We start from the raw sequence: 57,671 nt of genomic DNA, 5'->3' as shown, positions 1-57,671 counted from the left end.
TTCGCATTGCTCATAGATTTGCATGGTGGTATACTTTTACGTAATCGTTAAAGATATTTATGTTTAGGGGTGATTGCATTATGGCACGTTTTTCTACATTTGCACAAACATTACAGGCTGACGATATTGCTGAAATTTTGGCATTGACTCAAAAGCCGGAAGTTATTTCCTTTGCCGGCGGTTTGCCTGCACCGGAACTTTTTCCGATTGAAGAAATGAAAAAGGTAGACGAAGCCATTTATACGGAACAGGGACGTCAAGCCGTTCAGTACGGGCCTACACAGGGCTATGATTTGTTACGCGAACAACTGGCGGCTCGTATGAAAGATAAGTTCTTCGTTGACTGCACTCCCGATAATATTGTTATTACGACAGGATCTCAACAAGCACTCTTTATTTTAGCCCAGATTTTGCTTGATAAAGGGGATACAGTTCTCATGGAAAGCCCGACTTACATGGGTGCCATCATGGCTTTCGATCCGTCCGGTCCGCGATATACCACCGTTTCGACAGATGAAAACGGCATTGTTGTTGAAGAGTTGGAAAAAGTCTTGGCTTCAGACGATTCCATTCGCATGATTTACGTCATTCCCGAATTCCAGAATCCGACGGGCATTACATGGCCTGTTGAACGCCGTAAGGCCTTTATGGATGTCATTAATAAATACGATGTCGTCGTTCTTGAAGATAATCCGTACGGTGAAATTCGTTACGGTATCGATAAATTACCGTCTTTGAAATCTATGGATACTCAGGGTAAGGTTGTCTTTATGGGGTCTTTCTCCAAAACGTTTATGCCCGGTTTTCGCTTAGGCTGGATTGTGGCTCCTGACGACGTTGTCGATAAGTTTGTTAAGGTTAAGCAATCCGTCGACATCGGCACGTCTACATTCGGTCAGCGGCAGGCCGCTTACTTCTGCAAGATGTATGATATGGAGGCACATATTAAGCAGATTACGGATTTGTATGCCAAACGTCGTGATTTAATGTGCGACTCCATGGAAAAATATTTCCCCCAAGAAGTTAAGTTTAATCGACCTCAGGGAGGCCTCTTTACGTGGGTTACCTTGCCTGAAGGAATTGATGCCAAGGCTTTAATGCGGAAGGCTATTGCCAAAAATGTAGCCTATGTTCCGGGAGTCATTTTCTATCCCAACGAAGGAGAAGTTAACCATTTCCGTCTCAACTATTCGAATATGACGGAAGATCGCATTGTTGAAGGGGTAAAACGCCTGGGAGAATTGTTGCACGAAGAGTTGGATAAGTAAAGGCGCTATGTAGCATTGCCTTAAGCAAGGGACTGTAATAAAATGTATATACACATTTTATTACAGTCTTTTTTTGCCGTTTGAATGGAAGCGGCATGGGTGAGGGCATGAAAGCGACGGATATATTACAACAGTATTTCGGATATACATCCTTTCGCCCCGGGCAGGAAGAGGTCATAGAAGCACTCTCGACGCATCGGGACGTATTGGCCATTATGCCGACGGGAGCGGGAAAATCTCTGTGCTTTCAAATACCGGCCTTAATGAGTAAGGGGGTAACGGTAGTTATCTCGCCGCTGTTGTCTTTGATAAAAGACCAGGTGGATGCTCTGCAAGCACAAGAAATCGGGGCGACGAGTATTGACAGTCGGTGTACGGTAGAAGAAGCGAATAAACGCTTTTTTCTTTTGCGGCAGGGAAAAGTAAAACTTTTGTATATATCGCCCGAACGATTACAAAACGAGTATTTCACAGCCGTCATGAAAAGTGTAACCGTGTCGGCCGTTATTGTCGACGAAGCTCATTGTGTATCCCAGTGGGGCCATGATTTTCGCCCCGGTTATCGGTTGATAAAAGACTGGATCGAGTCGTTACCGCAACGTCCTGTTGTAGGAGCTTTTACAGCCACGGCAACGGAATACGTTAAACAGGATATGTTGAATCTTCTGGGATTGAAAAATCCTCTGGTTTTGGTAGGCGGTTTTGATCGGCCCAATTTATATTTTCGTGTTATCAAGACGGCACGAAAGACGGACTTTCTCATTTCTTATTTGGATGAACATAAGAAGGAAAGCGGTATCATTTACGCCGCCACGCGCAAGGAGACGGACAAGGTATACGATATGCTGCGTAAGAACGGCTTTAAGGTCGGCCGTTATCATGCCGGTCTGACAGATGAAGAGCGAAGACGTGTACAGGAAGATTTTACCTATGACCGTATTGAGCTGATTGTGGCGACCAATGCTTTCGGCATGGGAATTGACAAAAGCAATGTTCGCTTTGTCATTCATTGGCAAATGCCGAAAAATATGGAAAGTTATTACCAAGAGGCCGGGCGTGCCGGACGAGACGGGGCTCCGGGGGAATGTATCCTTCTTTTTACGCGCGGCGATATTATGGTTCAGAAGTTTTTAATCGATGTATCATCAACTGATGAAGAGCAGAAAAAGAATGACACGGTTTTAATGAATCGAATGGTCGATTATTGTGAAGCCTCTTCGTGTTTACGGCGTGCGATTTTGGAGTACTTCGGTGAAACTGTAAAATATGAAGAGTGCGGAAACTGTGGAAACTGTGATGCCGAAACAACGGATGAAGACATAACTCGGGAAGTAAAACTCATTTGTATGTGTGTAGATGAATTAAAGGGGCGTTTCGGTCAGACTGTCGTGTCGTCCGTCTTGCGCGGAACGGTGACGGAAAAAATCAGGCAATACGGCTTTGAACGAAATGCGTCTTTCGGTATGCTCGGTGATTATTCGGCGGCCGATATGGCGGCGTTGATTCGCTATGCCGTAAGTCGCAACTATTTATCAGTGGCGACAGGCAAGTACCCCGTCTTGTCTTTGGCTGCGGCCGGCAGAGCTTTGCTGGGGCCGGGTAAGAGTGCTCCCGTAATGCGTGTGCTTAAGATGGAGGACTCGGTGCCGGCAAGAGCCGTACATAAGCGGAGCATGCGTAAGATTTACGATGAGGAACGATTGCGTCCCTTATTTACGAAGTTACAACAACTTCGATATGAGACGGCACGGAAAGAACATATTCCGCCCTTTGTCATTTTCTCCGACGTAACGCTTTGGGAGTTGGCGGAACAAAGGCCGTCAACACTTGAAGAATTGCACAGTATAAAGGGGATAGGCGACTTTAAATTACATAAATACGGGCCTGCGTTTCTTGATATTATTGTAAGTGACGGAAAGGATGACTGATTTTATGAGTTTGGCAGATGAACAATATTTGAATATTGTAGAAAATATTCTGGAGCACGGTTACTTCGATCAGAACAGAACGGGTATTCGGACCTATAAACTGCCTCATCAGATGATGCAATTCGACTTGGAAAAAGAGTTTCCCATTTTAACGACAAAATTTGTCGCCTTCAAGACGGCTGTAAAGGAGCTGCTGTGGATTTGGCAGCTGCAGAGTAATGATGTGCGAGAATTGCAAAAGATGAACTGTCATGTATGGGATGAATGGATGCGTGAAGACGGGACGATCGGTAAGGCCTACGGGTACCAGATTCGCAAATATAAACAGGTGGATACGCTTTTGGATCAATTGCGGACGGATCCGCAAAATCGACGCATGATCGTTTCTTTGTGGAATATTGAAGATTTACCTGATATGGCTCTGCAGCCTTGCGCTTATCAGACCTTATGGGATGTATCCGATGGCCGATTGAACTGCATGCTTGTACAACGAAGCGGGGATATGGGCTTGGGAATTCCGTTTAATATGACTCAGTATGCCGTTCTTGTTCACCTGATTGCACGTTCTGTCGGGTTGCGGCCCGGCTTGTTTACTCATGTCATCAATAATGCACACATTTACGAAAATCATGTAGAAGCTTTGAAAACGCAGTTGGCGAGACGCCGGGAAGCGTTACCGGCACCGCAGCTGGTCATTGATGAAGGAATCACAGATTTTTATGAATTTAGGCCTGAAAATATCCGCCTGGAAGGGTATACGCACAAGGGGAAATTGCCCATGGAGGTCGCTGTATGATTTCTTTGATTGTAGCGCGAGATAAAAACGGCGGCATCGGTAAGGACGGAGATTTACTGTGCCATATTTCAGCGGACTTGAAACGATTTAAGGCCTTGACGACAGGACATGATTTAATCATGGGGCGCAAAACGTTTGAAAGTTTGCCGGGGCTTTTGCCGAATCGCAGACATATGGTAATTACGTCACAGAAAGACTACAAACAGTCTCATGACGGTATCGATGTATATCATTCTGTAGAAGATGTATGTGCTTCTCTGGTGGAGGACAAGGAATATTTCGTCATTGGAGGAGCTTCGGTTTACGAATCTTTTTTGCCCTTGGCACAGCGAATGTACATTACGGAAATTCATGAAGAATTCGCGGCCGATACCTATTTCCCGCAAGAAAATAAAAATGAGTGGGCTATGACTGATAGGCATGACTTTGAAAAAACGTTGAGTAATAAATATGCATATTCCTTTATTGATTATGTTCGAAAATAAGCCGATAAATAGATTGATTATCGAATTTTTATTACATGCATACATTGGAAATATTCGTTGACACTGGATTATAACTATGTTACACTTAGGCCATAGCTAGCAAGATAGCTGGAAGTTTTTATCTTAGGAGGATTGTGTCATGCAAGGTAAAGTAAAATGGTTTAGTGCAGAAAAAGGTTATGGCTTCATTGAAAGAGAAGACGGCGGCGACGTATTCGTTCACTTCTCTGCCATTCAGGAAGACGGCTTCAAGTCTTTGACTGAAGGTCAAGAAGTTGAATTCGATATCGTAGACGGCGCTCGTGGCCCTCAGGCAGCTAACGTAACAAAAGCGTAAACTACGGTAACGACCTTTATGACGGTAACTTCGGTTACCGTCTTTTTTTGTTTGTATGCCCGTAAAGGATTGAAGGGCGGTCTTTATTACACGATCCGGCTAAAAAAAGGCAGCCCTTGTTTCAAATATAAAAGAGCACTATAATTAGAAAGAATCAAATAAATGCGAAAACGGAATTATGATTTGAAGTTATACATAGTGATGTATGTCTATAAGAAAGGAGACTTCCGTGAAAATCGTTGTGACTTGTGCCGTAACGGAGGCACATAAAAAACTGTTGGAAAAAATCGCACCGGGACATACTTTTGTATATGTCGGGGACAGTATAGAAGGTACCGGGTTGTCTATTCCTGTGGAACGGGATGTCATAAATGATGCCGACGTTATTATCGGGAATGCGGACCCGCACCTGTTAAAGCAGGCTGAAAAGCTTAAATGGTTACAGCTGAACAGTGCCGGAGTAGGGAGCTATGTCGATGTCGTCGGTAAAGACGTTCTTTTAACCAATGCGACGGGGGCGTACGGAGTGGCCGTGGCGGAACATATGGCGGCACAGCTCTTAATGATGATGAAACGACTGCCTGCTTACTACGACAATCAAAAGGTCGAACGTTGGCACGATGAAGGACCGGTTCAGAGTGTTTTCGGGGCAAAAGTTCTGGTTGTGGGATACGGCGATATAGGAGCCACGTTCGGACGGATCTTGAAAGGAATGGGGGCCCGTATTACGGCTGTGCGGCGTCGTCTTACGAAGGGACTTGACGGGGCGGATGCGGTAGCTACGCTTGATGACTTGGACAGTCTCCTGCCACAGGCACAGGTCGTTGCCTGTGTGTTGCCCGATACGCCGGAAACGGCAGGGCTGTTTACGAAAGAGCGATTGGGAAAGATGAAAAAACACTCTTGGTTTATCAATGCCGGTCGCGGCAATGTTGTAGACAGTGACGCTTTGTGTGATGCCGTAGCGACAGGCAGGTTGGCAGGGGCGGCATTAGACGTAACCGAACCTGAACCTTTACCGCAAGGTCATCGCCTTTGGCATACGCCGGGAATTTATATTACACCGCATGTATCGGGCGGATTACATTTGGAATATACCCATAATCGCATTATTCAAATTGCCGCTCGAAATTTAGAACTTTTTTTAGCGGGAAAAGCATTAGAACATGAAGTAGATCGTCAAAGCGGCTACGGTAAATAAGAAAGGTTTTGCAAATACGGGACTTTGCTTGTCAGGTACGAGGCTGACGAGTGAAGCCCCGTATTTTATATTGACGAAAGTACATTATGTTTACAAAATTTCAATAATAAAAATTCATTGAAATAATATAAAAATAATGATATTCTATACGGAGTATGTACCGTAATTACGACAATATACGAGCAGGAGACGGGAAAACATGAAAATTATTTTGTTTTTTATTATGGTCTGTCTACTTATAGGAGGACAGATTTTGGGGGCCAAGTTTCAAATAAAATCATTTAATGAGGCTTTGAAACGACTTCATAAAAAAGGGAACGTCGGTGTAGGCACTAAAAAGCGGAAGGTAGGTCCCGGTTATGTAGTGCTCCTGGCCTGTGATTCGCAAGGAAGGATTACAGGGGGAGAGTTGATGAGAGGAATTACGGTTTTTAATAGTTTTAAGGAGTACGGGAAGTGGAACGGCCAATCCATTTATGATGTAAACGCTCGACTTAAAGCCGGTAATGAAGAAGCACGAGACGAGTACAGCGGGTATATTGCGGCTTTGGACGCCTTGGAAGAAAAATTGGCGGAACAGATTGCCGGTGAGGAGGTCAAGAGATAATGGAATTTATTGCCATGTATGCCAATTCATTTATCGACTTGTTCAAGGCAGGGGCGCAAATATTTACAGGCTTTGTTACGGGAATTATCCCTCTTGTAGTCGTTTTAATGACGGCCGTCAACTCATTGATTAAGCTCATAGGAGAGCAGCGGTTTTACGGATTTGCCCGAAAAGCGACAAAGTATAAACTTACACGCTATACGTTAGCACCCGTTTTATCCGTTATCTTCTTAACGAGCCCCATGTGCTTTACTTTCGGGCGTTTTGTAGAAGAAAAATATAAGCCGGCTTTTTATGATGCCCAGGTAAGCTTTGTGCACCCTGTCACGGGACTCTTTCCTCATGCCAACGGAGGCGAACTTTTCGTGTACATGGGTATTGCTGCGGGTATTCAGGCACTGGGATATCCTTTGGGGGATTTAGCGGTTCGCTACTTTCTTATCGGCATAGTAGTTATCTTTTTACGCGGAATCATTACGGAACGAATTTATATATACATGAATCGTAAAGCGGGACGAAAGGTATAGGTGACACATGTATAAATCAGTAGTTGTTTGTAAAGGCGCCGGCGGTTGGGGCGGTCCGATTACACTGATACCTACCGCGCAACGACATATTATTCTCAGCGTGACCGGAGGCGGGATTCACCCTATTGCCAAGCAACTCGGTGAATTATCGGGGTGTGAAGTTGTCGACGGTTTTACGACAGGAGTCAATGACTCGGAAATTCTGGCCGTCGTGATTGATTGCGGAGGTACGGCACGGTGCGGTGTTTATCCCCGGAAGGGCATTCACACGATTAACGTGGTTCCCGTCGGGCGTAGCGGGCCTTTGAGTAAATATATAACCGAAGACTTATACGTATCGGGTGTGACGCCGCAGTGTCTTGCTTATGCAAGTAAAGAGGCTGTCGTGCGCGAAGCGGCAAAAGAAGCTGCCTCCGTATCGGCGAGCAAGGAACCTGAAAAAGTGCGGCAGTCATCGGCTAACATAGTGACCCGGATGGGCATCGGCATCGGCCAGGTGGTCAATAAATTTTATGCTGCCGGTAGAGAATCTATCGATATAACCATCAAAAGTATTTTACCTTTTATGGCCTTTGTCAGCATGATTTTAGGAATTATTACGGCTACGGGTGTCGGTAATGTTGTAGCTGTTACCATTTCTCCCGTCGCCGCATCCTTGCCGGGGATGTTGATCTTGGCACTCGTGTGTGCTCTCCCTTTTATTTCACCTGTCCTCGGCCCGGGAGCGGTTATTGCACAGGTTATAGGTACGCTTTTAGGAGCGGAAATCGGTTTGGGGCATATCCCTCCGCAATATGCTCTGCCGGCTCTCTTTGCCATTGATGCACAAGTCGGCGCCGACTTTATTCCTGTCGGCCTGAGTCTTGGTGAAGCGGAACCGGAAACCATCGAACTGGGCGTGCCTGCCGTCTTGTATTCACGCATGATTACAGGTCCTTTGGCCGTATTATTGGCCTATGCCGCATCGGTAGGCTTGTATTAGACTCTTTCCGTCTTCCTCCAGGGGAGACGGAATTTTTATTGTTTAGGCGACTTTGACTTTTTGCCCTTTATGAGGTATGATAGATGAGCATAAAGAAAAGTATGCTTACATAGAAGGGAGTTTTGAAAAGTGGCTGAAGAAAGATATGAGTTTCAGGCTGAAACAAAACAATTATTGGATCTTATGATTCATTCTATTTATACAAACCGTGAAATATTTCTGCGTGAATTGATTTCCAACGGCTCCGATGCTATTGATAAATTACATTATGAAGCATTGACGAATCGCGATTTATTGGAAGGCGATACGGAATTTTCTATTCGACTGGCCATAGATAAGGATAAGAAAACTTTGACTGTTGCCGACAACGGTATCGGTATGGACAAGGAAGATATTAAAGCCAATATCGGCACTATTGCCCGGTCAGGGACTAAGGCCTTTTTGGAACGTTTGAAAGCGGAAAAAGAAGATAGTGAAAACGTATCGGACAAGGAATTAATCGGTCAGTTCGGCGTCGGCTTTTACTCGGCATTTATGGTTGCTAAAGCCGTTACGGTCTTGACCAGAAAGGCCGGTACGGATACCGGATATTGCTGGAAATCTACGGGTGACGGTTCATACACCTTAACGGAATGCGATGTTAAACATCACGGGACGGCTGTCGTACTGGAATTGAAAGATGAATTTACAACAGGTGAGGATGATTTCCTTGATGAAAGTCGCCTTTCCGAATTAGTTAAAAAGTACTCCGACTATATTCGCTATCCCATTATGATGAATGTAACGGTAAAAGAAGTACCGAAAAATGAAGACGGTCAGCCCGTTGAAGGAGCTGATCCGATTGAAAAAACGGAATTGAAGACTTTGAACTCCATGCAACCCTTGTGGACTCGGAACAAGTCGGATATTAAGGATGAAGAATATGCCGACTTTTTCCGTCATCAGTTCTATGAATGGGAAAAGCCTATGGAAGTATTCCATACAAAGGCTGAAGGAACGGTTGAATACACGGCACTTTTGTTCATTCCCGGCAGTGCTCCTATGAATCTGTATTACAGTGATTATGAACCGGGCATTCAATTGTATTCACGTCATGTATTTATTATGGATAAGTGCAAAGATTTACTTCCCGAATACTTGCGGTTTGTCAAGGGGCTTGTCGATTCTCCCGACCTGTCCCTCAATATTTCGCGTGAAATGTTGCAACAAAGCCGCAATTTAAAAGTTATCGGTAAGAATTTGGAAAAGACTATTTTAAAAACGCTGGCTCGAAAGGCGGAAAAAGAACGTCCTGAATACGAAAAGTTCTGGAACGAGTTCGGAAAGTCGATTAAAATCGGCATTTACAGCGGTATGATGACCGGAGAAAACAATGCGGACAAGCTTAAGGACTTGGTACTCTTTTATTCGGCTCGTCAAGGTCGTCTCGTTACCTTGAAAGAATATGTAGAGGCTATGAAGGACGGGCAGCAGAAGATTTATTATGCTGTAGGTAAAGACAAGGAAGGCATTGATGCTTTGCCGCAGACGGAATTGCTGAAGGATCGAGACTTGGATGTATTGTATCTTTTTGACCCCGTAGATGAATTCGCCATTGAGGCTCTTCATGAATACGACGGCAAGTCCTTCCATTCTGTAAGCCGCGGTGATTTGGACTTGGATGACGATACATTTAAGGAAGAAAAAAAGAAAAACGAAGACTTGGCTAAAGATAATGAAGGTCTGTTACAAGACATGAAAAAAGCCTTGGAATCGAAAGTGGTGGATGTACGCCTTTCCAATCGGTTAAAAAGCGGTGCCGTTTGCCTCGTGGCCGATGCGGCAGGGCCGTCTGTAGCCATGGAACAGGCTTTTGCCGGTGCGGATAATCCGTTTATGAAGGCACGGCGTATTTTGGAAATCAATCCTCATCATGAATTATTCAATAAACTGAAGACTTTACATGACGGAGAAACGAACGAGGATGCATTCAAAGAGTACAGTGAACTCTTATACGATCAGGCACTATTGTTGGAAGGAATTATGCCGGAAGATCCTGTTGTCTTTGCGCAACGCCTTGCAAAAATGATGGCTAAATAAGTTGACGGAGCGGTTCGTAGCCGCTCCGTTTTTTTACCCGTTTGCGTGTACATATGTTCGGTCTTGTGCTAAAATAATAAGACTTACGAAGTATAGTTTCGTAAAGAAACGGAGCATCAGTTTATGAATGTAGAAGAAAGAAATAAAGATTATGATCGGTCTCGGCCTTTTCGCGTTGAATCTCCCTTTGAACCTACGGGAGATCAGCCGGCAGCCATAGATTCATTGGCACACGGTATTGAAAGCGGGCAGTGGGCTCAAGTATTATTGGGAGCCACGGGAACCGGTAAGACATATACGATGGCCAAACTGATTGAGCGGGTTCAAAAGCCTACGTTAATCATTGCTCACAATAAAACCTTGGCAGCCCAATTATGCAGTGAATTCAAGGCTTTTTTTCCGGATAATGAAGTGGGCTATTTTGTCAGCTACTATGACTATTACCAGCCGGAAGCCTATATCCCTACAACGGATACATATATTGAAAAGGATTCGGCCATTAACGATGAAATAGATAAGCTGCGTCATTCGGCGACGATGAGTCTTTTCGAACGGCGTGACGTGATTATAGTCGCTTCCGTATCGTGTATATACGGCTTGGGTGACCCGGAAGATTACAGTGATTTGGTACTGTCCCTGCGTTTAGGGCAGGAGAAATCTCAAACTGAAATTTTACGAAAACTCGTGGACATTCAATATACACGAAACGATTTAGATTTACAGCGCGGTACCTTTCGCGTACACGGGGACACGATTGAAGTCTTTCCGGCGGCTTTCGACAGTTCCGTCATTCGTATCGAAATGTTCGGTGATGAAATCGATCGCATGACGGAAGTGGATGTGCTGACAGGGGAAGTTTTGGCTGAACGAAAGCATATAGCCGTCTATCCTGCCAGTCATTACGTAACGACGAAGGAAAAGATGCAAAGAGCACTCGGTACAATCAGCGAAGAGTTGAAAGAAAGATTGCAATATTTGAAGAGCCGGGAACGGCTGTTGGAAGCACAGCGCTTGGAACAACGTACGCGGTATGATATGGAAATGATGGAAGAAATGGGATATTGTTCGGGCATAGAAAACTATTCTCGGCATTTGTCGGGCCGCAAGGCCGGAGAAGCACCGTATACCTTGCTTGATTACTTTCCCGACGATTTTATGATTCTCATCGACGAATCGCATGTTACCATACCGCAGCTTAGAGCTATGTATGCAGGCGATCAGTCACGTAAGGAGTCTCTTGTCGAATACGGGTTCAGACTTCCGTCGGCTAAGGATAACAGACCTTTGAATTTTGATGAGTTTACGGAACGGATTAATCAGATTGTCTATGTCAGTGCGACGCCCGGTGACTATGAGATGGAAGTACAGACCAATTTGGCCCAGCAAATCATTCGGCCTACAGGACTTCTGGACCCGAAGGTGGAGGTCCGCCCCGTTACGGGGCAGATGGACGATTTGCTCGGTGAAATTCGCAAGCGCATTGAAAAGAAAGAACGAGTTTTAGTAACGACGCTGACTAAAAAAATGGCGGAAGATTTGACTGAATTTTTAAAGGAAACGGGTATTCTTGTGCGGTATTTGCACTCGGATATTGCTACTATAGAACGGGCCGAAATCATTCGTGATTTACGGGCGGGCGTATTTGATGTTCTCGTCGGCATTAACTTGTTGCGCGAAGGGCTGGATATGCCGGAAGTCTCGTTAGTCGCTATTCTCGATGCGGATAAGGAAGGCTTTTTAAGATCCGACACGGCTTTGATACAGACTATGGGGCGAGCGGCTCGTAACGAACACGGCACCGTTATCATGTATGCCGATACGGTAACGGGATCCATGCAACGGGCTATGGACGAAACGGAACGTCGTCGGGCCGTGCAGGAAGCCTATAATAAGGAGCACCATATTACACCCAAGTCGGTTAAGAAAGAGGTTGTAAACTTAATTGAACTGACGAAGGTGAGTGAAGAAGAAAAAGGCTACGGAGCTGCCGATGAATTGCTTACTAAAGAAGCCTTGCACAAGGTCATTCACTCATTGACTCAGGAAATGAAAAAGGCGTCAAGGCAGTTGGAATTTGAAAAGGCGGCGGAAATAAGAGATCGCCTGGGACGGTTACGACAAGAACTGTCGCAAATGAGTCATGACGACACGTTACCGAAAGAATTGGCCGGACAGGCCGATATGCCGTCGGCACGCACGGTTCGTAAGGTTCGCCATCCGTCGGCACGCCGTCGTAAGAGTGAGGCCGTAGAAAAAGGAAAGTCAATGAAGAGGAGTAAGGACTGAGGTATGTCTGAAGCGAAAATTATTATAAAAGGTGCCAGACAGCACAACTTAAAAAACATAGATCTCGTATTGCCGCGTGATAAATTCGTTGTCATTACGGGACTTTCCGGGTCGGGAAAGTCATCCTTGGCCTTTGACACGATTTATGCGGAAGGGCAGAGGCGTTATATAGAGTCTCTGTCAGCCTATGCACGGCAGTTTTTGGGACAAATGGATAAGCCTGATGTAGACTACATTGAAGGCTTATCTCCGGCTATTTCCATCGACCAGAAGACAACCAGCCGCAATCCCCGTTCCACTGTCGGAACGGTTACGGAAATTTATGATTATCTTCGCCTTCTTTATGCTCGTGCAGGTGAAGCCTTTTGTCCGTCGTGCGGTAAACCCATTCGTCAGCAGACTATAGAACAGATGACCGATTCTGTCCTGGCCTTGGGAACCGGACAGAAAATCATGGTCATGGCACCTGTTGTTGACGGCCGCAAAGGAACTCATCAAAAGCTTTTGGAAAGGCTTGTTAAAGACGGGTATGTGCGTGTACGTGTAGACGGAGAAATTTATTTGTTATCCGACGATATTCATCTTGATAAGAATAAAAAACATACGATTGAAGTCGTCGTGGATCGCTTGGTTGTAAAGAAAGAAATCGAGACACGTCTTACCGATTCATTGGAAACGGCCGCCGCTTTAAGCGACGGTATTGTACATGTGCTGAAGGTTGATACTCGGGAAGTTTTTACGTTCAGCCAAAACTTTGCTTGCCCCGATTGCCATGTCAGCTTACCGGAAATCGAACCGCGACTGTTTTCATTTAACAGCCCTTTCGGAGCTTGCCCGGCCTGCTCCGGCATCGGCAGCACGATGGAAGTGGACCGGAAACTTGTTTTACCCGATGAACATAAAACTTTTCTGGACGGTGCTGTTGCGGCTTTAAGCAATAACCCCAATTCCTGGTTTATGAGGCAGCTCGGAGGATTGTTGGCGGGACACGGCTATTCCTTGGAGAATACCTTTGCCGATTTGGATGAAGAAACTCAAGACAAGGTCATGAACGGGTCGGAAGAAGAATGCACCTTTGACTATGAAAATTTAAGAGGAGAAGTAAAGACCTTTACCACACCTTTTGAAGGGATTATTCCCATGGTGCGGCGCCGTTATAAAGAGGCATCTACCGATATGATGCGAGATCAGTTTGAGGAGTTCATGTCCGTTAAGCCGTGTTCGGCTTGCCACGGTTCGCGGCTTCGCCCCGAGGCGCTGGCCATTAAGGTCGGCGGCCTGGATATTCATGAATTGACGGAGCTTACAGTAAGCCGGATGATTACCTTCTTTGACGATCTGCAGTTAACGGAAAAGCAGGCTCTCATCGGTAAACAAGTGTTAAAAGAAATTCGTGCACGGTTGTCTTTTTTGGCTACCGTTGGTCTCGATTATCTGACATTGGCACGAACGGCCGGCACTTTGTCGGGCGGTGAAGCCCAACGTATTCGACTGGCGACTCAAATCGGAGCCGGTTTGGTGGGAGTCCTGTATATTCTGGACGAACCGTCCATCGGGTTGCATCAGCGGGACAATGACAGACTCCTGTCGGCGCTTAAACACCTGCGTGATGCGGGAAATACTTTGATTGTCGTTGAGCATGACGAGGACACGATGCATGCTGCCGATTGTATTGTCGATATCGGGCCGGCTGCGGGAGAACATGGCGGCCGTGTCGTGGCGCAGGGAACGGCGGCGGAAATTATGAAATGCCCTGAATCGTTAACCGGGCAGTATTTATCGGGCAAGAGATTTATTCCTTTGCCGGAAAAAAGACGAGTCGGTAACGGTACGTTTATTGAGATTCAAGGCGCGAAAGAAAACAACTTACGGAATATAGATGTACGAATTCCCGTAGGCACGCTTACGGTTGTAACCGGTGTCAGCGGTTCCGGTAAATCTACTCTGGTCAATGAAATTCTTTACAAAGGAATGGCAGAGGCGGTTTACGGGACGCCGCATCGTCCGGGTGAATTTAAGGCCATTAAGGGAACGGAATATATCGATAAAATTATTAATATAGATCAGGCTCCTATCGGGAGGACTCCTCGTTCTAATCCGGCTACGTATACGGGGGTTTTCGACTTTATTCGTCAACTTTTCAGTCAGACGGCGGAAGCCAAGATTCGCGGCTATAAGGCGGGGCGTTTCAGTTTCAATGTTAAAGGCGGTCGTTGCGAAGCTTGTCGCGGTGACGGTATCATTCGCATTGAAATGAACTTTTTGCCGGACGTATATGTGCCGTGCGAAGTATGCCACGGTGCCCGTTATAATAGAGAGACGCTGGAAGTGAAGTATAAGGGTAAAAACATTTCCGAAGTCCTCGATATGACGGTGGACGAAGGAGTTGAGTTTTTTGCCAACGTGCCGCGAGTGCTGAACAAGTTGAAGTCTTTGCAAGACGTGGGACTCGGGTATATACGTTTGGGGCAGCCGGCGACAACCTTATCGGGCGGCGAGGCTCAGCGTGTCAAACTGGCTACGGAATTGTCAAAACGTAGTACGGGTCGGACCTTATATATTCTCGATGAACCGACTACGGGGTTACACAGTGCGGATATTCATAAGCTTATGAATGTGTTGCAATTGCTTGTCAACGGAGGGGATACCGTCGTTGTTATTGAGCATAATCTGGATGTTATTAAAGTCGCGGATTACCTTATCGACTTGGGGCCTGAAGGCGGCAACGGAGGCGGTACGATAGTAGCTACGGGCACACCTGAAGAAGTGTGCAGGGTTGCGGCCTCGTATACAGGTAAGTTTTTAGCCCCTGTTTTGGAACGTACGAAAAAATTGATGAAAAAGAAGAGGTAAGTCATGGCCGTCCGTGAAGACGTGTTGGAAAAAATTAAAGAACTGACTACCGAACCCGGCGTGTATTTATGGAAGGACGAAAAGGGACGGATCATTTACGTAGGCAAGGCCGTTAATCTACGCAATCGTGTCAAAAGTTATGTGCGCAAGGACTCGAACAGGGCTGTCAAGGTGGCGGCCATGATGAGTCATGCCGTCGACTTGGAAACAATTGTCGTCGCCAACGAAGCGGAAGCACTGATTTTAGAAAATACGCTTATAAAAAAGCATCATCCGCGTTATAACATTATGTTGCGTGATGATAAGACCTATCCCTATATTAAAGTGACGCTTAATGAAGAATATCCTCGTGTTTTTATGACAAGACGCGTCTTACGGGACGGAGCCCGTTACTTCGGACCCTTCGCCGATGCCGGGGCGGTTCATCGCGTTCTGAAGTTGATGCAGACGGCCTTACATTTGCGGACGTGTCGTTCCATGAAGGTGGAACGGCCGTGTTTGCAGTACCATTTAGGACATTGTGAGGCTCCCTGTGTAAACTATATAAGCAAGACTGCTTATCAGAAACAGGCCCGACTGGCTGTGGATGCCCTGGAAGGTCGCAACAAGACTCTCTACAGGGAGTTACAGGATAAGATGGAGGCGGCCGCTACGGCGGAGCAGTTTGAAAAGGCGGCTATGTATAGGGATCAACTGGCAGCTTTAAAAATCATTCAGGAACAACAGGATATTGTTACTACCGGTGCAGGCGATACGGACGTTATAGGTTTTTATGCCGAAGGAGATAAAACGGCCGTGCAGATTTATACCATTCGCGGCGGCAAGCTTATGGGGCGGGAGAACTTCAGTCTTGATAACAGTAATGATGAATCGACGGCGGCTCTTACCGGGGCCGTATTGGATCAATATTATGTAGAAGGCGTCTTCATACCTCGTGAAATTGTCGTCCCTGATGTAGAAGATAAAGAGGCTTACGAACATCGGTTGGGAGTGCAAAAAGGGCGAAATGTAGATATTATTATTCCCCGCCGTGGAGTGAAGAAACGGCTTCTCGAAATGGCCGAAAATAATGCAAAAGTACTTTGGGAACAACGTCGCTTGCAATGGCGGAATGACAAGAACAAGACGACAGGGGCTGTAGAGGCTCTGGCAAAAGTTCTCGATCTCCCGTGTCTGCCTGTACGCATGGAGTGTTTTGATATTTCCCATACTCAAGGGATTGAAACGGTAGCGTCCATGGTTGTTTTCGAACAGGGAAGACCGGCTAAATCGGAATATCGGCGGTTTAAGCTAAAGACCGTACAAGGAAAGCCGGATGACTTTAAGTCTATGGCCGAAATTATGGAACGCCGTTACAGTGAAAAAGATTGGCCCGTTCCCGACTTGATTATTATTGACGGCGGTAAGGGACAGTTACATGCGGCACTTCCTGTTATCAGACGGGCCGGAACGGACGCACCGGTCATCAGCTTAGCTAAGCGAATTGAAGAGGTATTCGTTGAAGGTCGCAGTGAATCGATTATTCTCAGTCACCATACGCCGGAGTTACAATTGCTTCAGGCCATTCGTGATGAAGCTCATCGTTTCGCTATTACGTATCACCGTAAACTGAGAGGAAAACGAAGTCTCGTATCCGTCCTTGATCATATTGAGGGAATCGGTCCGAAAAGGCGTAAAGCGGTTTGGCAAGCTTTTAAGACGTTGGATGATATTAAGGCGGCCTCTATAGACGAATTGGCTGCCGTAGACGGTATGAATCGCAGTGCCGCGGAAAATATTTACTATTTTTTCCGCCTGGGTACGGATGAAAAACGAACGATTATCAAAAAAACTTAAGAAAGGCGTTGTAGCGCCTTTCTTTTTTGTTATATAAAATTACGAATGGAAGGCGGGAAAAAATTGACAAAGAAGAAAGTATGCGAAAAAAAGCGACCTTTCCGCCATGCGAGTATTTGTCAACAAGCTCTGAATAGGATATAATTAATCAGTATGTGAAGTATGTCTGTATGTTTAGATGGAAGGAGGCGTATTTTCGTGTCCTCGGAAAAACAAAGAACTATCGGCAAACCTGTTTTTTATGAAGGCGTAGGTCTTCATGCAGGATTGCCTGTACATATGACCTTAAAGCCCGCAGGAGTTAATGAAGGTATTTGTTTTGTACGCACCGACTTGCCCGGCAACCCGTCCGTGCCGGCCAATCAGTCGTATGTAACCAACACGATGCGTGCGACGACTCTGGAAAAGGGAGAAGCCAAGGTATTTACGGTAGAACATGTGTTATCGGCCTTGCAAGGTTTGAAAATTGACAATTGTGTTGTCGAAATGGATTCGCCTGAACCGCCTGTAGGTGACGGCAGCAGCGCCGTTTTTGTCGATATGATTAAAGAGGCGGGCGTTGTCGAGCAGGATGCTCCGCGTAATGTATATGCCGTAACGAAGCAACGGGTGGTGCAAGAAGATGATAAATTTATAGCCGTGTTACCTTACGACGGATTTCGTATTACTTTTACGTCCATTAATCCCCATCCCCTGTTAGGAGTGCAGTTTTTCGACAGTGAAGTGACGGAACAGTCTTATATCGACGATATTTGTTATGCCCGCACGATTGCTTTTACGGAAGAGTTGGAAATGATGCGTAAATTGGGTCTCGGCAAGGGCGGTACAATAGAAAACGTCGTCGTATATGATAAGGATACATGCTTGTCTCAATTACGGTCTGATGATGAATTGGTACGTCATAAGGTGTTGGATATTATCGGCGATTTATCCCTTATCGGCAGACCCTTAAAGGGCCATATTATAGCTGTTAAATCAAGCCATAAATTAAACAATTTGTTGGCTAAGTGTATTTATGAAGATATGTAACGGGAGGAATTGAAATGACTTTGGAAGTTACGGATATTATGGAAATTTTACCGCACCGGTATCCCATGTTGTTAGTGGATCGCATTACCGAATTGGAACCTATGAAATATGCTGTAGGTATCAAAAATGCGACTTTTAACGAACAGTTTTTCCAAGGGCATTTTCCGGGAAAACCGGTTATGCCCGGAGTTCTCTTGGCCGAAGCCATGGCACAGGTCGGTGGGGTAGCCTTGTTGTACCCTGAAGAAAACAGAGGCTTAATACCCTTCTTTACGGGTATTGATAAGTTGCGTTTTCGTCACCCCGTTCGACCGGGTGACCAGGTTATTATGCGGGCCGATATTATCAAAATTAAAGGTCGTATGGGAAAGGTTACGGCACAGTGTCGCGTAGGCGATACGGTTTGTGCTGAAGGGGAATATCTTTTTGCTCTCATGCCCGGTCAGAAAAAATAAAAAAAGCTGAAAATCGACGAATAAGACAGAAAATCCGGTAATCGATAAGATACGGAGCCGTAATCGGCTGTATTTCCGGTTATAAAAAATTCTTAAAACGGGATTATATAAAAAATTCAGACGTACGGCACCGTCTTTCGGTGCAAAGGATATTGAGGAGTGACATTCATGACCGACGAAAAAGAAAGAGAATCTGCCGACCTTATTCATCCGACAGCTATTATCGACCCTAGAGCTGATATCGGAAAAGGCGTAAAAATCGGTCCTTATGCCGTTATAGGGCCTAATGTAAAAATCGGCGACGGTACGGAGATTATGTCGCATGTCGTTATTGACGGATGGACAACAATCGGTAAAGATTGCCGCTTTTTCCCGAGTGCATCCATCGGTTCGGAACCGCAGGATCTAAAGTTTAACGGTGAGAAAAGTTATGTCATTATCGGTGACCGCTCCGTATTTCGTGAATTTGTAACGGTTAGCCGCGCTACGGGTGAAGGTGAAGAAACCCGTATCGGTAACGACTGCCTGTTTCAGGCTTGTACGCATGTTGCCCATAATTGCATAGTAGGTAATCACGTTATTATGAGTAACTGTGCCGGCCTGGCCGGTCACGTTACTGTAGAAGATCGTGTCGTTATCGGCGGCATTGCAGGCGTGCATCAATTTGTCAAGGTGGGTCGAAATGCCATGATCGGCGGCTTGGCCAAAGTCGTTCAGGATATACCGCCTTTTGTTATTGCCGACGGGCAACCGGCGCGTATTATCGGTTTAAACAGTGTCGGGTTGGCACGTGCCGGTATTTCCGAAGAAACGCGACGGGAGCTGAAAAAGGGGTTCCGCCTCTTATATCGTTCGGGCCTTAACTTGGGTCAGGCCATCGAATCGATGGAACAGGAATTAAACAGTAGTGAAGAAGTAGAACACTTATTACGTTTTTTGCGCAATGCGGAACGCGGTATTTGCAGAGGGGCTAAAGACTGATAAAAAGGGCAGGTAAGCGTTGTCTTGCCTACCCTTTTTTGCTATATCCGTGCTGACAGAAAATGTCGTTTTTTGGTATAATAAAATGTACTATACATTAATGTAAGGATGGTATACATGGGTAAAGTCGGTTTATTGGCAGGCGTCGGAAATTTGCCTGTCGAGTTTTTGCGTGCCGCCCATCAAATGGGGCATGAAGTAATAGTTATTTCCGTCGTGCCCGATACGGCGGCGGCCTTAAAGACCGAAGCGGACGCATACTACGAGATTAATGTGGCGAAGCTTGATAAGATTATTAAGACTTTGCTCCGTGAAGGCGTTACGGACGTTACCATGATCGGTAAGGTAACAAAAGAAATTCTTTTTAAAGGTATAAAATTTCCCGATTTTCGGGCCGTGAAGCTTTTAGCGAAGTTGCGTAATCGCAAGGACGACACGATTATGTTGGCGATTGTCGACGAATTGGCGAAAGATAACCTTGTGGTTGCCGATCAAACGGCATACTTGAAACCGTTGATGCCGCCGCCCGGTGTTTTGACAAAACGAAATCCGACAGAAGAAGAAAAGGAAGATATTCGTTTCGGGTTTGAAACGGCGAAGGCTATGGGCGGCATGGATATAGGACAGACTGTTGTAGTGAAGCACAAGGCGGTCATGGCTATTGAAGCTATTGAAGGAACCGATGCGTGCATTCGTCGCGGCGGTGCATTGGGAAGAGGCGGTGCCTGCGTGGTAAAGGTGGCCAAACCGAATCAGGATGTACGTTTTGACGTGCCGGCCGTAGGTAAACAGACACTCTTATCCATGATTGAAAGCGGATGTACGCTTTTGGCAATGGAAGCGCATAAAACCCTGTTTGTAGAGCAAGAAGAAGTATTGGCACTGGCAGATGAGCATCGTATTTGTATTTGTGCCGTTGACGAATCATATTAATGAGGAGAGCCTATGAAAATCATGCTTTCCGCCGGCGAAGCGTCCGGTGATTTACACGGTGCCAATCTTGCCGAAGCATTGAAAGCCGTAGATTCGCAGGTTGAGTTAATCGGTATGGGTGGCGAACAAATGCGTAAGGCCGGTGTCCGCATTGTGTATGACATAAAAAATCTCGGCGTTATCGGCATCGGAGAGATTATAAAAAAGATACCTTTCTTTTATAAATTGCGCACTTTTTTAGTCAATACGATGAAAGAAGAAAAACCGGATGCATTGGTTTGCATCGACTATCCGGGGTTTAATATGAAGCTCATCGAAAAGGCTAAGGAGGCGGGAATTCCTGTAATTTATTATATTCTGCCGACTATTTGGGCTTGGCATAAGAGCCGCGGCAACGTTATTGCCGAATATACGGATTTGGCCGTATCACTTTTTCCTTTTGAAGCCGAAATGTATAAGAAAATGGGTACGAACGTTGTGTATGGCGGACACCCTCTGTTGGATACGGTAAAGCCGTCCATGTCGAAAGACGAGGCGTACAGCTTTTTCGGTTTACAACAGGGGAAAAAGACCGTACTTTTTATGCCCGGCAGTCGTGTACAGGAAGTACAAAGCTTATACGGAAAAATGTTGGCGGCAGGAAAATTGTTGCAGGACAAGGTTGAAGGGTTGCAGTTTATGGTTCCGAAGGCTTCTACCATTGACAGACATATGTTGGAAGAAGCCGCGCGAGAAGCGAATTTAGAGGTTCATATAGGCGAAGAACGGGTATATGACATGATGAATATAGCCGATGCGGCTATTTGTGCGTCCGGCACGGCTACTCTTGAAACCGCTTTAATGGGAGTACCGACCCTTTTGGTATATCGTGTCAATGCATTGACCTACTGGTTATCAAAGATTTTGGTTCACTTGGACAGTATCGGGTTACCGAATATTATTTCGGGACATCGTATTATGCCGGAACTCTGGCAGGATGAAGTAACACCCGAAAATATAGAAGCCGCCGTTTTGCCCTGGTTAGTGGATGCGGCAGCTGCGGAGGAAGCACGACATTTGATGGCCGGTGTACGCTGTCAAATGGGTGAAGCAGGGGCTGTACGACGTACGGCTGAAATCATTTCTGAATTTGTAAAGGAGAAACAACTCCATGAAGCAGTACAATAGTTGGCACAGCTACAAGCGGTTGTTACGGTTTATCGTTCCTTATAAGAAGAAGTTGTCCATTGCCGTCGTTTGTATGGCTTTTTCGGGACTCAGTAACGTTGTCGTTCCTTGGGTTATCAAGGATGTTATCGATAAAGTTCTGGCGCAAAAGGATGTGCATACGCTGAATCTGATTTGCGTCGGTATTCTGGCACTGTTTATCTTTAGAGGCTTCTTTTATTTCTGGCAGAAATACTTGATGAGTTACATTGGACAACATATTGTTAACGATATTCGTGAGGCTCTTTATCGCCATATTCAGAAGATGTCTTTGTCTTATTTTGACAGGCGCAAGACCGGTAATATTATGAGTAACCTCACTAATGACGTTACGGCTTTACAAACGGCTATTGCCGATAATCTGATTTCCTTTGTGCAAGAAGCCGTAATTTTAGTCGGGTCCCTGGTTTCCATGTTTTACCTGTATTGGAAGCTGACCTTTTTAACCTTGGCAGTCGTGCCCCTTGTCGTTTTAACAATTAACTATTTCGGCAAACGTCTACGTAAGGCCGGACATAAGGTTCAGGGAAAACTGGCCGACATTACGGCTCTTATAGAAGAAGCCATTTCAGGCATTCGTATTATTCGTTCTTTTAACAGGGAAGATCACGAAATTGATCGTTTTGTAGAACAAAATGACAAGAATTTCTGGGCTCTTATGGCAACTACCCGATTAACAGCTATGTTGACGCCGTTTATTCAGTTCTTCGCAGCTGTTGCCGTCGTAGGAATTATTTGGTACGGCGGCATGAGCGTTATTGACGGAGCTATGACGGCAGGTGCTTTAATCGCTTTTTTGATTTATGCTATCAACCTGTCGAATCCCGTTCGTCGAATCAGTGAGATTTACGGTGAAATTCAACGTTCGTTGGCTGCAGCGGATCGAGTATTTGAAACGCTTGATACAAAATCGGACGTAGAGGAAAAACCTGATGCCGTAGACTTGAATATCGTTCATGGCAAGGTAGAGTTTGAAAATGTATGCTTCTCTTATGATGAGGAACATGAAGCATTAAAGGACTTTACCCTTACTGTAGAGCCGGGTGAAGTCGTAGCTCTGGTGGGACCCAGCGGTGCCGGCAAATCGACTATTGCCAATTTGGTACCCAGATTTTACGATGTAACCTCAGGGGCTCTGAAAATTGACGACACGGATGTGAGAGATGTGACTTTTTCGTCATTGCGCAGCCAAATCGGACTGGTACCGCAGGAAACGATGTTGTTCAATACATCTATTATGAATAATATTCTCTACGGTCGTCTTGATGCGACGGAGGAAGAAGTCGTGGCAGCTGCCAAGGCGGCCAATGCACATGAGTTTATTAAAGACCTGCCTGACGGGTATACGACTGTAGTCGGAGACAGAGGTAGCGCGCTTTCCGGCGGACAGCGTCAACGAATCGCCATTGCCAGAGCTATTTTGAAGGATCCTCATATTTTGATTCTCGACGAAGCTACATCGGCATTGGATACGGAAAGCGAAAAAATAGTACAGTCGGCCTTGGAAACCTTGATGAAAGGACGAACGTCTTTAGTCATTGCTCATCGACTCAGTACGGTTCGAAATGCGGATAAAATCGTTGTTATCAATCACGGTTCTATTGTCGAATCGGGTACTCACAAGGAGTTGCTTGCCCGCGACGGCTTATATGCGAGCTTATATGCGGTTCAATTTAATCCCGAAGTCGTAACGGAAGGATAGAGTCCTCTTGAAACTAAACATAAAAGCCAACTTTCTTTACTGGGTATATAATATTCTTCTACTCTTGTATTGGGCTACGTTGATTCCCGTATTGATTTATCGTCTCTTTCGAGAAGAAGGATTTTTTCAACGGATTAAACAAAGTATCGGTTGGCTGCCGGAAGATTTGAAAAAGAAAATATCCGATAGAGACGCTATTTGGATTCATGCGGCTTCGGTAGGAGAAATCGTAGCTGCCAGTCCGATTGTACGGGAAATGAGGAAAGAACATCCTGAAGAAGTTATCATCGTATCCGTTGTAACGGCTACAGGCTTCAGTATGGCTCACCGAATCATTGAAGGGGCTGACGGGATTTTATATTTCCCTCTCGACTTGCCGTATTTTACGAATCGTATTTTGAATATCGTCAACCCCAAGGTGATAGTCCTGGTAGAAACTGAAATTTGGCCGAACTTCCTGCGTGTCGCCGAAAGTAAGAATATTCCCGTCATGATGATGAACGGACGTATCAGTAATCGCAGTGCTTCACGTTATCGCCTTATTACCTTCTTTACACGCCATGTACTCTCTTCCATACGCGTCTTTTGTATGCAAAGTCGTATTGATGCACAATATATTATCAGCATCGGTGCCGACCCGAATAAAGTTATTGTAACGGGCAATACGAAGTATGATCAGACGTACGGTATTGTAACGGAAGAAGAACGGGGGCGCTTGCGTAAGGAGATGGGCTTTAATGATGATGCTTATCCGATTATGATTGCCGGAAGTACGCACAAGGGTGAAAATATTCCCGTGTACAAGGCATTTGTCAAGGTTAAGGAACAATTTCCGCAGGCGAAGCTCATTATTGCACCTAGATATATTTACCAGGCCGATTTAATTATCAGCGAAGGTGTATCCTTAGGTGTAACCATGGTCAAACGAAGTGAAATGGTATCCGGTTGTAAGTCGGATATCCCTTACGACGGTGTTATCTTGGATACGATCGGTGAGTTAGGCCGCGTATACAGCATAGGCGATTTGATTTTCGTAGGCGGCAGTTTGGTTCGAGTCGGGGGACATAATATTCTTGAACCGGCAGCACACGGAAAGCCTATTGTCGTTGGACCGAATATGTTTAACTTCGTTGAAATTTACGAACTTCTCAGCAGACGTGGCGCTTGTGCCATGGTACGTAACGAAGAAGAGTTTATCGATACGTGTCTCGATATTTTGTTAAATCCTGCAAGAGCCAAGCATATGAAGGAAAGTTGCTTGCAAATTGTCGGCGAAAACCAAGGGGCAACGCATCGTAATTTAAATGAATTGAAAAAATTGTTGGATAAATTGCAGTTATGGGGATAGAAATATGTCTTTACGTGAAAAAGTGACTAAGCGATTTCTTGAATTGACGGAAAAGGGAGCACAAAATAAGGGTGATGACCTGATGCTATCCTTTTTGGAAATGCTTGAAAAAGTTTATGAAAAGGCGGTTACACGTCGTCGTCACGCTTATGCATCAGGGATAAAGAAAGAAACTTCTTTTGATGCTACGGTTATCAGTTTGGGAAACATAACGGTCGGCGGTACGGGGAAAACCCCTATGGCGGTTTTTCTGACGAAGGAAATTCGCCGCATGGGCTATACGGTAGCCGTTTTGAGCAGCGGATATCGCTCGCAGGCGGAAAAGGCCGGTGCTATTGTATCGGACGGAAATAACGTTTTATTGACACCGGCTGAAGCCGGCGATGAAGCTGTCCTTTTGGCACGCTCCCTGCCGGGAGTTCCCGTTTTATCGGGGCGGCGCCGAACGGAAACGGGGCATATTGCGGTAGACGAGTTTCATCCCGATGTCATTTTGATGGACGATGCCTTCCAACATTGGCAAGTGAAGCGAGAGTTGGACATAGTTCTGATTAATGCGGCCAACCCTGTCGGTAACGGACACTTATTGCCGCGCGGTATTTTAAGAGAACCTCTTGATGAATTGGAACGTGCCGGACTTTTTATTATTACGAAGGCTGATGAAGCCGACAGAGATGAAGTGGAAAAGATCTATTCTCTCCTAAGATACTATAATGAAAGCGCACCCATTGCCGAAGCGGAACATCAACCGAAATGGTGTGTTCCCTATGCGCAATGGTTGAAGGGAGAGATATCTGCTGAAGGACTGGAAGAAGACAGTAAGGTCGTTGCATTATCGGCTTTGGGCAGTCCCGATTCTTTTGAGGAAACTCTGGAAGAAGCGGAATATGAAGTTGTTCGCTCTTTGCGGTTTGACGATCATCACGTTTACACGGAAAGAGACTTGCGAGAGGCCTCATCTCTGGCGACGGCACAGCGAGCCGTTGTAGTAACGACGGAAAAGGATGCGGTCAAACTTTCGCCGTCTATGGTAGAGTCTATGAGTGTTCCCCTATATGTGCTGGGGATTGAAATAGAAATTACAGCCGGTGAAGAAGAAGTAAAACGCGTATTAAAACGTGTGCTGGGAGGATAAAATGAAATTTATATGCATAATCCCGTCACGATTCGCATCGACGCGATTACCCGGTAAACCTTTAATCGATTTAGCGGGCAAACCGATGATTCAGCGAGTATATGAACAGGCTTGTAAGGCGACAAAAACGTCGGGGACCGTTGTGGCTACCGATGACCCGAGAATTTATGACAAGGTCATGTCCTTCGGCGGTCAAGCGGTTATGACGGATAAGAATCATGAAAACGGTACAGCCCGCTTAGCTGAAGCGGTAGGACACTATAAGGATGCCCATGTGGTCATTAATGTTCAAGGAGATGAACCGCTAATTGCACCGGAAGTCATCGATGCGCTTTGTCAAGCCTTTGAAGAAGATGCAGACTTGCAAATGGCTACGGTAGCTACGCCCTTGCAGCCTGAAGAGTATGATGATAAGGGAGCTGTTAAGGTCGTTGTCAATAAGCGGGACGAAGCCATGTATTTTTCCCGCTCCCTGATTCCGTACCCGCGGCACGACTATACGGTACAACACGGCCCGTATAAGCATATAGGGATTTACGCATACCGACGAGCCTTTTTGCTCGAATATGCGAATATGGAAGTAACCCCGTTGGAAGCGACGGAATCTCTCGAACAGTTGCGTGTATTGGAAAACGGATATAAGATAAAAGTTATTAAAACAACACATACGTTTATCGGCATAGATACGCCTGAAGACGTAGATCGAGTCAGAGAGTATTTTGCTAAGGAGAAGGTTTGATGAAATCTGTTAAAGTAGGAAATACGGTCCTTGACGGGTCGTCTTTATTCGTCTTGGCCGGACCTTGCGTCATAGAAGACCCGGAACGCACCTTGAATATCGGCCGGGAGATGAAGAAGATTTGTGAAAAATTGGGACTGCCTTATGTATTCAAGGCATCTTTTGATAAGGCCAACCGTTCATCTTTCACGTCTTACCGCGGACCGGGCCTGGAAGAAGGCTTGAAAATCCTGGGGCATATCAAAAAAGAATTGAATGTTCCCGTCGTTAGTGATATTCATGCAGTGGAACAGGTCGAAAAAGCGGCGGAGGTCTTGGATATTTTGCAAATCCCCGCATTCTTGTGCCGTCAGACGGATTTGCTTGAAGCGGCGGCGGCAACAGGAAAGTGCGTAAATGTTAAGAAGGGACAGTTTTTGGCTCCTGAAGACATGGGAAATGTAGTTCAAAAGATCCTCCATAAGGGCAATGAAAATCTCATGCTTACAGAACGCGGCGTGACTATGGGATATCATAATCTGGTTGTCGATATGCGTAGCTTTCCCATTATGAGATCCTTCGGCTATCCCGTTGTATTTGATGCTACACACAGCGTACAGCTTCCCGGCGGTGGCGGTACGAAGTCTACGGGACAGCGACAATTTATCGGTAATCTTGCCCGGGCGGCAGCCGGATCGGGGATTGACGGGGTCTTTATGGAAGTGCATGACAATCCTGCTGAAGCCTTAAGCGACGGACCGAATTCACTGTATTTATCCCAAGTCGAAGGCGTTTTGCGTGATATGGTTGCTATTCATTCCATTGTCGCAAAGAGTACCGAAACGGCTATGTAATCGATTCATACGTGAGGTGTGTGCCATATGAATATATTGGAAGAAGCAAGAGAAGTACTCCGTGTGGAAGCGGCAGGAATAGAACGCCTGATACCTACATTGGATCAGCGCTTTGTCAATGCCGTCAATATGATTTTCGAATCTCGGGGACGTGTTATCGTTACGGGTATGGGGAAATCGGGCCATATAGCCCGTAAGGTGGCGGCTACTTTAGCCAGTACGGGAACGCCGGCCTTTTTTCTTCATCCGGCCGAGGCGATTCACGGTGATTTGGGCATGGTAACTATTGATGATACGGTGTTGGCATTCTCTAATAGCGGAGAAACGACGGAAATCCTGAATATATTGCCGTCCTTAAAACGTATCGGTCCCAAACTGATTGCCGTTGTAGGAAATATGAACTCAACGTTGGCAAAAACGGCCGATATCGTTCTTGATGTGACAGTAGAGAAAGAAGCCTGCCCCTTGGGATTGGCTCCGACTACCAGTACGACTGTGGCCTTGGCCCTCGGTGATGCTTTGGCAGTAGCCCTCTTACAGGCGCACAACTTTACGAAGGATCAGTTTGCTGTATTCCATCCCGGCGGAGCTTTGGGTAAAAAATTGCTTTTAACAGTAAAAGACGTTATGCATAAGGGTGTGGATAATCCTGTTATCGGTGAAGAAAGTACGGTTCAGGATGCGCTCTTTATGATGACGGAAAAGGGATTGGGTGCCGTAGCCGTTACGCGTGAAGACGGTACTTTGGCCGGTCTGGTTACGGACGGTGATGTACGACGCGGTCTGGAAACGGGGTCTAATTTCTTACAGTGGCCTGTAGATGCCATGATGACTAAGAACCCCCGACGGATCTCTCAGGATAAATTGGCTGCCGAAGCCTTACATATTATGGAAAAAAATCAGCCGCGACCGATTACGGTATTGCCGGTTATTGATGAAAACGATAAGGTTACGGGTATGATTCATTTGACGGACTTATTGCGTCAAGGTGTCGTTTAATGAAGGCGGAACATATTAAGGTAGTTGCCTTCGATGTAGACGGCGTATTTACGGACGGAACTCTGTACTACGGTGCGAACGGTGATTGTATGAAAGCCTTTTCCGCCCGTGACGGCATGGGTATTTCTATGGTTAAGGCAGCCGGTTTGCGCACTGCCATTATTACGGGTCGCTCATCGCAAAGCGTGGCTAAACGGGCTGAAAACTTAGGAATTACCTACGTAATACAAGGATCGTCATATAAAAAAGAAGGCTTGGCCGAGTTGTGTGAGAAGGCTCAAGTCACTGAAAAAGAGGTTGCCTACATGGGCGATGATATTAACGATTTGCCTGTAATCGCGGCTGTCGGTTTCAGCGGTGCTCCTCAGGATGCATGTCGGCAGGTACGGGAAGCGGTCCTTTGGGTATCGGACAATCCGGGCGGTCACGGGGCGGTTCGAGAGTTTTGTGAATACATTTTGGAGGCTCGGAAACAGTTGGACGATGTTATTGCTGCTTATAAGGGCGGTAAGAACGAGCTTAAACAATAAAGAAAGGAGCGTCCGTTAGAGTGTTAAAAAATTGGCAGTACCATGCAGTAAGGGCTATCGGAAGATTTGTATGCCTCTTTTCTTACGATACAATTGTCAAATGGGGACGAAAATTGGGACCCGTTGCGGGACGACTCCTGAAGAAACAACGCAATCGAGGTATTTTTCATGTCATGCGCGGGCTTAAGTGCGATGAGGCGGAAGCCGTTGCGGTTATTGACGGCGTTTTTGCCAACTTGGGTCAGGCATTAATGGAAATCTTATATACCCCTCGTCTGAATAAGGATTGTATTTCCCGGTATGTAACCTTGGATCAGCCGGATATACTTGAAAGAGCCTTGGAAGAAAATAAGGGTGTTATTGCCTTAACGGGTCACTTGGGAAACTGGGAATGGATGGGAGCCTCTTTGGCTTTATACGGATACCCGGCAACTACTATTGTAAAAAATCAGCCCAATGATTCGGTTACACGGTTTTTGAATGAAAATCGTGAACGCATGGGTTTGGAAGTCTTTGCTCGAGGCGGGAATGAAATGATTATTGCAGCTCGAGCTTTGAAGAAGAAAAAAATTCTCGGTTTTCTTGCCGATCAGGATGGCGGTTTTGACGGTGTGCCGCAGGAATTTCTCGGACAACTGGCTTCGACACCTCGAGGAATTGCTCTTTTTGCTCGCCAATTTCGTTCCCCTATCGTGCCGATTTTCCCGTATCATGATGAAAACCATCGTAATCGCGTCTATATTGGAGAGCCGATTTACTTTGAAGATACGGGTGATAAAGAGCGGGATATTGCAGAATTGACGAAGCAAACGGCGATTATTACGGAAAAATTTATTAGAGAACATCCGACAGAATGGTTGTGGTTCCAGCATCGTTGGAGCACGAAACCGGAGGAAATGACGGCACTTCAGACTGAAGGAGGACAGGAAGGCATATGATACAACGGATTCAAAAATATAAGTTGCCGCTGATTGTAGGGGCCTTCATCCTTTTATTTGCCGCCGTATTGATTCCTCTTTTGCGTGAGGGAGAAAAGCCGGCGGAAGTCAATACGGAGCGTTTTGTTGAGTTTGACGGATCGGAACTGGAAGAAAAGCGTGACGGAAAGTTGGTCTGGCATTTAACGGCCGACAAAATCCTGGTTGATCCCGATTCTGGCAAGGTCTACTTTGTAAAACCCACGGGGACTTTTGTGAGTGATGACGGAGTTCAACTGACGATTACGGCCGACCAGGGCATTGTAGATAGAAACGGAAAAACGATTGAGCTTAAGGCCCCTCTGGAAGCGCATACGGATCAGGGAGATTCGTTGCAGACCGACGGGAGTGTATACTATAATATGGATACTCGTGAAATAACAGGCGGTAAAGTCGTAATTACACGTGCCGATCAGACCGACTTGAGTGCCGATTCATTTACGGCCAACGCGGCACTTAATGCAGTAACGCTTACCGGTCATGCCCGTATTACCAAGGGGGAATAGAGAATGAAAAAAACATGGATATATACTTGTGCAGTCTTACTGGCTGCAACTGCCGTGTCCGTACCTTCGCTGTCGACGGTAGCCGCACCTCAGCCGGCCATTTCCGTAACAGCCGATCAGTTACAGTATGACGGCAAAACGCAGGTAGCTACGGCTAAGGGAAATGTTGTCATCGTACGGGATAATGCGACTATGACCGGAGCTACCGCTATGTATAATTTGAAGACGGCCGAAGCCGATTTGGACGGCGGCGTTACGGTGGAACAGCCGGATATGCATGTAACGGCACAAAAATTACATTCGACGAATAAAAATTATGTCGTAGCTACCGGTGATGTTCGCGGCATATACGGTGATCGTAAATTGAACGGCGACCAGGTCGAATATTACTTGGATCAGGACTACGGTATCGTAACGGGTAACGGTTATATGGAAGCTCAGGGGTCGCAAATGTGGGCTGATCGTATCGATGCCTGGACCAAGAAAATTCTGGCAGTCGGTACGGGTAGTGTTCATATTGAATCGCCGAAGGATAACTTATCCGCTTATGCGAATAAGGCGGAGTATACCCAAACACCCGGCGTAAATGACGGTGTTATCAACCTTTTCGGTGATGTGCACGCAACGCAAAACGGCAGCAGCCTGAACGGTGATAATATTCAAATCCGTCTGGCCGATGATTCGGCTCAGGCCATGAGTCGGTCGACACTCATTATCGTACCGACCAACTAGGCATTTTGAGGAGAGTTCATGTATATTCAGACAAATGATTTGGTTAAAACCTATAACGGTCGTAATGTAGTTAACGGAGTGTCTATTCGTGTTGATCAGGGACAGGTAGTGGGATTGCTCGGTCCTAACGGGGCGGGAAAGACGACGACCTTCTATATGATAGTAGGCATTGAAAAGCCTTCGTCGGGAACGATTCGTATTGACGATACGGATATTACTCAGCAGCCCGTACATATACGCGGCCATGAAGGAATCGGCTATTTGCCGCAGGAAGCGTCGATTTTTCGTAAATTGACGGTAGAGGATAACTTGCTGGCCATGTTGGAAACGACGAAACTTACCAAGGCGGAACAAAGTGCCAAGGCAGAGGCGCTCATGGAAGAGTTTTCCATTACAAAGTTGCGTGATCGCTTAGGGATTCAATTGTCCGGCGGTGAACGGCGGCGAGTGGAAATTGCACGGTGTCTGTGTATGGACCCGGCGTTTATTTTGCTCGATGAACCTTTTGCCGGCATCGATCCCTTGGCAGTCAACGATATTATGGGTATAATCAGTCATTTGAAGAGAAGAGGCATGGGTGTTCTTATTACGGACCACAACGTGAGAGAAACGTTGCGTATTGTCGATAAGGCGTACTTGCTGGCTGACGGCAAGGTATTCCTTGAAGGCGCACCGATGGAAATAGCGGAAAACGAAGTGGCGAAGAAAAACTATTTAGGTGAAGACTTCACCATGTAAGACGTCGGGGGATAAATAAGATGAGAATACTTGATAAATATATATTAAAAGAGTTTATAGGCCCCTTTCTTTTCGGTGTCTGTGCGTTTACGAGCGTTTTTGTCGGTACAGGAACTCTGTATAGAATTGCCAACTTAATCAATCAATACGGGGCGTCCATGTGGGCGGCTTTTCGAATTTTAGTATTGGCTTTGCCTTCCATTATTGTCATTACCTTTCCCATGTCCGTGCTGCTGGGGTCCTTAATGGCTTTCGGCAGAATGTCGGCAGCCAGTGAAATCATTGTCATGCGGTCGGGAGGTCAGAACTTTCCTCGCTTGGCTATGCCCATTTTTATCACGGCCTTGTGTATTTCTTTAGGGACAACGGCTTTTAACGAGTTCGTCGTGCCGAAGGCGAACAATGCGTATAATCGCATTATAAATGAGGAAGTGAAGGCCGGGGCTCAGCCGACTACACAGGATCATATAATTCTGAAAAACGTAAAAGGATCCGATATTTCCAGCCTCATGTATGCGCGCCAATATGACGGCCAGGAAAAACGCTTGAAGGATTTGACGGTGCAGGAATTTGATAATGATGTACTGACACGTGTCGAAAAAGCCGACTATGCTGAATGGGACGGCGATAAATGGATTATGCACAAGGGAATTATTTACGATCTTTCAGGCGGAGATGAACAGCAGGTAACAAGAACCATGACGTTCAACCATCAGACCCTGCCAATTTCTCAGAAACCTAATAAGATGGCTGAATCGCAGAAAAAGCCGGATGAATTAACTATTCGCGAATTGAAGGAGCAGATTAAGGTCCTCGACAATAATTCCGTAGATACGAATAAGATGAAAGTCGAGCTGTTCAATCGTTTTTCTATGCCCTTAGCCAGTTTGGTTTGTGCCTTAGTAGGTGCGCCTCTGGGTTTGCAAAAGCAAAGAGGCAGCTCATCCATCGGATTCGGTATCAGTGTCATTGTTATTTTTATTTACTACAGCATTATGACAATTTCCAATGCCTTGGGAAACGGGGGGCGTATCCCTCCGTACGTAGCGGCATTTCTTCCCGACGTAATTACGGGAATTGCCGGTATATGGCTTATCTATAAAAAATCTCGTTAAAAATTGTGTTACCTTCTTAGTCGGGAGGTAACACAATTTTTGTATAATAAAAGAGAACGTTATGCGAACTTTTTATGTGTAGGTGAAGGAGTGGGTTCTCTTTGAGGTCTTTAGGAAACGTTGTTTCAAGTAAAATTCAGACGGAAATATGAAGGGGATTCGTCAAAATGTGCGGTGTAGGTAATTCGATACATTGTAAAAATATGATATAATAAGACATTATGAAATGATTTGAGAATCTGTATCGGAAGGAGGGGCGTTTGATGGAGTCGGGCTGGTTTATGTTGATTGTTCTTGCCGTTATGGGCGGACTTATTGCCTATTTAGGCGATAAAATAGGTTCTAAGGTCGGCAAAAGAAAAATAAAACTGATGGGCTTACGCCCTAAGTATACTTCCATCTTGGTTACTATCATGACGGGTATCAGCATTGCCGTTGTTACCTTGGGTGTCATGTCCGTCTTATCGGAAAATGCCAGAGTAGCTCTTTTCGGTATGAATAAGTTGCGCCAACAACAGCATGTGTTGGAAGAGCAGAGAGATCGACTTTTAGCCGAGGCGGATAAGTTGGCCAGAGAAATGCAGGAAAAAAATGACTTATTGGCTGATAATGAAGTGAAGTTGGCTTCTCAGGAAGAACAATTGGACGGAGCCAACGATCGTTTGCGACTGACTCTGTTGGACTTGGAGCAGGTTCAGGCGGCGCGAGACGATGCTTCGGCTCAGCTGGGGATTGTTCAGACGGCCTTTAATCAGGTTCATGCGGACTTGGCGACGGCTCAGGGAGAAATCGAGGAGCTTGAACATACGAAAGCGGGATTAACAAAGACAGTTGCCGCTTTGGATGAACGGAACCGCTTGTTGAATGAATCCATGCTGACTGTTCGTGAGGGAACGGTACTCTTTCGCGTAGGCGAAGTTCTTTCCAGTTCCGTCTTGACAGCCGGTCAGTCTCAGGATGAAACAAGGTCACAGCTAAGCGGTATTATGGTGAATATTAACAATATGATTCGCCAACGCCTTAACATTACGGATGAAAAAGCCGTATTGCTTTACATTTCTCCTGACGAGTTTGAGCGAACCGTACAGGAACTCAGCAACTCTCCCAAGGCTAGTAAACTGATTCGCGTTACGGCTGCCGGAAATATCATTACGGGTGAGCCCGCTTTGGTACATGTAAATGTATATGATAATAACCTGGTTTATAATCGGGGCAGAGAAGTATATACGGAATACTTTACAAGTGAAGAAATTGAGAGCGGAACGGAATTACAACTCCTGCATTTTCTGCATAATGTCAATCGCAGTGCTCAGGCTGACGGAATCCTGCCCGATCCTTTGAGCGGTAACGTAGGGGCGTTGACGGCCGTCGAAATGTTTGACACCATTTCCCGTATGAAGGCCTACGGAAATACGGGACTTACGTTGCGAGCCGTTACGACTCAGAATATCTTTACGGCCGGACCTTTGCGTATTGAAATTCGTGTTGAGCCGAACAGGAGGTAAGCCGTGATTTTAGCTATTGACCCGGGATCTGTAAAAACGGGAGTGGCACTGGTTCATGAAGACGGAGAACTGAAAGAAAAGCGAATTATTCCTACTCAGTCCCTGTTGCAATACGTACAGGAGTGTTACGATTCGGGAGCACTGAAGTCGGTAGTTATGGGGGACGGGACTCGTCACGAAAGCTTGGGGAATCTCGTTAAGTCATGGATCGGCGAAGGGCATGACGAAGTGAGTTTTTCATATGTTAATGAAAAATTCACGACCGTCGAAGGACGTAAACTCTATTGGCAGTATACACCGCGTAAGGGGTGGAGAAAGTTTGTGCCGACATCATGGCAATATCCGCCTGAACCGGTAGACGATTTTGTAGCTTGGATTATCGGGCTCAGATATGTACGGGAAAGGAAAAAGACATGGTAACCAGATATATTACGAAAGCCGTGGCCTTGGCATTCGGCGCACTCATCTATACATTGGGACTGGACGTGTTTTTAACGCCTAACCATGTTATTGACGGTGGCGTTGTCGGCATTTCATTGATGGCGGCGGCCTTGACAAACCTTTCCTTTTCGACCTTTATCGTTGTCTTAAACATACCGTTTTTGTATTTAGGCTATAAAAAAATCGGGGCTCGTTTTACCATCGCTTCCCTCTATTCCATTTTATGGTTGGCCATATGGAGCCGCGTCGTTGACTATATGCACTTAGAGGCGGCAACGAAGGATCCTTTTTTGTCCACTGTTTTCGGCGGGATTATTATAGGTGTCGGCGTAGGCCTTATTATTCGCTTCGGCGGTTCTTTGGACGGTACGGAAATGTTGGCCATTATCGGTGACCGTCGCCTGCCTTTTTCGGTAGGTGAAATTATTATGTTCTTTAACTTCTTCATTCTCGGTGTATCGGGCTTCGTCTTTTCGTGGAACAGCGCCATGTATTCTCTTATTGCGTACTTTATTGCTTACAAGACTATTGATGTCGTATCCAACGGGTTGGATGAAATGAAGGGCGTACTTATAGTGACCAAAAAGGATGAGGAAGTATCGCGAGTCATTACGCGTGAACTGCATCGCGGTGTTACATTGTTACACGGTGAAGGGGCATATGCGCGACATAAGATGTGGGTTCTTTACTGTGTCGTATCCCGATTGGAAGTTATGCAATTGCGCGACACGGTGAATGAAGTCGACCCGAATGCCTTTGTTTCCATCTTTGACATACAGGAAGCACATGGCGGATTATTTTCGAAAAAAGGCTCGTCTCATTAAAAATCGGAGTTTCTTTATTGACTTTGGACGGCGGTTTGATATGATAACATATAACACTGATTTTTAGTAAAAAAATATTAGCGGTCTTAAAACCGCCTGTAGAGGAGATAGAAAGTATGGTACAGCTTAATTTCAATATTGAAGATATTTGCGGCACCTTATCGGAAAACAAGGACGGTTGGCGCAAAGAACTGACGTATATCAGTTGGAACAATCGTGCGGCCAAGTTTGATTTGCGTTCCTGGGATCCCGATTATCAGGCTATGACAAAAGGTATTACGTTAACTAAAGAAGAATTAATGAAGTTGAAAGATATTTTAAATGATATGGATTTCGACAAATATTAAAATAGAAGTATGCATGTGGCGTTTTTCGTATGAGTGAAGACGCTGTATGCATACTTTTTTCTTGCCAAAAGAGGGAAAACAATATATAATTCTCATAGTATGTACTATTAACACTTGGTCATAAAACTAGGGTGACATCATGGCGAGAACGGGACGAGATGAACGGCATGAATTGCTGAAAAAGAGAATAGAGGAAAATCCTTTCATCAATGATGAAGAGTTGGCTGAGGAATTTTCCGTCAGCATTGCGACTATACGGTTGGATCGCATGGCTTTGGGGATACCTGAATTACGTATTCGCATTAAGCAACGGGCCGTAGCGGCCGGACCGGAAACGAAATTGGCCGGTGTACTCGGAGAGTTGGTGGAATGTGTTCCCGGAGAAAGCGGTATATCCGTTATGACGGCTACTGAGGATATGGTTGACGAGGCACATATCGTTAAATCGCAGTATTTATATGCGCAGGCAGGCTCGTTGGCTAAGGCCGTTGTCAATATACCCGTTTGTATTATGGCTGTAGGCAATGTAAAATATAAGCAACCCGTTACGGTAGGAGACAAACTGGTCGCCAGAGCCGAAGTCATTCGTAGACGGGATGATAAACGATATGTATGGGTAAAAATTCGCAAAAACGCGAAAGAAGTATTTCGGGCTAAGTTTATTATTGAATCATTAGAGTAACAGGGGCGATACGCATGAAAATAGCAGTCGATGCTATGGGTGGCGACTATGCACCGGAAGAAGTGGTTCTCGGAGCCATTGAAGCGGTTAAGGCATATAAGTATGATGTTGTCCTCGTAGGAGATGAAAAGAAAATACGTAAGGTCATGGCCGACCACGGAGCCGAAGAATCGGAACGACTTACGATCGTTCATGCAGCGGAAGTCATTGAAATGGATGAACATCCGGCACAAGCTATTCGTAAGAAAAAGGATGCATCTATTGTAGTGGCAACCCGCCTGGTAAAAGAGGGCGTCTGTGATGCCGTTGTAGCCCCGGGAAGCACCGGCGCTGCCGTTACGGCGGCCTTATTGGGATTAGGGCGTATTAAGGGTATTGAACGACCCTGTATTGCGACTCCTATTCCGTCTAAAAAAGGTGTGAGTGTTCTTTTGGATTCAGGAGCCAATTCGGACAGTAAACCTAAACATCTTGTACAAGCGGCCATTATGGGAACCCATTATGCAAAATATATCTTTAATATCGAGTCGCCGAAAATAGGCTTGCTTAATATCGGAGCGGAAGCGTCGAAGGGTAATGAATTATCCCAAACGACGTATCCTATGCTGGAAGCCACAAAGACCATTTCTTTTTACGGCAATATAGAAGGTCGTGATATTACGGAAGGTATTGTGGATGTAGTTGTCTGTGACGGATTCGTAGGAAATGTTATTTTGAAATTCGGCGAGGGTATCGCACTCTTTATCATGCAACTGGTTAAAGATTCTATTCGTAAGGGCGGAATTTTGGCGAAACTTGGAGCTATGGCCGTCATGCCGGCCTTCAAGCATTTGAAAAAACGACTTGATTTTACGGAATATGGCGGAGCACCGTTGCTCGGTGTTGACGGCAGCTTTATTATCTGTCACGGCAGTTCAAAGGCCAAGACGATTCGACATGCCGTTCGCGTAGCAGGTGAATTGGTAGAAGAGGATGTAGTCGGCCATATTCGGTCAAGTATTGAAGAAGAGGGGCAAGAGGATGAAAGTGAAGCTTAACGGAGCCGGTATTTTGGGAACGGGCCATTGTGTTCCCCATAATATAGTAACCAATGCGGATATGGAAAAAATCGTCGACACGTCAGACGAATGGATCAGTACGCGTACGGGCATTAAGCAACGGCATTTTGCACCGGAGGGTGTGAATACGTCCGACTTGTGTACTGAAGCGGCACGACAGGCTTTGGAACAGTCCGGAACGGCAGCGGAAGATCTTGACCTGATTATTGTCTGCACCTTGACACCCGATATGACGATTCCTTCAGCAGCATGTATTGTACAGGCTAATTTAGGGGCTAAGAATGCAGCTGTTTTCGATTTATACGCCGCTTGCTCCGGTTTTGCTTACGGAGTGATTACGGCGACACAATATATTGAAACGGGCATGTATAAACGGGTTCTCGTTATAGGAGCCGAGATTCTCAGTCGCGTGTTAAACTTTAAAGACCGCAATACCTGCGTTCTTTTCGGTGACGGTGCCGGCGCAGCCGTCTTAGGTCCTGTGCCGGAAGGATACGGTATTCTCGGCATGGATATGGGAGCTGACGGAAACGGCGGTAAGTATCTCAACATTCCGGCCAGCGGCACGGCTGTGTTGCCGACTGATGAAGCACGTGAAAAAGGCCTTACGTATGTTCATATGGACGGTAAAGAAGTATATAAATTTGCTGTCAAGGTCATGGGACAGACGGCGGAAAAAGCTTTGGAAAGAGCAGGTATCGACAAGAGTGAGATTGACATTCTCGTACCTCATCAGGCGAACATTCGGATTATCCAGTCGGCAGCTAAACGATTGGATTTACCTATGGAAAAGGTGTTTGTCAACATCGATAAGTACGCCAATACATCGGGAGCCTCCATCCCCATAGCTTTGGATGAAGCCCATCGGGAAGGCCGTATCAAGCGCGGTGATATTGTGGTTCTTACCGGATTCGGTGCCGGACTGACTTGGGCCGGAATGGTCATGAAATGGTATTAATAAAGGAGTGAGCTCATGAAAAAAGCATTCGTTTTCCCCGGACAGGGGGCACAAAAAGTAGGGATGGTCAAAGACTTGTACGACTCGTATGCATCTGTACGACAACTTTTCGAAGAAAGCGATGACGCATTGGGTTTTTCATTGACGAAGCTTTGCTTTGAGGGTCCCGATGAAGAATTGATGCTCACGTACAATACACAACCGGCCATTTTAACGGCCAGCACGGCGTGTAATCTCGTGCTCAAAGAAGAAGGTTTTCAGCCCGACATTGTAGCCGGACACAGCTTAGGTGAATATTCGGCTCTGGTAGCGGCCGGATCTTTGGATTTTACCGATGCCGTACGGACTGTTCGCTTACGTGGACAGTTTATGCAAGAAGCCGTTCCTTTGGGAGAAGGAGCTATGGCGGCGATTCTGGGCTTGGATGAAGAGAAAATAAAGTCTATCTGCACTCAGATTTCGACACAGGGATCAACGGTGGAAGCCGTAAACTTTAATTGCCCCGGGCAGATTGTTATTGCCGGAGCGACGAAGGCTGTTGAACAGGCCGTAGAATCTATGAAAGAAGCGGGTGCGAAGAGAGCCGTCATGCTGAATGTCAGTGCTCCTTTCCACAGCACGCTGATGCAACCGGCTGCAGAACGGTTGGCGGAAGTCTTGGATACTATTACGATTCGCGACGCGGTCATTCCCGTCGTAGCCAATGTAAACGGTGAAATAGAACGGACGGCGGCGGATATTAAGGCTTCTTTGGTAAAACAGGCAGCCAGTCCCGTGCTCTGGGTTAAATGTGTGCAAACCATGCAGACTTTCGGTGCCGATACCTTTGTAGAAGTGGGACCGGGAAAAACCTTGTGCGGTTTTAATCGTAAAATTGATAAGACCATTCACAGTGAAAATACGGAAGATATACCGTCGTTGAAAAAGACGGTCGACTTCTTGGCAGGAGGAAACTAGGATGCTTTTAGAAAATAAAGGCGCCGTCGTTACCGGCGGCTCCCGCGGTATCGGCAGAGCTGTAGCCGAAGCTTTGGCGGCTGAAGGTGCGACGGTAGCTGTTATTTATGCCGGCAATACAAAAGCGGCGGAAGACACGGTCCGCGCTATTGAAGAGGCGGGCGGAAAGGCTTTTGCCGTGCAGTGCGATGTAGCTGATGAAGCCGCCGTAACGGATATGGTTAAAATGGTGCACGAAAAGCTCGGTACAATCGATGTTTTTGTTAATAATGCGGGCATTACGCGCGACGGATTGCTTATGCGCATGAAGCGAGAAGACTGGGATGCCGTCTTGAGCACGAATTTGACCGGCGTGTATAATTGCACGAAAGCCGTTACGAAGATTATGATGAAACAACGTAGCGGATCAATCATTAACATGACTTCCGTTGTAGGTGAAACGGGCAATGCGGGGCAGGCCAACTATGCGGCGGCAAAGGCCGGCGTTATCGGCTTTACAAAGTCGGTAGCTAAAGAATTGGCATCGCGAAATATTCGCGTAAACGCCGTGGCTCCCGGTTGTATCGATACGGATATGACGGCCGTTTTATCCGATGCGGTAAAAGAAGAAATGATAAAATCTATTCCGCTGGGTCGCACGGCAGCACCGGAAGAAGTGGCTCAAGCAGTCGTCTTCCTGGCATCACAAAAGGCAGGTTACATTACCGGTCAGACTCTGAATGTTGACGGCGGCATGGTAATGTAATAACATAGACTAGGCTTAGTCTATACCACATCGAAAGGGGGTGAAGTAAGATGAGCGAACAAGCAACTTTTGAGAAAGTTAAAGGTATCGTTGTAGAACAGCTCGGCGTTGATGAAAAAGAAGTCAAGTTGGAAGCTGCATATATCGACGATTTAGGCGCTGACTCCTTGGACATCGTAGAATTGATCATGGCTTTCGAAGAAGAATTCAATATTGAAATCCCTGACGATGTTGCAGAAAAAATCAAAACCGTTCAAGATACGGTTGATTATATCGAAAAGGAAAAGAAAGCGTAAGTATGCAATAAGACCCGCCGCCGGGGAAGGGCCGGTGAGCACTTCCCCTGACGGGATCTTGATTGGAGGAAAACAGAGTGAAGCTGCCTGAATTAAAAATTGGTAAGCTCATTGCGAAAGTGCCTATTGTACAAGGCGGCATGGCAATTCGTTTATCGACGGCCAAGTTGGCCTCAGCTGTTGCCAACGAAGGCGGTATCGGATTGATAGCGGCATCGGGAATGCCCTTTGAAGAATTACGATCTGAAATCCGTTTGGCGAGAAGATTATCTCCCGGCGGAATAATAGGAATTAATGTAATGGTTGCGGCTCGTGAATTTCACAGCATTGTAACCACTGCTATTGAAGAAGGAATCGATCTGATTGTTGCAGGAGCGGGCTTTTCCCGAGATATGTTTGCATTGGGAAAAGATTCGGGTACCCCTATTGTACCCATCGTTTCATCTGCAAAATTAGCTAAAATATCACAATCCCTCGGCGCTGCGGCTATTGTCGTAGAAGGTGCCGAAGCGGGTGGCCATTTGGGCACGAGTCGTTCCAGTAGGGAAATCGTTCCTGAAGTCAGAGCGGCTGTCGATTTGCCCGTCATCGGTGCAGGCGGTGTATTGCACGGTGAAGACATTGTTGAAATGTTGCGCCTTGGTGCTAACGGCGTCCAAATGGGCAGTCGTTTCGCAGCCAGTGAAGAGGCAAACAGCTCGGATGAATTGAAGAAAGTCTACTTGCGAGCCAATAACCCTGAGGATTTTGTTCTTGTGCATAGTCCCGTAGGATTGCCCGGACAGGCTATCAGGACCCCTTTTTCCGAACGGATTTTGGCGGATCATGCGCCTAAACCGGAAGTCTGTGATACGTGTCTGAAAAAATGCAGTCATAAGTACTGTATCATTCGAGCTTTGACACGAGCGCAGCAAGGCGATGTCGAAACGGGTCTTGTTTTCTCGGGTCGGCGAATGCAGGAGATTCATGAAATCTTGAGTGTTAAGGAAATTTTTGCGTATCTTAAGCGTGAGACGGAAGCGATTCCCGAATAAGTCACGACTGATTTTCAAAATGATGAGGTGAATACTTTGGAAAAACGAGTAGTAATTACCGGTTTGGGCGTAATCTCACCTGTCGGTAACGGTAAAGACGTTTTCTGGGAGTCATTAGTGTCCGGGAAGAGCGGTATCGGTCCGATTACGCACTTTGATGCAACCGAGTATACGACCCGTATTGCCGGGGAAGTAAAGGACTTTGACGTTACTCAATACGGCATTGACCGCAAGGAAGCTCGGCATATGGATCCGTCCACTCAATATGCCGTGGCGGCTACGAAATTGGCTCTTGATGACTCGGGCATGAATTTAGATGCTGAAAATCGCGACCGTATAGGAACGATTATCGGTACGGGTATCGGCGGTATGGAAACATTGCATAATTTGTATAAGGGACTTTTTGAAAAAGGCCCGTCTCGTGTCAATCCTTTCGTCGTCCCCAAGATGATTGCCAACATGGCATCGGGGCAAGTTTCGATTACCTTCGGCTTACAAGGCCACTGTGCCAGTGTCGTTACGGCTTGCGCTACCGGAACGAACTCTATCGGCGATGCATTCCGCATGATTCAACGCGGTGAACTGGATGCAGCCGTAGCGGGCGGTACGGAAGCGGCAGTGTCTCCCGGGGCTGTAGCCGGATTCGGAGCCATGAAAGCATTGTCTACGAGAAATGATGACCCCGTACACGCATCGCGACCGTTCGATAAAGATCGTGACGGTTTTGTTATGGGTGAAGGGGCAGGCGTTGTCGTTCTGGAAGAATTGGAACATGCTAAAAAACGAGGTGCTCACATTTATTGTGAAGTTGCCGGTTACGGTAGCAATGCCGACGCATATCACATTACGGCGCCGGCGCCTGAAGGCTTACAGCAATCCAAGTGTATGAAGCTGGCTATTGATGATGCGGGCCTTTCCGTAGAAGACGTGGACTATGTTAATGCACACGGTACATCTACTCACTTAAACGATCTGAACGAATCGTTGGCTGTGGCACGCCTCTTCGGCGACCATGCTAAACAGTTGCTTATCAGCTCGACTAAGTCCATGACGGGACATCTTCTCGGTGCCGGCGGAGCCGTGGAAGCCATAGCTTGTGCGTTGACGATTGAAAATAAAAAAGTACATCCTACGATTAATTTAGTGGAACCGGATGATGAATTAAAGGCTTTGGGACTTAATTATGTACCCGGGAAAGCAGTCGATGCAGACGTGAATGTGGCTATATCCAATTCCTTCGGATTCGGCGGTCACAACGCAACGTTGTTGTTAAAAAAATACACAGAGGCGTAAAAGAAGTGTTTACATATGAATAAAGCCAGAAGAGAGCAGTTGCGAAATTTTACGAAACGCCTTAATATCGGGCCGTTTACGGATTGGCACCTGCTCGACCAGGCATTAACCCATTCGTCTTATACTAATGAAGATAAGACTCATCACAGTATGCATAATGAAAGACTCGAGTTTCTCGGTGACGCTGTACTGGATATGGTTGTAGGCGAATACTTATACCGTCGGTATCCCGACATGCCTGAAGGCAATCTGACGAAGGCCAGAGCCAGTATTGTCAGTGAAGAGCCCCTTGCCTGTGTATGTGCAGGATTTCATATGGGGGACTACCTGAGACTGGGCAAGGGTGAAGCCCTGACCGGCGGGCGTACGCGTAACAGTATTATGGCAGACGCCTTTGAAGCTGTTGTCGGCGCGATCTATATGGACTGTTCTTATTCAGCGGCTCGCGACTTTATTTTGACTCAGTTGGAACGATACTTGCAGTTGGTTGAAAAAGGAATATACGGTAAGGATTATAAAACGTATTTTCAAGAATTACTTCAGCGTGACGGCGCACAGGATATTAAGTATCACTTGTGTCATGAAGAGGGTCCCGATCATAATAAGACTTTCTTTATGGAAGTTATCGTAAACGGAACGACTATGGGTATGGGTTCGGGAAAAACGAAAAAGTCGGCCGAACAACATGCTGCTTATGCGGCATTGGAAAAAATGAACGCCTTATCCTTCTAAGCTAAGATATGTGAAGGGCCGATGCTGCGGCATCGGCCTTTTTTACGGAGAAAATATGAAAACATCGATTATCCCCGTTTTTATTCCTCACTTAGGCTGCCCTCATCGCTGTGTTTTTTGTGATCAACATACGGTAACGGGGCAGGCCGAGGTACCTACAGGGGCCGATACGGCACAAAAAATAGCTACTTATACACGTAAAAAGGGCGCTGCTTATGAAGTTGCTTTTTATGGAGGTTCTTTTACAGCCGTATCGGCAACTCTTCAAGAAGAATTATTGCAGCCGGCTTATGAAGCTTTGCAAAATGGACTTGTGTCAGCCATTCGTTGTTCGACTCGGCCCGATTGTATAGATGACGAGGTCTTAAACCGTTTGAAGAGATACGGAGTGAGGACCGTCGAATTGGGCGTGCAGTCTATGGATGACCGTGTATTACAGGCAGCGAAGCGAGGTCACACGAGTGAGGATGTTTATCGAGCCGTCTCTCTCTTGAAAAAGAGCGGCTTTACAATAGGCTTACAGCTCATGCCCGGACTCCCCGGAGAGGATTGGACAAGCTTAACGGCTACAACGGAAGCCGTTTGTAACTTAGAACCCGATTTTACACGAATATATCCGGTTGTCGTCATTGCCAATACGGAGCTGGAAGATATGTATCGAAGAGGTCATTATGAGCCCTTAACGATAGACGAGGCCGTACGCCGGTCTGCGTATATGAAAGAGCTGTTTTTGCGGCATCATATACCTTGTATTCGTACGGGGTTGCAGTCTACGGCCGATTTAGATGACGGGCTTCAAGTTCTTGCGGGTGCCTATGCTCCGGCTATGGGGGATATGGTCGATTCGCTTCGTTACGGACGACAAATTCGCTTCTTGTTGGAAGATTTGGGACATACGGGACGTGTGACTATACGGTATAATCGTCGCGATACGTCGCGTACGCGGGGATATAAGAATGAAAATATGAAACTACCCGCAACGTTTAAAATCGTAGCAGCCTGGCAGGAAGATAACAGTTTGCCCGAAGGAACGGTGCGTGTTGAAACGGACTGTCAAGTTTGGGATATTCATACGAATACGGGAGAGCGGATACAACGTTCATAAGACCTGCATTTTGTTGTTGTTATACATAATGATAAACGAATCAAGGAGGCCTTGTTATGCTGGAACTGGGATTACACACCGCCGTTTATCGATATGACACATGTTGTGCCATGGCGGCTGACTTGAAGGTAAGGGAAGATGACGTATTATTGACAAACCGGTATATCTACGGTTCTTATTTTGAGAATCTCGATTTACCGTGTCAAGTTCTCTTAAAGGATGATTATGATGACGGGGAACCGACAGATGAGGTAGTGGAAGCGATTCGCCGTGACATGATAGAACATCCGCAGCGGATTATAGCTGTCGGAGGCGGAGCCATCTTGGATGTGGCCAAATTTCTGTCCCTGAAAGAATGTATACCCTTGACAGAGCTCTTTGACGGGACGGTACAGCCTTGTAAGGGCAGTGAGCTCATTCTGGTGCCTTCAACGTGCGGCACGGGCAGTGAAGTGACCAATGTGGCGGTTGTATCGCTGGTTACGCGGCAGGTGAAAAAAGGCTTGGCTCATGAGGCTTTATATGCCGATAGGGCCGTACTCGTACCGGAGCTCTTACAAGCCTTACCTTTAGAAGTGTTGCCTATAGTACAAGCTATTTAAAATGTATAATAGGCTTTAAATCAGCGTCAAAGTCTATATAGTCAATAATTTGTCGTAAGAAGGCTTGCTTTTGTCGATCCGGAAGAGTCTTATATAGCTGTTCTATGTCAGCTGCCTTCATACCCTTATATAGTGAAGGTTGAATAGAAGGCCTGGGCTCAGACGGTAACATGGCAGCATACTTAGCATAATCTTTTTTATATTCATCTAGAGTAATAAGCTCATTTAAAAATAACTCTTTTAGCCGTTCTTGCTTTTTCTTAATCACTTGCGTATCTATGCGAGTGTTATTTTTTTGCTCTTCTTGTACAGCGGAATTGAAGTGCTCGTACAAATCATCAAAATGTGTTAATAATTGTTTTTCAAGTTTGCTTTCCGCAATACCGCGATTAAAGGAGCAGTCTTCGTTACGCCAATGTCTGGAACAGCGGTAACGCTTATATTTATGTGTACCGGAATAGGCACATGAACTGGTGAGTTTATGGCCGCAAATAGGACAGCGTAATAAACCGGTAAAGAGATATACTAATCCGCTTGCGGTTCTCTTTACTGTTAAATTCTTGTCAAGTATATCTTGGACGGTATAGAATTGTTGCTCAGATACGATGGGAGGACAATACTCCAAGTCACCCTTATTATGGCCAATATATCGTTCATTTCTTAATAATTTACGGATTGAAGTTACATTATAATGAATTCCCTGGGAATGAAACCAATTGGTTAATTGTTGTAAATTGGGGTATGCAATGAATTGATTAAATGCATTGGCTATTATAGATGCATTCTTATCAGGAACTAAATGTTTATTTTCTATTTTATAACCCAGAGGTGCAAAGCCGGATAGAACTTCATGCTTTACCCGTTTTTGTTCAAATACAAAACGAATTCTATCACTTGTCATATCAGATTCATTTTGGGCGACAGATAATTTGATGTTTAACATTAGGCGTCCGTTTGTAGTCGTGGTATTGTATTGCTCTTGTGTAGTTTCCCAGTCCACACCATGAGCATCCAGTATATCTTGGGCTTTATAGTAATCACGGACCGAACGAAACCATCTATCCAACTTAATAAATAATATGCGGTCAATTCGATTCCATTGTACATCTTCCATCAGCTGCTTAAAGGCCTTACGAGAAAAAGGGGATTTACGAGCGGAAGCACCATCATCAGTATATATTCCGACTATATCGTACCCTTTATTTTTTGCATACTGTTGCAAATTTTCTAATTGTGCACTTAGGGATAGTCCATGCCTGGCTTGCTCTTCTGTACTTACACGGATATAAAGGGCTGCTCGCTTGTTAGTGTTCATATAGATGCCTCCGGAGTAAAAACAAACCCCGCCTCAGTTTGTTGATGCGGGGCCCGGACTCATTAGATAGCCCTAATCGGGATTTTCTTTTAAAAAGTAACTACTATCAACATTAAAATATATGCATAGTTTCTTGATAGAGCTCTTGCTAGGTGTGTGATTAAGGTGAAACCAGTTGTTGAGTGCTGATACCGAAATTCTCATTTCCCGAGCCAAGTCATATTGGCTTAGATTCTGTTCGACCATTAATTCGTACAGACGGTGTCTAAATAGGTCTCTATCAATTTCGGTTTTCATTGGGAACACCTCTTTCTATATCTAAAAACTTATAGAATATTGATAATATAACTGCCTATTATAAGACAAAAAAATAAGAGCAATATCAACTGATACTGCTCTCGCAAAAACATTTAATGTTTTTTCTCTGTAACAGTATCTTATATCATAATAAACCAATTGTCAATAAGTTTCTCCAGTAGCTTGAAGCTAGAGTAAATAATGTCATTATGCGTATAATCACTATTTAGGAACAGTCGTTTTTTGAAATTCTGGAGCTCATTTACCACGTGATTATGTTCTTCTGGGCTTGATACGATTAGCGTGTGAGTATAAAAGGTTGTAATAATTTGATGGGTAGGGATTCTTCGCAAATGTTTTCGACGCACGTGAGTAGAAATTCCCAAGTTTATTAATGCGTTATTTACTGATTGACTGGGGATAGTTTTAGCGGAGGTAGGGGCACGAAAATCGTTAATAATACAGTTGTTGTGAGCGCATGCATTTCTTAGGTCTTTTACTGTCCATAGCAAATATAATCTTTCTTTAAGCTCTTTTGCATATGATTGGCGTGAGTAGCGTTGACGGCAGAAATCATAAAAATGAAGGTATTGACCTAATGAAATTATCTCTACAAATACCCAAACGGGGCATGTCGTGATATTTTTCTTGATACAGTTATCAAACAAAGATTTGCAATATAGGCTCCGACTGTTTTTCTTCAGATCAGAAGATAAGCGTCTTTGATTATCATGAGATAGTTGATTAATATAATCTCGCACTACAGCGTAACCATCTTCTTTTGATTTTTGAACGATACGTATTAGATGTAATTTTGAAAAGTGTTCAATGCTAAGCACCATTTCCAGTAAAATACGTCGCAGCTGGCTGTCAATGTTTGATAAATCGACTAAGTCGGCAAAATCTAAATTCGTATATTTTAGAAGGTGAGGATCTTTTACATAGTTATTACGAAAAGTCCGTAGTTTAAAATAGTTGCGGTTAACTTCCAAATATTTTACGGCTTCAGATTTTGACATCCGGTTAAAACAGATGCCTTCTGCTTTGCAATATTGGACTTGTTCTTTGGGAGTTAAAAATATATCATCCGACAAAATAATCAAATCCTTTTTAACGGAAACTCCGGGAATCGTTGTTTGCTTGTTTGTACTGTGATAAATAGCTTTGTAAACGCATAGGCGTATCGGCCGGCATATTGGCTATATCTGAATAATATTTGAATAGCCGTTTTTTATCCGCACTGTCACTATCATTGAAATCTTTAAAAAGGTAAAGGAAATCAGTAATAAACTCACCTACTAAATGACTTCCTTTGAGATATACCAGCATAGAAAGCATTACCCCATAAAGTCCTCTTGAGAAAGCTTTTTCAGTAAGAGGTATTCTGTTGTTTTCTGATTTTATGAGATATTGATCATCTAGGAGTTTAAATAGGATAGTAGGGGAAAGATGGTTGATTTCATAGGTATATAGAGTAGTAAAATCCAAATTGCAAGCCGCAAAGTCATGAAAGAGCCTGATTGCCCCTAAAGAGCAGAAAACAAAGTTGGTTTTATCCCGTAGACGCACTTGAGGAAAAGGGACTAATTCATTTATAATACGATTTCGCTGTTTGTTTCTTAACAGCTTAATCAGACTAATAGTATTGTTAAATGATAAATTTTTTAATAGAATCCACGGAGGAATATGATTATGCTTCCGGTGATAATATAATGTAGGATCGCGTGCAATTTTAGGATCTATTATAGCCTTTTTACATTCAAAAGCGAGTGAACTAAATTTTAACGATTCGTTGTTAGGTAGTTTGAATGATTCCCTATATTTAGAAGCAGAAAGATATGAAGCCTCATTGACTCCGAAGTCTTTGGCCATTATATGGGATAACTTTGTTTTAACGGTATTTTCTATAAGCAAGCTATACTTTAATATAAACGCCTGGACGGATCTATCAAACAATGAAAAATTATATAGTAGCTCTATTGTTATATTATCAATAAACTTTTTACCGTCAGGCATGAAATATCTCTGATATCGAGTTATTAAGTCATAGTAAGAGAGCGTGCTTAGAGCATGGTATGCAAAACCGTAATCTTCAACAATTAATCCTCGGCTCTTGAGCAATTCAATTTGTTCGTTATACGTTTTAAAAGGCTTATCATAAATAGTCAAGGTAAACTCTCCTATATAAATAAAAGAGGTCCTTGCTGGTGGACGGGCAGTAGCAAGGACCTCAGTGTCCCAGCCGCGCAATGCGAAAGGGACAGTTCACTACTACTAGTATAGCCTATAAAAGCAATAAGTTCAATAGTAAATTGTAATTTTTTCAATCTTTAGATTCTGCAATATCTATTGGTAGCAAAGTGTGGGCCATTTTTTATTTCTTCCGCGACTGGATTGATGGGATGGTGTCTTCTAATTCTTTCAAATCGTCAATATCTGCTTTCTGAGCTTCCTCTTGCTTTCTTCTTGCATCGAATGTTTGGTAAACAGTATTGACATGCTGCCGCATTTCTTCCTGAGAATGATGCCCGTGATGAGAGAGAAGCGGAATATCGTGATCGGTTAATAACTTGTCTACAATTTCACGCCAATAAACAAGCGTCAAATCTTTACGCATTTTAACTCGCAATTCGGCACTTTCTAAAAAGATAGTTACAAGACGGTTTAACGAATCGATTTCATCTTTTGAAAGATAGTTTTTAGCAATAAGAATATCTTTTTTGTGGACAATAGTACCACTCCATGATGTTAGTGCCATATTGGGCTTTTGTGAATCGGCTCGGTCCATAATTAAATCCGCAGCTGTTTTTCCTGTAACTCCGTAGATGAGCTTATTTTGAGTTTCAGCAAAGAATTGAAGGGTTGTTTTATCAGTTTTGTCATAGTCAGACGAAAGAGAAAAGAGATCTCGTAATTTTTGATAAAATCTTTTTTCACTAGCACGGATATCGCGGATACGTTCTAATAATTCATCGAAATAGTCAGGGCGTCCATCCGGATTTTTTAAACGATCATCGTCAATGACGAAACCTTTTTGCATATATTCTTTTAACGTTGTATTTGCCCAACGACGGAACTGAGTTCCACGGGGAGAGCGTACTCGGAATCCTACTGCGAGAATAGCAGACAAACTATAAAATGAGACGGGTTTGTCTGAATTAGCAATTTGCATAAAACGCAAATTGCTTTTTTCATCAAGTTCGCGCTCATCAAAAACTGAACTAAGATGGCGAGAAATAGTAGATGTATTTTTTTGGAAAAGTTCGGCCATTTGTGCTTGTGTCATCCAGACCGTGCCATCTTTTGCATATAGGCGGACATTAGTCTGGCCGTCCTCTGTATTATATATAATAATGTTATCCATGAAGCCTCCGTAAAGGTATCGAAAGTCCAGTATGTTTAGCACCTTACTAGCAGACCGACATTGCTGTCGGTCTGCTATATTTTATTCAGCATTAAAAAGCGGAGTTCATCATGCCAATCGCTCCTTTTTAGTTAGTACTTGAACGTTGTCGGATATTTCGTAAAAATAAGATTACCGCAGGTCTTACATTGGTAAATGGAAATCTCCTCAGTGTCTCCGGTTGAGTGCAGCCTTTCGCGGGCTTCTAAAAGCGGGGTCTTGCAGTTATTACAGACTAGGAGTTGGTCTTCCATAGTAGCCCCGTCAACATACAAGGATTGGAACGGAAGGTACGTGCCATACTGGGTACTGTCGAACAATGCGTCCACATTATCGACTAGTAATTTTTCAAAGCATCGAAAGGTAAAACTGTTTTCTCGTAAGGGTATAGGGTTTGAAAAATATCGCATAAAAGTATCTCTGGTAGTTTTGTTCATAGTAGCGTCACCTCTTTAGAACGTACTAACAGGATAATAAGAAAAGCTATTCGCGAGTTAGAATAACGACATCTCCGGCGGAAACGGTGCTAATTGTATCAATGTTTTTATGCGCTATATGCCTGCATACCGAGAAATTTTCATAAGGAGCAACTACTTCAATAATCGCCTTTATTTCATCACACGATCCGTTATCTTTGCCGTTAAGTGCTATGTCCTTATGGGGCTTTATAATATACAAAGTGCCCCCAATGCGAGCCCCGTTTGTTAGTCCATAATCAATCAGCACCGTGTGTTCATCTTGCATTGCAATAACTCTATATTTTTTGTACATACTCTTTTCTCCTATATCTTTAAAGTTTCCCTCTCCCCCCTTAACTCAATGATTTTCTTCAGGACTTGAATTCCTTTTAGGCAATTTTCATCGCAAGCAGGCAACAACAAAGTATTCCATAGTGACAACACCCTTTCTTATAGAATTACGTGGCTATCGACAATGAAATTCCATATAAGTGTCAGAACTAATATTCGCCGCTGAGTGAACCATCTGTTCTATAAGATTCGCGTGCTCTTCGCGAGTAAAGTCGTTTCTGGCTATGTGTGTGAGGTCATGGAGCACCGCTTCTTTTTGCTGTTTACAATTAAATGAGGGGTTAATCAGAATAGTGTAAGCCCCGTCTTCATTTTCTCGTACTAAGGTTTTTACGTTTAGCGGTAATTTCTGATAAACCAAAGTGATATTCATTTCAAATCCTTATGTGCGCAAAAGAAAGAGGGCTACATATTACTGTAGCCCTCTCGAGGTTTGAGAATTGGCGGGGTGACATTCCCGCATCTCCTATTCAGGTCGATGACCTTCTGGCGACGGCTGCCCGTTCCGTCCTCAGATTCTCAAGTATTTCTTGACTACAGTATAAAATACTTTTACTTATTCGTCAAATTTTTTAAGAGTTCCTTTATTAATAAAATTCGCAACTCGATTAGGGTTCAGCACATATAACGATCGTACGAAATAATTGTTAGCAGCAATTCTTACTGCTACTTTTACATAGTCATTATTTGCTTTAAATTCGCGGACGTACTCAATAGACGCATCCTTGTGATTAACGCCGACATAGTCCGGCTGAGATAAAATAAGGCCTATATGTGGATAATAATTAGCAAAATCTCTCGGATGGCTTGATTTCATATGAGCTTCATTTGATGGTCCGATGTATATGGGCGTATTAATAGGGCAAGATAGAGAAAGTAGCGTAATGACTTTCTTTGTAATGACCGCAATTTGTCTTGCCATAATTATTTTCCCTCACGGGCTTTTAGGCCCTCTATAATCTTTAAAACGGTGTCAATATCTTCTTTCGTTAAATTCTTACTGGCGTCGAACAGGATGCGGTAATCGGGGTTTGTCCGCAGCTCCTCCGCCAGCTCCGCTACCTCCGGGTCGTTGTAATAGCCCGTTGGAGGATTAATTCCCAGCAATTCATTTAAATCGAGATTAAAGTATTTAGCATATGCTGATAAATAGGCATTCGTAGGGGTTGATAAATCATTCTCCCATCTAGATATCATGCTTTTCGTTGTCTTTAGCCCATACAGGCGATTAAATTCATTTACAAGGCTATCCATAGATAAATCTCTATTTTGACGGCATTGCCTTAATTGGCTACCTAGAGTCATATTATCACCATCCATATATAGAATTATACCTATACTGTTCTATAAAAGCAACTTATTTTCTTTAAACCATAAAAAATGTTATTGACATAGGAACAAAACTGCTGTATATTATAGTTGTTCCTAAAAAGGAACAAAAGAAGAGACAGAAAGGGGGAGGGGCGTGAGTGAAAGGCTATTCTAAATTAAAAGGTTATTTTGTCGAACATGGTATAAAGCAACAAGAAATCGCTGATTTGTTAAAAATTGGACGGTCTACCTTGAATGTTAAGCTTAACAGAAATGGGACTGATTTTACTATGCAAGAAGTTAGAACCTTATGCCGGAAGTATAAATTAGATGCCAATATATTTTTTTTAGTCTAAATGTTCCTAAAAAGGAACAAGTAGAACAAAAGAGGAGGTGATACACCATGGTATACGTCATAACGGTAAGGATATGTCATTGCAAATATTATGCGACTGACTTAAAGGGAAGTTTATCTAACAGTATTCAAGATAGCATGATATTTCTAACGGAAGATGCCGCAAACGCACATATAGGTCCTTTAGAGTGGATATATGAAGACCGATTAGAGGTGAGCGCCATTGTTGAGGTAACGATGACTCCCTTATCGACAATTATTCCGAAAGCACCGCTCAAGCGCATAGCGAGCTTGGGATATTAGTATTAAAGCGGTAAGAGTGGATTGGTAGATATCATTACTAAAATATTTAGGCCTAATTAAAAATCAACACGTAAGGAAGGAGTGAAGTAATCATGGGTTTACCGGAAGGGATGATAGTAAGGAGGGCTGAAGTAATAAACGTGGTTTGTGTTACGTGTGTAGGTGGTAGTGGAACGGAAAAAGACCCGGCTCGGCATGTTTATCAATATTATTTGCCGAACGGGGTCAAGGTCGGGGAAATAGATTCACGTTATGTGGATCTTAATAGCGGAAGAGTTTTATCTGATACATCCTCAGCCAATATGAGATAGCATAGCGCAAGCATAAATCGTTTCATATCAGAAACATTATATTCGGGATTTTTCTTTACTACATGAGTTTCGTCGTTACCAAGCCAAGATGAAGCTTTGGCCAACGCTTGGATACGAGGATATGGAATTCGTTTAATTGATACTGAAAGCGGTTCTTTTAAAATTTCATCATTTTCTTCGGCATTGTTTTTCGTCAGGTATTTTTTTATAAGAAATTCCAAGGCCTTTCTGTATCCCATACCAGATATTAGAGTTAGGCCTGAAGCTTCGGCTATCGCTGACTGAGAATATAGTTGATAAAAGTCTGGATAGAGCGTTTCCATTTCTGAAGGAATTTCTATTGTGGGAAAAGACGGATAAACCGAAGATATTTCCATCCATGGAAGTAATGAATTGTTTTCATTGTGTGCCCAGACATAAGAAACAAAAAATATGCGCTTGCATACTGGACAAGAAAAAACTACTCCAAAATCATCATCGTCAGTCCAATTTTGAGCATAGGAACGAATGTCAGGAGTCATACCTTGATGGCAACGGGGACAAATGGCTGGGACCGGAATTGTTTCCGAACTGTTGCCAATATAGATTTCTTTATTCACAAGTACACATCTCCCTTCGAGAATATTGTAATACGGGTTTTGCGGAGGTTTACTAAACGGCATTGAGCAAGAATAACGAATGAGGAAAACACAATAAGGGGGAGTGAGGATGGAAGATAAAGTAACCTGTCGCATATTGAGCCAACAACGAATGGCAAAGCTTTTGCAGATTAATGACCAATTAGTAGAAGTATCCAGAAGAGGAACTTCAGGTCATAAAGAGCTGATTGACAGTTATATCAGCGTTGGTGAGGCACTCGATCGACTGATTATTGCTGAAGCGAAGATTCAAGAAGCGACGCTGTGATTTTACCGGCTATCGCTTTGACGACATCTAAAGACGCAGAAGAAACATTCTAAATAATCTACTTGAGTATATCGAAAAGGAGCTGATGGACAATGATATTTAAAAGCAAGGGAACGGAAGTAAAAGTAATATTTAATATGAGAAAAATCCCGACATCAACGAGAGACAGGCTAATTAAAAATTTACTTAATTTCTTTGAGGAGTGCGAAAAAGAACACAAAGGGGTACATTTTACCCTGACCTTGCTAATGCATATTTAGAGTTTCCGTCCCCTTATGGGGAGAAAGGAGCAGTAATGACTGAAAATGAAAAAAGGCGACAGAGAAATGCGCCCCTTGGAAGTATGATTCTTAATTCAACCTCTTTCTCTGGGGCTTCAATGAGAACCGCCATACGCTTATTTGGGACCATATTCGATCTTATACCTAGGAAAGAGAACTTCCATATAGATATCAAATGGGATGCATCTACAGATACCTACGAAATGGTTATAAAAGAGATGTCTTCAACCGGGGAAGAATATGCCCTTCTCGTAATGCCTAAGTATGATACACCGCAAGTTCCTAAAAATAAAGAAAAAGGTCCCTTACAAACAATTAAGACTTACATATCTACTTTATATCGGTCATTTAAATGACCGAGGCTGTTGCTAAGATAATAGAAAATATGGGAATTGCAAATTGAATGACCCAAATCATGATAACCCCTCCATTTAGAGAAAGGAGCAGTATGGAAACATTAGAAAGAGAAAGGGCAAAGGCAAAAGTAAAATTGGTTCGAGAGTTGATTGATGGATTACGCGAGCCGGAATGGCGAGCCATAAAACATTTCGTAGACTGCCGTTATAGAGATGAGATCATCAAGATACGACTTGATAGCCAATCTCTTAATAGCATAACAGTTGATTCTCTTGAAAATGACCTTTACCAGTTTGATTTTTCATATGTTTGTATGAATGACGGATGAATTCGATATTTTCGTCTGCGGTGATAGATCTCAATGTATCCTGCAGCAAGTGCATCCTGACTATTTTCATGCCACCATTCTAAGGCGGGACGTCCTTCAATAGTCATCTCTTCGGCAGTAAGATTTACCCATTTGCCAAGTAAACACGCGTACATTTCTTCCAAAGTAATTACCTCCTTAGGTAAAAAAGTTAGTTCTACTGCTTCATAAATACACTCAATAGAGCGTCTAGTGTCATGGGAATGGCACTATCCTCAAGAATAGCCCTGGCCTTTTCAAAGTTATCCTGATTGGTAAGAAGGTCTAAAAGCTGCCGTCCTTTGGGAGTTAACTCGATATTTATGTAGTCATATTCCCGGTCCTTATATTCGGGATCAATGGCAGCCAAAAAGCCTTCTTGAATAAGCCAATGAATATGGTAGTCCGTTGTTGTCGGGTGTACCCCATCAAATCGGATTGAATAGTTGTTCTTAACGATTGAGGAAGGGGCCTTTTTAACAGCCACTAGGATAGACCTGAATAGTTCTAAATCTAAATTCACGATAATCACTCCTTATTAGACAAGTCAGCTAAAGCATACCACAAAGAAGTGATTCGATGAAAGGATGTGTAAAACTGTAAAGAAATAGATACATATTAACGAATTTACTCTATTCGCGAGGTAAATTTAGAAGGTTATCTTGAAGGGAACCGTCCTGCTCGGAACGCACATACTTTTCCTTTTTTCCGCTTATTGCCGGAATTAAGTTAGGGAAAGGATAGATGTTTACTTGGATGCATCCGGGCAGCCTTACCAAGGCATCGTAAATATCTTCTTTGTAGTAGTAACCTTCTCTCGGGCAGCACGTAATATAAATTTGTTCGATTTCGAGAAGGTTGGAAGAGTCCTTACAACCGGGTTTCATTTTAATCTTTGTTGCACGCATTATAATCACTCCCTTGTAGTTAAAAAGTATATTTTCATATTATCTGACAATGCGGGCATTGAATGCCCAATCTGATCCGGAATCCGGATTATCATCAATCCACATGGAACGGAATCCCCAGAATTCCATAGCCTCTTTGAAGCAGCCGAGGGCGATATCTAATTTTAACCACTCTCGATGAGACTCTTTTAACAGCTCAATGAAGTGGTGTTTCACATAATAGGTCGTTACATTGTGATTTATATGAACTCGCAGCTTGTAAGTCGTATGGATGTAATGGAATAAAAGGTCTTGCACCTCAATGGGCAATTCGTGAAAGTGGGTAATCTTATTTGTCAACCGATTCGCCTCCTTATTGAACAAGTATACCATATGGAGGTCCCATTTATTGATAGCGATTTATACAAAGTAATTATACTACCCGAAAGAAGGAGATTAAAACAGAAGTAAAATTCGTAAATTTCAATCCCGAGCGAGTTTTAGAAACCTTGTTAAATATTGCATATGCCTCGGAAGGCAGACGATTTAAAGTCACACTAACCAGAAAGGATGATACAGATGGAGTGGATGACCAATGTAACGTGTGCGGTAGTCACGATAGTGACACTGACCCTGTTGATTCAAGCCATTAAACGCAGTTAAGTAACGCCATTAAAGGAGAGCTATATGAGATATAACGGATGTAAGGCAGTACTTCCGCCGTGGATAAATCAAGGATATTACAGACTACAAATCATGGAAACCTCAGAAAGTATAATCGAGTCTAACAAAAATACGAATCACTCGGTCATAAAAACTGTATTCAAAGGTATCAAAGTCGGGCTTAGTGTTGTGGCAGTATACTTAATCCTTGTCGTACTGATTATTATTTCATGAAACTGTTTAGTAAAAGAAAAAAGGAACGCATCTGCCGTAACAGATGCGTTCCTCCCATGAAAAAGAAAAAATCGGTTTATATAACTATAACAGAAACGGAGATAAAAAGCAATGCATACGAAGTTAATTATGACAGTCGATTGTAGTGTATCAAGACATTTGTGACAAGGA

61 protein-coding genes are annotated in these 57,671 nt (G+C 44.4%); 48 read left to right on the top strand and 13 right to left on the bottom strand.

Translation table 11 applies throughout. The features are described from left to right. Positions 1-80 precede the first annotated feature (80 nt). The 45 genes from HMPREF9429_RS01150 (at position 81) to HMPREF9429_RS00930 (ending at position 45,722) form a co-directional block, all read left to right on the top strand. Positions 81-1,268: an aminotransferase-like domain-containing protein gene (locus HMPREF9429_RS01150; protein ID WP_040773172.1), complete on the top strand. Its 1,188-nt coding sequence runs from the start codon at positions 81-83 to the stop codon at positions 1,266-1,268. Positions 1,269-1,363: 95 nt separating this feature from the next. Then, positions 1,364-3,196 (top strand): DNA helicase RecQ, encoded by a 1,833-nt coding sequence (gene recQ, locus HMPREF9429_RS01145; RefSeq protein ID WP_006940985.1) that lies wholly within the window; start codon positions 1,364-1,366, stop codon positions 3,194-3,196. A gap of 4 nt (positions 3,197-3,200) precedes the next feature. Continuing rightward, the gene (locus HMPREF9429_RS01140; RefSeq protein WP_040773169.1) at positions 3,201-3,992 is read left to right on the top strand and encodes a thymidylate synthase; all 792 of its coding nucleotides are present in this window, start codon (positions 3,201-3,203) and stop codon (positions 3,990-3,992) included. Beyond that, complete coding sequence (locus HMPREF9429_RS01135; RefSeq protein ID WP_006940983.1) at positions 3,989-4,477, top strand: dihydrofolate reductase; 489 nt, start codon at positions 3,989-3,991, stop codon at positions 4,475-4,477. The genes HMPREF9429_RS01140 and HMPREF9429_RS01135 overlap by 4 nt, the downstream gene beginning before the upstream one ends. Positions 4,478-4,616: 139 nt before the next feature. Continuing rightward, positions 4,617-4,814, top strand: coding sequence for a cold shock domain-containing protein (locus HMPREF9429_RS01130; RefSeq protein WP_006790110.1), 198 nt, complete (start codon positions 4,617-4,619; stop codon positions 4,812-4,814). A gap of 229 nt (positions 4,815-5,043) precedes the next feature. Further along, the gene (locus HMPREF9429_RS01125) at positions 5,044-6,015 is read left to right on the top strand and encodes a D-2-hydroxyacid dehydrogenase (protein ID WP_040773165.1); all 972 of its coding nucleotides are present in this window, start codon (positions 5,044-5,046) and stop codon (positions 6,013-6,015) included. 199 nt (positions 6,016-6,214) lie between these two features. Next, positions 6,215-6,622, top strand: a complete 408-nt coding sequence (locus tag HMPREF9429_RS01120; protein WP_006940980.1) for a transcriptional regulator GutM — start codon at positions 6,215-6,217, stop codon at positions 6,620-6,622. Beyond that, positions 6,622-7,149 carry a PTS glucitol/sorbitol transporter subunit IIC gene (gene srlA, locus HMPREF9429_RS01115; protein WP_006940979.1) on the top strand — a complete coding sequence of 176 codons (528 nt, stop codon included), beginning with the start codon at positions 6,622-6,624 and terminating at the stop codon, positions 7,147-7,149. The genes HMPREF9429_RS01120 and srlA overlap by 1 nt, the downstream gene beginning before the upstream one ends. 7 nt (positions 7,150-7,156) lie before the next feature. After that, positions 7,157-8,131 carry a PTS glucitol/sorbitol transporter subunit IIB gene (gene srlE / locus HMPREF9429_RS01110; protein ID WP_006940978.1) on the top strand — a complete coding sequence of 325 codons (975 nt, stop codon included), beginning with the start codon at positions 7,157-7,159 and terminating at the stop codon, positions 8,129-8,131. A gap of 129 nt (positions 8,132-8,260) precedes the next feature. Further along, positions 8,261-10,210: a molecular chaperone HtpG gene (htpG, locus tag HMPREF9429_RS01105; protein WP_040773163.1), complete on the top strand. Its 1,950-nt coding sequence runs from the start codon at positions 8,261-8,263 to the stop codon at positions 10,208-10,210. Between the two features lie 123 nt (positions 10,211-10,333). After that, entirely contained in the window at positions 10,334-12,496 is a 2,163-nt protein-coding gene (uvrB, locus tag HMPREF9429_RS01100) for an excinuclease ABC subunit UvrB (protein WP_006940976.1), read from the top strand. A gap of 3 nt (positions 12,497-12,499) precedes the next feature. After that, positions 12,500-15,349: an excinuclease ABC subunit UvrA gene (gene uvrA / locus HMPREF9429_RS01095; RefSeq protein WP_006940975.1), complete on the top strand. Its 2,850-nt coding sequence runs from the start codon at positions 12,500-12,502 to the stop codon at positions 15,347-15,349. A 3-nt stretch (positions 15,350-15,352) separates the two neighbouring features. Then, positions 15,353-17,185, top strand: a complete 1,833-nt coding sequence (gene uvrC / locus HMPREF9429_RS01090; protein ID WP_006940974.1) for an excinuclease ABC subunit UvrC — start codon at positions 15,353-15,355, stop codon at positions 17,183-17,185. Between the two features lie 162 nt (positions 17,186-17,347). Beyond that, on the top strand, positions 17,348-18,214 hold the full coding sequence (lpxC, locus tag HMPREF9429_RS01085) for a UDP-3-O-acyl-N-acetylglucosamine deacetylase (RefSeq protein ID WP_006940973.1): 867 nt from the start codon (positions 17,348-17,350) through the stop codon (positions 18,212-18,214). 14 nt (positions 18,215-18,228) lie between these two features. Beyond that, on the top strand, positions 18,229-18,669 hold the full coding sequence (gene fabZ, locus HMPREF9429_RS01080; RefSeq protein WP_006940972.1) for a 3-hydroxyacyl-ACP dehydratase FabZ: 441 nt from the start codon (positions 18,229-18,231) through the stop codon (positions 18,667-18,669). 168 nt (positions 18,670-18,837) lie between these two features. Further along, positions 18,838-19,650: an acyl-ACP--UDP-N-acetylglucosamine O-acyltransferase gene (gene lpxA / locus HMPREF9429_RS01075; protein WP_006940971.1), complete on the top strand. Its 813-nt coding sequence runs from the start codon at positions 18,838-18,840 to the stop codon at positions 19,648-19,650. 117 nt (positions 19,651-19,767) lie between these two features. After that, a complete protein-coding gene (locus HMPREF9429_RS01070) occupies positions 19,768-20,583 on the top strand; it encodes an LpxI family protein (RefSeq protein WP_040773157.1) in 816 nt (271 codons plus the stop codon). Between the two features lie 12 nt (positions 20,584-20,595). Continuing rightward, positions 20,596-21,750, top strand: coding sequence for a lipid-A-disaccharide synthase (lpxB, locus tag HMPREF9429_RS01065; RefSeq protein ID WP_006940969.1), 1,155 nt, complete (start codon positions 20,596-20,598; stop codon positions 21,748-21,750). After that, positions 21,734-23,491, top strand: a complete 1,758-nt coding sequence (locus HMPREF9429_RS01060) for an ABC transporter ATP-binding protein (RefSeq protein ID WP_006940968.1) — start codon at positions 21,734-21,736, stop codon at positions 23,489-23,491. Before lpxB ends, HMPREF9429_RS01060 begins: the two co-directional genes overlap by 17 nt. A 7-nt stretch (positions 23,492-23,498) precedes the next feature. Beyond that, complete coding sequence (locus HMPREF9429_RS01055) at positions 23,499-24,839, top strand: 3-deoxy-D-manno-octulosonic acid transferase (RefSeq protein ID WP_006940967.1); 1,341 nt, start codon at positions 23,499-23,501, stop codon at positions 24,837-24,839. A gap of 4 nt (positions 24,840-24,843) precedes the next feature. Continuing rightward, positions 24,844-25,974, top strand: a complete 1,131-nt coding sequence (gene lpxK, locus HMPREF9429_RS01050; RefSeq protein WP_006940966.1) for a tetraacyldisaccharide 4'-kinase — start codon at positions 24,844-24,846, stop codon at positions 25,972-25,974. A gap of 1 nt (position 25,975) precedes the next feature. Next, complete coding sequence (kdsB, locus tag HMPREF9429_RS01045; RefSeq protein ID WP_006940965.1) at positions 25,976-26,713, top strand: 3-deoxy-manno-octulosonate cytidylyltransferase; 738 nt, start codon at positions 25,976-25,978, stop codon at positions 26,711-26,713. Continuing rightward, on the top strand, positions 26,713-27,546 hold the full coding sequence (gene kdsA, locus HMPREF9429_RS01040; protein ID WP_006940964.1) for a 3-deoxy-8-phosphooctulonate synthase: 834 nt from the start codon (positions 26,713-26,715) through the stop codon (positions 27,544-27,546). The genes kdsB and kdsA overlap by 1 nt, the downstream gene beginning before the upstream one ends. Before the next feature lie 27 nt (positions 27,547-27,573). Continuing rightward, entirely contained in the window at positions 27,574-28,545 is a 972-nt protein-coding gene (locus HMPREF9429_RS01035; RefSeq protein ID WP_006940958.1) for a KpsF/GutQ family sugar-phosphate isomerase, read from the top strand. Next, positions 28,545-29,075 (top strand): KdsC family phosphatase, encoded by a 531-nt coding sequence (locus tag HMPREF9429_RS01030; protein WP_006940957.1) that lies wholly within the window; start codon positions 28,545-28,547, stop codon positions 29,073-29,075. The genes HMPREF9429_RS01035 and HMPREF9429_RS01030 overlap by 1 nt, the downstream gene beginning before the upstream one ends. A 20-nt stretch (positions 29,076-29,095) precedes the next feature. Next, complete coding sequence (locus tag HMPREF9429_RS01025) at positions 29,096-30,013, top strand: lysophospholipid acyltransferase family protein (RefSeq protein WP_006940956.1); 918 nt, start codon at positions 29,096-29,098, stop codon at positions 30,011-30,013. Beyond that, complete coding sequence (gene lptC / locus HMPREF9429_RS01020; RefSeq protein ID WP_006940955.1) at positions 30,010-30,558, top strand: LPS export ABC transporter periplasmic protein LptC; 549 nt, start codon at positions 30,010-30,012, stop codon at positions 30,556-30,558. Before HMPREF9429_RS01025 ends, lptC begins: the two co-directional genes overlap by 4 nt. A 3-nt stretch (positions 30,559-30,561) precedes the next feature. Then, positions 30,562-31,290 (top strand): LptA/OstA family protein, encoded by a 729-nt coding sequence (locus HMPREF9429_RS01015; RefSeq protein ID WP_006940954.1) that lies wholly within the window; start codon positions 30,562-30,564, stop codon positions 31,288-31,290. 18 nt (positions 31,291-31,308) lie between these two features. Then, positions 31,309-32,028, top strand: coding sequence for an LPS export ABC transporter ATP-binding protein (gene lptB / locus HMPREF9429_RS01010; RefSeq protein WP_006940952.1), 720 nt, complete (start codon positions 31,309-31,311; stop codon positions 32,026-32,028). A gap of 20 nt (positions 32,029-32,048) precedes the next feature. Continuing rightward, positions 32,049-33,143 carry an LptF/LptG family permease gene (locus HMPREF9429_RS01005; protein ID WP_006940950.1) on the top strand — a complete coding sequence of 365 codons (1,095 nt, stop codon included), beginning with the start codon at positions 32,049-32,051 and terminating at the stop codon, positions 33,141-33,143. Between the two features lie 263 nt (positions 33,144-33,406). After that, the gene (locus tag HMPREF9429_RS01000) at positions 33,407-34,648 is read left to right on the top strand and encodes a DUF3084 domain-containing protein (protein ID WP_006940949.1); all 1,242 of its coding nucleotides are present in this window, start codon (positions 33,407-33,409) and stop codon (positions 34,646-34,648) included. A 3-nt stretch (positions 34,649-34,651) separates the two neighbouring features. Further along, entirely contained in the window at positions 34,652-35,068 is a 417-nt protein-coding gene (locus tag HMPREF9429_RS00995) for a RuvC family protein (protein ID WP_006940948.1), read from the top strand. Beyond that, a complete protein-coding gene (locus tag HMPREF9429_RS00990; protein ID WP_006940946.1) occupies positions 35,062-35,913 on the top strand; it encodes a YitT family protein in 852 nt (283 codons plus the stop codon). Before HMPREF9429_RS00995 ends, HMPREF9429_RS00990 begins: the two co-directional genes overlap by 7 nt. Before the next feature lie 116 nt (positions 35,914-36,029). Next, positions 36,030-36,260: a YdbC family protein gene (locus tag HMPREF9429_RS00985; protein WP_006940944.1), complete on the top strand. Its 231-nt coding sequence runs from the start codon at positions 36,030-36,032 to the stop codon at positions 36,258-36,260. A 139-nt stretch (positions 36,261-36,399) separates the two neighbouring features. Beyond that, positions 36,400-36,942, top strand: a complete 543-nt coding sequence (fapR, locus tag HMPREF9429_RS00980) for a transcription factor FapR (RefSeq protein ID WP_006940942.1) — start codon at positions 36,400-36,402, stop codon at positions 36,940-36,942. A gap of 14 nt (positions 36,943-36,956) precedes the next feature. Continuing rightward, a complete protein-coding gene (gene plsX / locus HMPREF9429_RS00975) occupies positions 36,957-37,979 on the top strand; it encodes a phosphate acyltransferase PlsX (protein ID WP_006940940.1) in 1,023 nt (340 codons plus the stop codon). Further along, positions 37,963-38,958, top strand: coding sequence for a beta-ketoacyl-ACP synthase III (locus tag HMPREF9429_RS00970; protein ID WP_006940938.1), 996 nt, complete (start codon positions 37,963-37,965; stop codon positions 38,956-38,958). Before plsX ends, HMPREF9429_RS00970 begins: the two co-directional genes overlap by 17 nt. A 15-nt stretch (positions 38,959-38,973) precedes the next feature. Beyond that, on the top strand, positions 38,974-39,915 hold the full coding sequence (gene fabD, locus HMPREF9429_RS00965; protein WP_006940937.1) for an ACP S-malonyltransferase: 942 nt from the start codon (positions 38,974-38,976) through the stop codon (positions 39,913-39,915). A gap of 1 nt (position 39,916) precedes the next feature. Continuing rightward, positions 39,917-40,660, top strand: coding sequence for a 3-oxoacyl-[acyl-carrier-protein] reductase (gene fabG / locus HMPREF9429_RS00960; RefSeq protein ID WP_006940936.1), 744 nt, complete (start codon positions 39,917-39,919; stop codon positions 40,658-40,660). A 50-nt stretch (positions 40,661-40,710) separates the two neighbouring features. Further along, positions 40,711-40,956, top strand: a complete 246-nt coding sequence (locus tag HMPREF9429_RS00955; RefSeq protein ID WP_006940935.1) for an acyl carrier protein — start codon at positions 40,711-40,713, stop codon at positions 40,954-40,956. Positions 40,957-41,033: 77 nt separating this feature from the next. Then, complete coding sequence (locus HMPREF9429_RS00950; protein WP_198005666.1) at positions 41,034-41,990, top strand: NAD(P)H-dependent flavin oxidoreductase; 957 nt, start codon at positions 41,034-41,036, stop codon at positions 41,988-41,990. 36 nt (positions 41,991-42,026) lie between these two features. Then, positions 42,027-43,283, top strand: a complete 1,257-nt coding sequence (gene fabF / locus HMPREF9429_RS00945; protein ID WP_040773154.1) for a beta-ketoacyl-ACP synthase II — start codon at positions 42,027-42,029, stop codon at positions 43,281-43,283. Between the two features lie 15 nt (positions 43,284-43,298). Further along, positions 43,299-44,015, top strand: coding sequence for a ribonuclease III (rnc, locus tag HMPREF9429_RS00940; protein WP_006940931.1), 717 nt, complete (start codon positions 43,299-43,301; stop codon positions 44,013-44,015). A 55-nt stretch (positions 44,016-44,070) separates the two neighbouring features. Beyond that, positions 44,071-45,120 carry an elongator complex protein 3 gene (locus HMPREF9429_RS00935; RefSeq protein WP_006940929.1) on the top strand — a complete coding sequence of 350 codons (1,050 nt, stop codon included), beginning with the start codon at positions 44,071-44,073 and terminating at the stop codon, positions 45,118-45,120. A gap of 56 nt (positions 45,121-45,176) precedes the next feature. Continuing rightward, positions 45,177-45,722 carry an iron-containing alcohol dehydrogenase gene (locus HMPREF9429_RS00930; RefSeq protein WP_050777751.1) on the top strand — a complete coding sequence of 182 codons (546 nt, stop codon included), beginning with the start codon at positions 45,177-45,179 and terminating at the stop codon, positions 45,720-45,722. Here HMPREF9429_RS00930 and HMPREF9429_RS00925 read toward each other — a convergent pair. From HMPREF9429_RS00925 to HMPREF9429_RS08945, 8 genes are all read right to left on the bottom strand, one after another. Further along, positions 45,715-47,037, bottom strand: a complete 1,323-nt coding sequence (locus HMPREF9429_RS00925; RefSeq protein WP_006940927.1) for a recombinase family protein — start codon at positions 47,035-47,037, stop codon at positions 45,715-45,717. The two genes, HMPREF9429_RS00930 and HMPREF9429_RS00925, sit on opposite strands and share 8 nt — an antisense overlap. A 72-nt stretch (positions 47,038-47,109) precedes the next feature. Continuing rightward, positions 47,110-47,334: a helix-turn-helix domain-containing protein gene (locus HMPREF9429_RS09410; RefSeq protein WP_006940926.1), complete on the bottom strand. Its 225-nt coding sequence runs from the start codon at positions 47,332-47,334 to the stop codon at positions 47,110-47,112. Positions 47,335-47,474: 140 nt separating this feature from the next. Beyond that, the gene (locus tag HMPREF9429_RS00915) at positions 47,475-48,428 is read right to left on the bottom strand and encodes an Abi family protein (RefSeq protein WP_040773152.1); all 954 of its coding nucleotides are present in this window, start codon (positions 48,426-48,428) and stop codon (positions 47,475-47,477) included. A gap of 16 nt (positions 48,429-48,444) precedes the next feature. Next, complete coding sequence (locus HMPREF9429_RS00910; RefSeq protein ID WP_156780685.1) at positions 48,445-49,503, bottom strand: Abi family protein; 1,059 nt, start codon at positions 49,501-49,503, stop codon at positions 48,445-48,447. Positions 49,504-49,708: 205 nt separating this feature from the next. Continuing rightward, complete coding sequence (gene rhuM / locus HMPREF9429_RS00905; protein ID WP_006940923.1) at positions 49,709-50,698, bottom strand: virulence RhuM family protein; 990 nt, start codon at positions 50,696-50,698, stop codon at positions 49,709-49,711. A 522-nt stretch (positions 50,699-51,220) separates the two neighbouring features. Next, positions 51,221-51,508 carry a hypothetical protein gene (locus HMPREF9429_RS00895; protein ID WP_006940921.1) on the bottom strand — a complete coding sequence of 96 codons (288 nt, stop codon included), beginning with the start codon at positions 51,506-51,508 and terminating at the stop codon, positions 51,221-51,223. A 594-nt stretch (positions 51,509-52,102) separates the two neighbouring features. Continuing rightward, positions 52,103-52,468, bottom strand: coding sequence for a PBECR3 domain-containing polyvalent protein (locus HMPREF9429_RS00885; RefSeq protein WP_006940915.1), 366 nt, complete (start codon positions 52,466-52,468; stop codon positions 52,103-52,105). A gap of 2 nt (positions 52,469-52,470) precedes the next feature. Continuing rightward, positions 52,471-52,866 carry a helix-turn-helix domain-containing protein gene (locus HMPREF9429_RS08945; RefSeq protein WP_006940913.1) on the bottom strand — a complete coding sequence of 132 codons (396 nt, stop codon included), beginning with the start codon at positions 52,864-52,866 and terminating at the stop codon, positions 52,471-52,473. A gap of 149 nt (positions 52,867-53,015) precedes the next feature. Here HMPREF9429_RS08945 and HMPREF9429_RS00875 point away from each other — a divergent pair, with 149 nt between their 5' ends. Continuing rightward, complete coding sequence (locus tag HMPREF9429_RS00875; protein ID WP_006940912.1) at positions 53,016-53,213, top strand: helix-turn-helix domain-containing protein; 198 nt, start codon at positions 53,016-53,018, stop codon at positions 53,211-53,213. Between the two features lie 552 nt (positions 53,214-53,765). Here HMPREF9429_RS00875 and HMPREF9429_RS00865 read toward each other — a convergent pair. Next, a complete protein-coding gene (locus HMPREF9429_RS00865) occupies positions 53,766-54,425 on the bottom strand; it encodes a DUF4145 domain-containing protein (protein ID WP_040773147.1) in 660 nt (219 codons plus the stop codon). A gap of 109 nt (positions 54,426-54,534) precedes the next feature. Here HMPREF9429_RS00865 and HMPREF9429_RS00860 point away from each other — a divergent pair, with 109 nt between their 5' ends. Beyond that, positions 54,535-54,732, top strand: coding sequence for a hypothetical protein (locus HMPREF9429_RS00860; RefSeq protein ID WP_006940909.1), 198 nt, complete (start codon positions 54,535-54,537; stop codon positions 54,730-54,732). A 295-nt stretch (positions 54,733-55,027) separates the two neighbouring features. Beyond that, positions 55,028-55,369 (top strand): hypothetical protein, encoded by a 342-nt coding sequence (locus tag HMPREF9429_RS00855; RefSeq protein WP_006940906.1) that lies wholly within the window; start codon positions 55,028-55,030, stop codon positions 55,367-55,369. Between the two features lie 286 nt (positions 55,370-55,655). Here the strand turns inward: HMPREF9429_RS00855 and HMPREF9429_RS09120 are convergent, their stop codons facing one another. From HMPREF9429_RS09120 to HMPREF9429_RS00835, 4 genes are all read right to left on the bottom strand, one after another. After that, positions 55,656-55,862, bottom strand: coding sequence for a hypothetical protein (locus HMPREF9429_RS09120; protein ID WP_071585503.1), 207 nt, complete (start codon positions 55,860-55,862; stop codon positions 55,656-55,658). Positions 55,863-55,894: 32 nt separating this feature from the next. Continuing rightward, positions 55,895-56,239, bottom strand: coding sequence for a DUF2513 domain-containing protein (locus tag HMPREF9429_RS00845; RefSeq protein WP_040773141.1), 345 nt, complete (start codon positions 56,237-56,239; stop codon positions 55,895-55,897). Positions 56,240-56,348: 109 nt separating this feature from the next. After that, positions 56,349-56,624, bottom strand: coding sequence for a DUF3892 domain-containing protein (locus HMPREF9429_RS00840; RefSeq protein WP_006940903.1), 276 nt, complete (start codon positions 56,622-56,624; stop codon positions 56,349-56,351). A 39-nt stretch (positions 56,625-56,663) separates the two neighbouring features. Then, the gene (locus HMPREF9429_RS00835) at positions 56,664-56,963 is read right to left on the bottom strand and encodes a hypothetical protein (RefSeq protein ID WP_040773138.1); all 300 of its coding nucleotides are present in this window, start codon (positions 56,961-56,963) and stop codon (positions 56,664-56,666) included. Between the last annotated feature and the right edge of the window lie 708 nt (positions 56,964-57,671).

Source organism: Megasphaera micronuciformis F0359, assembly GCF_000165735.1.
Classification (GTDB): domain Bacteria; phylum Bacillota; class Negativicutes; order Veillonellales; family Megasphaeraceae; genus Megasphaera; species Megasphaera micronuciformis.
The sequence above is the reverse complement of the archived record's forward strand: the minus strand, read 5'-3'. Positions and strand labels throughout refer to the sequence as shown.

Bases quoted from the DNA above. Each gene is read 5' to 3' on its own strand.
- HMPREF9429_RS00955 (WP_006940935.1), top strand. From the start codon at position 40,711: ATGAGCGAACAAGCAACTTTTGAGAAAGTTAAAGGTATCGTTGTAGAA.
- HMPREF9429_RS01130 (WP_006790110.1), top strand. From the start codon at position 4,617: ATGCAAGGTAAAGTAAAATGGTTTAGTGCAGAAAAAGGTTATGGCTTC.
- HMPREF9429_RS01150 (WP_040773172.1), top strand. From the start codon at position 81: ATGGCACGTTTTTCTACATTTGCACAAACATTACAGGCTGACGATATT.
- HMPREF9429_RS01140 (WP_040773169.1), top strand. From the start codon at position 3,201: ATGAGTTTGGCAGATGAACAATATTTGAATATTGTAGAAAATATTCTG.
- HMPREF9429_RS01120 (WP_006940980.1), top strand. From the start codon at position 6,215: ATGAAAATTATTTTGTTTTTTATTATGGTCTGTCTACTTATAGGAGGA.
- rnc (WP_006940931.1), top strand. From the start codon at position 43,299: ATGAATAAAGCCAGAAGAGAGCAGTTGCGAAATTTTACGAAACGCCTT.
- HMPREF9429_RS00985 (WP_006940944.1), top strand. From the start codon at position 36,030: ATGGTACAGCTTAATTTCAATATTGAAGATATTTGCGGCACCTTATCG.
- HMPREF9429_RS01135 (WP_006940983.1), top strand. From the start codon at position 3,989: ATGATTTCTTTGATTGTAGCGCGAGATAAAAACGGCGGCATCGGTAAG.
- uvrA (WP_006940975.1), top strand. From the start codon at position 12,500: ATGTCTGAAGCGAAAATTATTATAAAAGGTGCCAGACAGCACAACTTA.
- plsX (WP_006940940.1), top strand. From the start codon at position 36,957: ATGAAAATAGCAGTCGATGCTATGGGTGGCGACTATGCACCGGAAGAA.
- recQ (WP_006940985.1), top strand. From the start codon at position 1,364: ATGGGTGAGGGCATGAAAGCGACGGATATATTACAACAGTATTTCGGA.
- srlE (WP_006940978.1), top strand. From the start codon at position 7,157: ATGTATAAATCAGTAGTTGTTTGTAAAGGCGCCGGCGGTTGGGGCGGT.
- HMPREF9429_RS00885 (WP_006940915.1), bottom strand. From the start codon at position 52,468: ATGGCAAGACAAATTGCGGTCATTACAAAGAAAGTCATTACGCTACTT.
- HMPREF9429_RS00840 (WP_006940903.1), bottom strand. From the start codon at position 56,624: ATGCGTGCAACAAAGATTAAAATGAAACCCGGTTGTAAGGACTCTTCC.
- HMPREF9429_RS08945 (WP_006940913.1), bottom strand. From the start codon at position 52,866: ATGGATGGTGATAATATGACTCTAGGTAGCCAATTAAGGCAATGCCGT.
- HMPREF9429_RS01070 (WP_040773157.1), top strand. From the start codon at position 19,768: ATGGGTAAAGTCGGTTTATTGGCAGGCGTCGGAAATTTGCCTGTCGAG.
- lpxA (WP_006940971.1), top strand. From the start codon at position 18,838: ATGACCGACGAAAAAGAAAGAGAATCTGCCGACCTTATTCATCCGACA.
- HMPREF9429_RS00990 (WP_006940946.1), top strand. From the start codon at position 35,062: ATGGTAACCAGATATATTACGAAAGCCGTGGCCTTGGCATTCGGCGCA.
- HMPREF9429_RS09410 (WP_006940926.1), bottom strand. From the start codon at position 47,334: ATGAAAACCGAAATTGATAGAGACCTATTTAGACACCGTCTGTACGAA.
- HMPREF9429_RS00935 (WP_006940929.1), top strand. From the start codon at position 44,071: ATGAAAACATCGATTATCCCCGTTTTTATTCCTCACTTAGGCTGCCCT.
- HMPREF9429_RS00895 (WP_006940921.1), bottom strand. From the start codon at position 51,508: ATGTACAAAAAATATAGAGTTATTGCAATGCAAGATGAACACACGGTG.
- lptB (WP_006940952.1), top strand. From the start codon at position 31,309: ATGTATATTCAGACAAATGATTTGGTTAAAACCTATAACGGTCGTAAT.
- lpxB (WP_006940969.1), top strand. From the start codon at position 20,596: ATGAAAATCATGCTTTCCGCCGGCGAAGCGTCCGGTGATTTACACGGT.
- fabZ (WP_006940972.1), top strand. From the start codon at position 18,229: ATGACTTTGGAAGTTACGGATATTATGGAAATTTTACCGCACCGGTAT.
- HMPREF9429_RS00860 (WP_006940909.1), top strand. From the start codon at position 54,535: ATGGAAGATAAAGTAACCTGTCGCATATTGAGCCAACAACGAATGGCA.
- HMPREF9429_RS01060 (WP_006940968.1), top strand. From the start codon at position 21,734: ATGAAGCAGTACAATAGTTGGCACAGCTACAAGCGGTTGTTACGGTTT.
- uvrC (WP_006940974.1), top strand. From the start codon at position 15,353: ATGGCCGTCCGTGAAGACGTGTTGGAAAAAATTAAAGAACTGACTACC.
- HMPREF9429_RS01000 (WP_006940949.1), top strand. From the start codon at position 33,407: ATGGAGTCGGGCTGGTTTATGTTGATTGTTCTTGCCGTTATGGGCGGA.
- lpxK (WP_006940966.1), top strand. From the start codon at position 24,844: ATGTCTTTACGTGAAAAAGTGACTAAGCGATTTCTTGAATTGACGGAA.
- HMPREF9429_RS00855 (WP_006940906.1), top strand. From the start codon at position 55,028: ATGACTGAAAATGAAAAAAGGCGACAGAGAAATGCGCCCCTTGGAAGT.
- HMPREF9429_RS01035 (WP_006940958.1), top strand. From the start codon at position 27,574: ATGAATATATTGGAAGAAGCAAGAGAAGTACTCCGTGTGGAAGCGGCA.
- kdsB (WP_006940965.1), top strand. From the start codon at position 25,976: ATGAAATTTATATGCATAATCCCGTCACGATTCGCATCGACGCGATTA.
- rhuM (WP_006940923.1), bottom strand. From the start codon at position 50,698: ATGGATAACATTATTATATATAATACAGAGGACGGCCAGACTAATGTC.
- kdsA (WP_006940964.1), top strand. From the start codon at position 26,713: ATGAAATCTGTTAAAGTAGGAAATACGGTCCTTGACGGGTCGTCTTTA.
- uvrB (WP_006940976.1), top strand. From the start codon at position 10,334: ATGAATGTAGAAGAAAGAAATAAAGATTATGATCGGTCTCGGCCTTTT.
- HMPREF9429_RS01015 (WP_006940954.1), top strand. From the start codon at position 30,562: ATGAAAAAAACATGGATATATACTTGTGCAGTCTTACTGGCTGCAACT.
- HMPREF9429_RS01030 (WP_006940957.1), top strand. From the start codon at position 28,545: ATGAAGGCGGAACATATTAAGGTAGTTGCCTTCGATGTAGACGGCGTA.
- HMPREF9429_RS00970 (WP_006940938.1), top strand. From the start codon at position 37,963: ATGAAAGTGAAGCTTAACGGAGCCGGTATTTTGGGAACGGGCCATTGT.
- fabG (WP_006940936.1), top strand. From the start codon at position 39,917: ATGCTTTTAGAAAATAAAGGCGCCGTCGTTACCGGCGGCTCCCGCGGT.
- lpxC (WP_006940973.1), top strand. From the start codon at position 17,348: ATGTCTGTATGTTTAGATGGAAGGAGGCGTATTTTCGTGTCCTCGGAA.
- HMPREF9429_RS00930 (WP_050777751.1), top strand. From the start codon at position 45,177: ATGCTGGAACTGGGATTACACACCGCCGTTTATCGATATGACACATGT.
- srlA (WP_006940979.1), top strand. From the start codon at position 6,622: ATGGAATTTATTGCCATGTATGCCAATTCATTTATCGACTTGTTCAAG.
- HMPREF9429_RS01005 (WP_006940950.1), top strand. From the start codon at position 32,049: ATGAGAATACTTGATAAATATATATTAAAAGAGTTTATAGGCCCCTTT.
- HMPREF9429_RS00925 (WP_006940927.1), bottom strand. From the start codon at position 47,037: ATGAACACTAACAAGCGAGCAGCCCTTTATATCCGTGTAAGTACAGAA.
- fabD (WP_006940937.1), top strand. From the start codon at position 38,974: ATGAAAAAAGCATTCGTTTTCCCCGGACAGGGGGCACAAAAAGTAGGG.
- fapR (WP_006940942.1), top strand. From the start codon at position 36,400: ATGGCGAGAACGGGACGAGATGAACGGCATGAATTGCTGAAAAAGAGA.
- lptC (WP_006940955.1), top strand. From the start codon at position 30,010: ATGATACAACGGATTCAAAAATATAAGTTGCCGCTGATTGTAGGGGCC.